We start from the raw sequence: 57671 nt of genomic DNA, 5'->3' as shown, positions 1-57671 counted from the left end.
TCGAAGAACGCTACGTTTTTCATGATGTTTTATTGAAAAAATGGAGATTGAACATTCAGTTGGATACAGAGCGGTATTACTTCCTGTCTGTATTTATCGGGGAAGACGGAATCTTTGATAAATATTCACTTGATGAGGAAGGGGCAGAAGATTCTCATTCTGAATTTAAGGAGGAAAGAGAAATTCGAAAAAACTTTATGTGGCAGGTGATGAAGATAAGTATCTGGACGAAATCCTGATTCGATATGCTGCCCAATATGAACCACAGTGTCTCAAAGGACTGATCTTACCATATGTAACAGCTCAGTTTCATTATGATTAATGTATTTAAGCCGCCCAATCGGGCGGTTTTAGACTGTAGATAAAGTCCGCAGGTCTACGGGCAGATAAAATAAAGAGACGTGTTAGAAGATAAAAATCCATCTTCAACATCCTCATTGAATACATCTTCATGTAAAAAGTAATCCATATCAAGAAGGTCATTGTCACGCATTCTTTTAATCATACCTGCTGTCATACCTTCAGGTGGATTTTTGGTGTATTTTTCTCTGAGTTTCTTTACAAGTTCTTTTTCTGTAATAGTGTTCATAAGCATAGTCTCCGTTCGGGATAAGATAAGTTGATTGTATCCAGAACAGAGATGTAAGGTACAGTTTCTTATGTTCAGATTGAGAGGCAGGGGAGTTAAAGTGTCATAGATACTATTTTTACCTTATAGGAAGCAAGAATCTTGGAGATGTTTTTTATAAAAAGATGTATGTACAAAGATGAATATGATATAATGAATCTACGTGAGAAAATAAGGAATATGAAATAAAAGGAGACTAGACGATGGATCGAACAATGGACATACTTTTTGGGCTTTTGGGTGTGGGGTGTGGAGCATATTGCATATATTCCAGTATCCATATGACGAAGACACAGACGATCGATGAGAAGATTTTGCTTGGTAAGGATACAAAGGCATCAAAATGTAAGGACAAAGCAGCATTTCTCAAAGAAGTAATCCCATATGTAGTGATACTCGGAATCGTAGCACTTATCTATGGAGTCATTCAATTGGTGGATGTCGTGATCGGACTTCCGGCAACCTATATCGTGATCGGGCTGGTGGCATTTGTTGTGGCGACAGTTCTGTATGCAATATTTATTCCGCGGGCAGCAAGAAAATATTTTTAAAAAGAATAAAGAAATGTTATGGGAGGAAATGAGGAAATGGAGAAAAAGAAAGGTGTATCCGCTATCGATTTTTTCTGTATCGGTTTCGGCGCAATTGTAGGAGTCGGCTGGGCAGTTTCAATCAACAGCTGGATGAACGGTAGTGGAGGGCCTCTGCCGGCTGCGGCAGGATATATGGTCGCAATGATTCTTATGGTACCGATTGCACTTTGTTATTGTGAGTTGTGTACAATGCTTCCGGTATCCGGTGGTGGTATGGCGTACGCATTTCGTGCGTTCGGTGACAGAATTGCGTTTATTTCCGGATGGGCTGCATTCGGAGCGTTTATTACGATTATTCCGTGGGAGGCAATCTACGTTGTAGATATTCTGAGTATTGTTTTTCCGATCTTAAAAGCGGGATCACCGTTATATACACTGGCAGGAGCGGATATTTACATCGGTCATATTATTCTGGGAACAATTATTTCGGTTGTACTTTATTCGATTAACAAAAAAGGTGTCGCATCATCTGCAACATTGCAAAAAGTACTTTGTATGGCCTTGGTTGGAGCCGGTATCCTTGCAATGATCTGTGCAGCGATCAAGTTTGATATTGGAAACCTTCAGCCGTTCTATGAGAATACAGGAACGGGAAGCCACAGTTCATTTATCGGTGGTATGGCTTCTATCCTCGCATCTGTACCATTCTTCCTTGCAGGATTTGAGACGATCCCTCAGGGAATTGAAAGTGCCGGCGGAGATACGAAAGGAGTAGGAAAAACGGTTGTTATCACAGTTGTACTATCCTGTCTTTTCTACGCATTACTTCTTTTTACGTTAGGCGGAGCTCTTCCATGGAAAGATTTTATCAGATTTTCAAACCCGGCTGCGGCGCTGATGTTCCGCTCACTCTATCCGGGGGGAATTGGAAATATTTTATATGTGCTGATTTTATTCGGTGCGGTCTGCGGTCTCCTTACGACCTGGAACGGATTTATGATGGCATCTTCACAGATTCTCATGGCCATGGCAAGAGTAAGTATTGTGCCATTCAGCTTATCAAGGCAGCACCCGGTGTATAAAACACCGATCAATGCATTGAAGGTCAGCCTGGTTGCATCTCTGATCGGACCGTTTTTAGGAAGTGGTCTAATTGGTGCTCTTACCAGCTTCTCGGCTGCAGGGTATGTTGCAAGCTGGATGATCACAGCGTTTTGCCTGATTGTTCTCAGAAAGAAAGAGCCTGCATTAAAGAGACCATATAAGATCCCGGGCGGTCTGCCGATGGCATGGTTTGCGGCAATCTGTATGACTGGATTATTCATTCTTCTGTTTGTGCCGGGGCAGCCGGTATTCATGGGCGGAGGAGCAATCTTCATTTTTGCGGCATGGATGCTCGCCGGCGGAGTGTTGTACCTGAAGGACTACAGGGCAAGAAAACAGTACTCAACACTTACAAGAGCGGCGTTCCTCTTTGCAAGTATGTCAGAATCAAACTCTACGATTACTTTACCGGGATTTGTGGACAGCTTCGAGAGCGATTACAAGGTTATGTCTTTCGTAGTTCCGAAAGAGGCAGAGTATGCAGGAAAAACACTTACGGAGCTTTACTGGGGACGCAGACAGAATGTATTTATTATTAAGATTGAAAGAAAGACAGAGATTATTCTTGTTCCGGGCGGAAGTACACATGTATATGCCGGTGATCGTGTATTTGCAGTCGGTGTTGCAAAGGCACTCGACAGATTCCGCGATTATCAGGACGTTGGACAAAAATATTCTGTTTCAACACTGAAAGATTTCATGGGGTATGGTGATACAGAGAAACAGTCGCCGCTTAGCTGTATTGAGTACCGCGTATTGCCGACCGATACGTTCTGTGATATGTTGATCCGCGAGTCAAGAATTCAGGATCGTTATCATCTCATGATCGTAGGTCTGAAAACTCCTTACAGTAAGATTCTTGAACTTCCGACTGCTACAACATTGATTGAGGCAGGTGACATCCTCTGGATGATGGGCTCTGAAGATGCGATAGAAGACTTTGAAGAAATCTGCAGACGAAAGGCCGAAGAAAAAGGGGAGAAAACAACTGGATTAGAGGTTTAGATCATATCAGGGATTGTTGTAAATGTTTTTACTATCCTTCTGTATATATGCAATTTTTACAGGAACGCTTCGATGCTGAGTCGCTTACCTCAGCTTTTCCTGTAAAAATTGCATCCTATCAGAATGTTACAAATGCGTTTACAGCAATCCCTGATTATATGATTTAGATCTTGGAAATGGAGGAGAATGATGATGGAAAAACTTCCATGCAGTATTTTTAATGATGTAATCGGACCTGTCATGCGTGGTCCATCCAGTTCTCATGTAGCGGGAGCAGCCAGGATTGCGAATCTTGTGAGGCAGTCAATGCCGGGAAGGATTGTAAAAGCGGTCGTGGATTTTGATATCAATGGATCACTTGCTGCCTCTCATACGGGACATGGAACGGATATGGGATTCGCCTGTGGATTGATGGATATGCCACTTTCAGATCCGGATGTGGATCAGTATGAGAGACTCGCAAAAGAAGCTGGGATAGATATTGAATACCGGATCCTTGACTATGGAGCAGTTCATCCTGGGAATTACCGGATGGAAATTATGGATGAGACGGGAAAAGTACGCCACTGGGAAGCAATCGCTGTGGGTGGTGGAATGATAGAGATGCAGAAACTGGAAGATTTCAGGGTAACGATCTGTGGGGACTTCTATGAACTTCTGGTCATCTGTGATGGAAAAGAACCGGAGAAACAGAAGTATGAGGAGAAAATCAGGAGTCTGACAGGAGACAGTGATTATACGCTGAAAGAAAGTGGATCAGGAAGATTACTGATCAATATGAAATATGCCTCTGCGATCGATGATAAAGTGTTGAAAGCGCTGAAAGAACTGGAAGGAGTTACAGATATCATATACCTGAAACCGGTCCTTCCGACACATTCCGGTGGAGACTGTGCAGTTCCATATTCTACGGCGGAAGAACTTCTGGAATATGCAGATATGCATCCGATGGAAGCCTGGGAGTATGGCGTATATTACGAAAGCTGCAGAGGAGGCACAACGAAAGAGGCGGTCATTGACCGGATGAATGAGATACTGAAGATTATGGAGAATGCAGTAGACGGTGGACTGGACGGGACACAGTATCAGGACAGGATTCTGGGAGCACAGTCGCAGAAGATAGACCAGGCAGAGAAGGAAGGGAAGCTGGTTCCGTGTACTCCGCTTAATATGGTCATCAAATCAATTACCGCCGTCATGGAAACCAAAAGCTCCATGGGATTGATTGTAGCAGCACCGACATGTGGCTCCTGCGGATGTCTTCCCGGTACGATCATCGGTCTGGGACGTGCCATGGATCTTTCCCGGGAAGAGATGATGAAAGGATTGTTTGTTGCAGGACTGATCGGTGTGTTTTTTGCGGAGCAGGCGACATTTTCGGCGGAAGTCGGAGGATGTCAGGTGGAATGTGGAGCGGGATCTGGTATGGCCGCTGCTGCAGTCGTACAGATGATGGGCGGCACCATCTGGCAGTGTGTGGATGCTGCATCTGTCGCGCTGCAGAACATCACAGGACTTGCATGTGATCCGGTCGGTAATCGTGTGGAGGTTCCTTGTCTTGGGAAAAATATCATGGGCGGAAGCAATGCAATCTCCAGCGCCAATATGATCCTTGCCGGATATGATAAAGTGATCCCGCTGGATGAGACGATTCAGGCGATCTACGAGATCGGGCGTTCTCTGCCGCTGGAGCTTCGGTGTACTTTCGGAGGGCTTGGCAAGACAAGAACAGCGTTGGAGATCCTGAAGAAAACAGAGAGGCATTTTAAAGAGGATGCAGACTGTTCTGGGTGTTTTTAAATGAAGAAGCATATTTTTTTGGTGATATTCCGAATTCGTCTTTAAATACACGGCTAAAGTAGTACTGATCGCAGAAGCCTGTTTGTACGCTGATTTCCTCCATTTTTAACTGTGTTGTTGTCAGGAGTTCACGGGCGTGATTCAAACGAATTTGTCTGAGATAGTGAAAAATAGTATAACCGGTTTCGCGTTTGAATCGCCTGTTCAGGGAATCAAAATTGACACCCAAGTACTCAGATATCTGCTTTCCGGTGATGGGTTCTGAGTAGTTAAGATGAAGGTATTGTATTAACGCATAGATATCGTTATGGCTTTCAGATGAGGAAGCAGCCGGAGGTTCCCGGAGGAGATGGGCTACAAAATCTCTGGAAATCAGTATCAGTATCTGAATAAACAGAGAAGAGCACATCAGTTTGTAGTGAGACAGATGTTTGCTCTCTAATATTTCGAGTTCATTTATATGGAGGCGGATCTGCTGTAAAGTAGAATGAGAGTATATATGGCGGTCTTTGGGTACGAAGAGTTTATATCTGGTATAGGAATCTTCGCCAAAAGGATCACATTGATAAGAAAGCTTATTGTTATCAATTATGATCTGCATGATCTGTGAGATTTCATGGCAGTCCCAGCTGTCCAGACAATTGGGGGAAAAATGAATGTAATAATATTCGCATTGAGAAGTCTGATATCCATAATGTACGTGGCCCGGCTGAAGAAAAATGTAATCTCCCTGTCTTAGCAGATACCTGGCATCGTCTTCCTGCAGATACATCTCACCGGAAAGAATGATGAAGAGCACGTATTCATCCAGGATACGCCTGGGGTGTTTCCAATGCTCAGGAGTGGTACATTTGTTCATGAATGTTATGTGTGGTAATACAGTTGAACGAAAGCTAAAATACATATTTGATATCTCCGTTATAAAGTTTATTTGTTATTGTAACAGAGAAATAGAAAAAGAGCAATTGTCGCTGTGACACAAAAAAGTGTAGACGACACGCATTTACTTGTCCGGATGATTCATTATAATAATTCATAGAATGATATCATAAATAATGGAGGAGAAAGAATATGTATCAGGCCAGTGAAAAACGTTATGACAACATGAAGTATTTAAGATGTGGAAGGAGCGGACTGTTTTTGCCAAGAATAGCACTTGGACTCTGGCATAATTTTGGCTCTTGTGACTGCTTTGATAATATGAAGGAAATGCTTTTTGAGGCATTTGATCAGGGGATTACACATTTTGATCTTGCGAATAATTATGGCCCTGTTCCCGGCTCTGCAGAAGAAAATCTGGGAAGAATTATGGAAAGCGACCTGCGCCCCTACAGAGATGAACTGATCATATCAACCAAAGCGGGATTTGATATGTGGCCGGGACCGTATGGGGATATGGGATCCAGAAAATATCTGATGGCAAGTATCGACCAAAGTCTGAAACGTATGAAATTAGATTATGTTGATATCTTTTATCATCATCGTGCGGATCCGGATACTCCGCTTGAAGAGACCATGGGAGCGTTATCAGACATCGTAAAACAAGGAAAAGCTCTGTATGTGGGATTATCGAATTACAATGCAGAACAGGTGAGGGAAGCAGCGAAGATATTGAAAGATAACGGCACACCATTGTTGATTGTGCAGCCGTTTTACAATATGTTGGAAAGATGGGCGGAAGAGTCAGGACTACTCGATACCGCTGCGGATGTTGGTGCAGGAGTGATCTGTTACAGCCCTCTGGCACAGGGAGTATTGACCGATCGGTATCTGAACGGAATCCCGAAGGACAGCCGTGCATCCAGAAATCATTTTTTACAGAAGGACAGTATTACAGAACATAAAGTGGAAACTGTAAGAAAATTACAGGAAGTTGCAGCTGGTCGCGGACAGAGTCTTGCAGAGATGGCATTGTGCTGGAATCTCCGCAAAGATAAGGTGACAACTGTATTGATGGGAGCAAGTCGAAAAGAGCAGATTACGAATAATGTAAAGATTGTAAATCAATTAGAGTTTACAAACCAGGAATTAATGGCAATAGAAGCTATTTTAAAAGAATATTAAAATACAGGGTGAAAGCGTATGGATAAAATAAAGGTATTAGTGTTAGGATTGGGAAATTTCGGACACAGCTGGGCTGCAGATGTATTGCCTGCATGTCAGGAATGTGCCGACCTTGTTGGTGTTGTAGAAAAGCAAAAGGATAAATGGCAGGGAATAGCAGAACAGGTCCCCAAATATGAAAATCTGGTTGAGGCACTGGAGAAAACAAAACCGGATCTGGTTATTAATGTCACTCCACCGAATCTGCATTCCGAAATATGTACATTCCTTTTGAAAAAGCATATTGCAGTATTATGCGAGAAGCCGATAGCAGATACTTATGAAAATGCCTTGAGGATGGGACAGATTTTAAAAGAGACACAGGGATTTTTGATGATCGGAGAAAATTATCGGTATCATGCCGTGTTTCGTGAAGCGGGAAAGATTCTGAAAACAGAGCATTTGGGTAGTATACACCATATACAATGTATGTTCAGGCATTATCATCCGGATTACAGTATGTTTTATCATGGGGCATTGGAACATCCGCTTCTGGAGGATGTGACGATTCATCATCTGGATCTTGCTCGTTTTTTAACCGGAAAAGAGCCTGTCAGAGTATGGTGCAGAGAATTTCCGGCAGATTACAGCTGGTATGCAAAAAGACCTGCCAGTGCAGATATCGTTACTGAGATGACAGATCATGTTATTTTCCACTACAATGGCACATTGGCTTCTCCGGTATCTTCCACAGACTGGAATGGAAACTGGGAAGTAGAATGTGAGAATGGTGTGATGCGAATAGAAACAGGTAAAATATATGTATTGCTGGATGGAGAAAAAAAGGAAGTCTATTCTGAGAAGCAGGAAGAAGATTCAAGAATTGCCATGCTTCGGGAAGCATGCGAAGCCTTAAGAGAAAATCGAAAAGCAGAAACGGATTATCTGGATAATTTCAAAAGCTTCAACTGGATGCAAAAAGCGATTCAGGCATCGAAGCAACAGGAATGGATTGTCGTGAATGAGTAGAGAAGGAAGGGAGATTTATGAAAATACATAATTTCTTAGAATGTAAGATGCATGATGAAAAGATCCATGAAGGGAAAGGGATATGTCAACATTCTACGGTATTCACAGGAGAGGAGATAGAAGCGCCGGTCAGTTTTATTAATTATACCATTATCCCGCCGGCATCCAGTTTTGGTTTACATACGCATGGTAAGAACAATGAATTCTATGTTTTGCTGGAAGGGGAAGGAGTGTACCAGCAGGATGGAAAGGAAATCAGAGTAAAAAGAGGGGATATCATGATGAATCAGCCTTATGCACAGCATGGCATCTATAATACAGGGAAAGAAGATATGAAATTACTGGTGTTTGAAGTTGCGATTGTATAATTATGAGAGGTAGTTGCTGATAAAATGGGTAAGTTTACATTAGAAGTGTGCGTGGATTCGGTGGAATCTGCACTGGCAGCTGTACGTGGAGGAGCGGACAGGCTGGAGTTGTGCGGTAATCTGATCATAGGTGGAACGACTCCGGAGGCAGGCCTGTTTGAAGAGATCCGTCAGGTGTCGGATATCAGGACTTATGTTCTGATCCGTCCCAGATATGGGGATTTCTGTTATTCGGACTATGAGTTTCGGGTGATGGCAAGAGCTGTCCGGAAGTTTCGTATGCTTGGTGCCGAGGGAGTCGTCATAGGGATTCTGAAGCCGGACGGAAGCCTGGATATGGAGAGAATGCGGCAGCTGATGGAAGAAGCCGAAGATATGTCGGTTACGCTTCACCGGGCGTTTGATGTCTGTGTCGATCCTTTTGAGACGATGGAGCAGGCAAAGGAATTAGGAATTGATACCATTCTGACATCGGGACAGCAGAATCACTGCCTGGACGGAAAGGATCTGCTGCGGGAACTGGTTCGTCGGGAAGACGGGAAGATCACCATACAGGTCGGAGCGGGAGTGGATGCCCGGACGATTCGAATTTTGCAGCCATATACGGGAGCACATGCATTTCACATGTCAGGTAAAAAGAATATTCAGAGTTCAATGACCTATCGCAAAGAGGGGATCAATATGGGGTTTTCTGCATTTAGTGAATATGAGATTATTCGGACAGAAGAGAAATATATACGAGAAGCACGCATGGAATTGTTATGAAATGAATTTTGGGGGGGAAGAATCCTGCAAAATTGAAGAAAAAAATATGCCTTTTGAATGATATTCTACTTTATTTCAGTAACAGTTACATATATAATGGTAATAGTGATGTCAAAAGACGATTACATTATATAATTTATCAGGAAGTATGTGTATGCTTACAGGATTTAAAAACGCTGTAGAAGTTGATTTTTCTTTAGAAGAAAATCAGAAAAAAATTATGGACGCCTTTCGTCAGATTGAAAGTGAAAAGGGTACGGTGTATCCGTTAGTCATCGGAGGAGAGCGCATTACAACGAATCAGACCATTACATCTTATAATCCGGCAAATAAAGAAGTGCTTGGTTCAGTGTGTGCATGTACAGCAGAGCTTGCTGATCAGGCAATTCATACGGCGAATAAGGCATTTGCAGCGTGGAGCCATACGACGGTCGATGAACGTGTCCGTACGCTTCGAAAACTTGCTACATTATTGATTGAAAACCGGTTCTATATCGATGCGTGGAACGTTTTAGAGAGCGGAAAAAACTGGGGCGAAGCCGACGGCGAGCTTTGCGAACAGTTAGACTTTATCAATTCCTATGTAATGCATATTCAGAATCTGGATAAAGGTTTAGAGCTTGTTCCGACGGACGAACACACAAAATGTATCTATATTCCGATTGGTGTGGGTGTGGCACTTCCACCATGGAACTTCCCGGTTTCTCTGTCAGCCGGTATGGTTGTTTCTGCGGTAGTTACCGGTAATACAATCTGTGTAAAACCATCTTCCGATACACCGATCGTTGCCTATAAGCTGCAGGAGTTATGTGAAAAGGCCGGAATCCCGGCAGGTGTTGTAAACTATATTCCGGGACAGGGATCTGAGATTGGCGATCTGCTGGTTGAACATCCATTGACCAGATTTATCAATTTTACAGGTTCAAAAGCTGTCGGATGCAGAATATATGAGCACGCTGCAAAAGTATCTCCCGGACAGAAGTGGCTGAAGAGAGTTGTTGCTGAGATGGGAGGAAAGAATGCAATTATCGTTGATTCTTCTGCAAATATTCAGAAAGCCGCACAGGGAGTTGTCAGTTCTGCATTTACGTTCCAGGGACAAAAATGCTCCGCTTGCTCACGTGCGATTGTGTTAGACGATGTATACGATGCATTTGTTGAAGCAGTTGTGGAAGAAACGAAAAAGTTAAAGGAAAGTCAGGGACCGGGTCAGGAAAACTGTGCAATTGGTCCGGTTGTCAATAAAGCTTCTTTCGATAAGATTACGGGCTATGTGGAGATAGCAAGAGAAGAAGGAAACATTGTCTATGGTGGAACCTACAGTGATGAGACAGGATATTTTGTTGATCCGACTGTTGTAAGAGATATCACAAGAGAGGCGCGTATTGCGAATGAAGAGATCTTTGGACCGGTTCTTGCTGTAATCAAGGTCAATACTTTTGATGAAGCTCTGGATGTTGCAAATCAGACAGAATATGCACTGACCGGCTCCGTATACAGTGAGACACGTGAAAATGTGATAAAAGCGAAAAAGACATTCCATGTTGGTAATCTGTATTTCAATCGGAAGTCAACTGCTGCTGTTGTACTTCAGCATCCATTCGGAGGATTCAATCTCTCTGGTACAGATGCAAAGACAGGAACAGCTGATTATCTGAGAAACTTTATGAATTTGAAATCCATTACAGAGGATCTTACAGACTAGTAACTGATACAAACAGACAGTACATACAAGAGGGATGTGACTCATATGAGTTGCATCCCTTAAAATATATATCAGGACTTTAAGAACCTTTATTGTTTTCATACTTTGTATAAGGTATAATTGATACAATCGGTTGAGAAAATACAGATAGAATGGAGAAATGTAATGAAACGTAATCTGAAGGAAATAGGCTTACGAGTCGTGATATTATTGGTGGGACTTGTAATTGCGCATTTTGGTGTAACTTTATTTCTACTTGTTAATCTGGGGACAGATCCATTTAATGTGCTGGTTCAGGGAGTTTTCCGTACGTTGGAACGCTGTCTGCACTGGGAAGTTTTGACGCATGGGCGAGTACATATTGTGATTTGCTTTCTGATTATTTTGGTGCTGCTGGTTGTTGACCGCTCATACATAAAGATTGGGACACTTCTCTGTATGATATGTGGAGGGCCGATCATTGACTTTTTCAATGGAATTCTGGAGGTCTTCTTTGTAGAAGCTCATCCTTTGTGGCTGAATCTGCTTCTTCTGGCTACGGCCTGTGCGATTCTTGCATTTGGTATGACGATTGTAATCAAGTCAGATGCGGGTACAGGGCCGAATGACCTGGTGGCAGTTGTGGCCAGCGATAAGCTACATAAGAAGTTCAGCATTGTCAGGATTATTGTAGATGTGACATTTGTAGTGATCGGATTTCTGTTGGGAGGGTCTGTCGGAATCGGAACGATTGTCTGTGCCTGTCTTGTAGGACCGGTAGCGGGAATATTTCTTCCGATCAATGAAAAATGGATCACGAAACTGACGCGTAGATATTGTGAATCATAGAAGATATACCAGGAGGATCGTTATGCCAGAATTATCAAAACGAACAGAAGTATTTACTGATTCCGTGATCCGGCGGATGACCAGAGTATCACTGGAATACGGGGCAGTCAATCTGTCGCAGGGCTTTCCGGATTTTGAGCCGCCGACAGAGATTACAGACCGGCTGGCAGAAGTGGCTGCTGAAGGACCGCATCAGTATGCATTGACCTGGGGAGCACAGAACTTCAGGGAGGCACTTGCGAAGAAGCAGGAACATTTTTCCGGAATGAAAGTAGATCCGGATCGGGAGATCGTGGTGACCTGTGGAAGCACAGAGGCGATGATGGCGGCAATGATGACAGTATGCAATCCGGGAGATAAGGTGGTGGTGTTTTCCCCATTTTATGAAAATTATGGTGCGGATGCCATCTTAAGCGGTGCTGAACCAATCTATGTTCCACTGAAACCACCGACATTCTGTTTCGATGCGGAGGAACTGGAGCACGCTATGAAGCAGCCGGGAGTCAAGGCATTGATCCTGTGCAATCCCTCCAACCCTTGTGGAAAGGTATTTACAAAAGAGGAATTGTCTGTGATTGCAGAGCTTGCCATTCGTTATGATCTCTTTGTAATCACGGATGAGGTATATGAGCATATTCTGTACAAGCCGTATGAACACGTATACATGGCGACGCTTCCGGGTATGCGGGAGCGGACGATCATCTGCAATTCTCTGTCAAAAACATATTCGATTACCGGGTGGCGGCTGGGATATGTGATTGCCTGTCCGGAAGTGATCGAAAGAGTGAAGAAGGTTCACGATTTTCTGACGGTGGGTGCAGCGGCTCCGCTGATGGAAGCGGCTGTCACAGGCCTTCAGTTTGGTGATGAATACTATGAATGGCTTCAGAAGAAATATACGCATATGAAGGAAGTATTTGTCGGGGGACTTAAAGACATTGGACTGACCTGTACGGAACCGCAGGGCGCTTACTACGTGCTGGTGGATATCGGGGAATTCGGGTATGATAATGATGAAGAATTCTGTGTGGATCTGGCAAAGAAAGTCGGCGTGGGAGCCGTTCCGGGTTCCAGCTTCTTCCGGGAGCCGGTCAATCATCTGATTCGGTTTCATTTTGCAAAACAGGATGAGACACTGTATAAGGCACTGGATCGATTGTCCGGGATTCATGTGCTGAAACGATAAGGGAATAAAGAGCATAAGCCTCCGGCATCGGGCTGCGAATGTAGAATTCCAGACTGAAAGTCCGGAGGCCTTTTCATGCTTGGTTATGTGTACTGTTTTGGGTTTAAGTCCAGTCCCGTTTGGACGGATCCGGATTGCGATCGAAGAAGATGCTCTTTCCGGAGATACTGAGCGGAATACCCATCCACAGGATATCTTCATCCAGATATCTCATTTCCTCTGCAGCTTTTCCAATGGACATCATAATACGGGTATCGATTCTTGCATCGGCAGCGATGCTGACGGCAGAAGAGATAGCGATACCGAGGTCTATGGATGCGAATACACAGGTTCCTCCTGCTTCTTTGCAGGCAGCACAGTCTTTGTTGCCACAATAGCCACAGTGTGAGATCCCGCGGTAAGAACGTTTTGCTCCGATCAGTACGACAGCCTGTGAGCGATGTACATTGTAAGCATCTCTTTCATACCATGCAACACCCTTGTCAGGAAAATTTCTTTCGCCGAATTCACGCATTTTAGCTACCAGTGCAGCTTTTTCCTCGCCGGTAATCACCATAGTATAGATTACGTCTTTTCCGGTTGCTTTTGGTGCAGTTCTTGCCGCTGCACACATCTGGGCGGCCGTCTGCAGCAAAGCCTGTTCTTCCATCTGATCACTGTAATATAACATAGTCATCCCTCTTTTCTCTTTTTTTAATTGCATTTGTGTCTTTGTATTCACAAGAGTACTGTAAAAAATGAGTCTATCTATACTATAACATGTGGACCTCGATTTTACATGACTTTTTTCATGGGAATAAATGCATGTGGTCTTGTTACAGAGAAGAATATGGAGTATAATAACGTCTGCAATAAGTGGAAATGAAGGAGAAGCAGGGTGGATACAGGAGATAAAATATTCTGGAAGAAGTTAGGACAGCTGGCGGCGCCGATCGCACTGCAGAATCTGATGCTGGCATCTGTGGCAGCTGCAGATGCGCTGATGCTGGGAAGGGTAACGCAGGACTCTATGTCAGCTGTGTCGCTGGCAACACAGATTCAGTTTGTACAGAACATGGTACTGGCTGCGATCGTCTCTACAATCGTGATTCTGGGGGCACAGTACTGGGGCAGACAGGATTCGAAGACGGTGAATGACATTTTCTGTATGGGACTTCGACTGAGTGTGGCAGCATCGCTACTCTTTTTTATCGGCTGTGTATGTTTTCCGCGGTATCTGATGCTGATATTTACGAACGAAGAAGCGCTGATTGTGATCGGCAGCAGATATCTGAGGATTGCAGGATGGTCTTATCTGCTGACCGGAATCTCGCAGTGTTATCTGGCAATCATGAAGGTCAGCGAGCATGCACTGCAGACGGCGATTGTTAGTTCCGGAGCAGTGCTTATTAATATCGTGTTAAATGCGGTGTTTATCTTCGGGCTTTTTGGAGCTCCGGCAATGGAAGTACAGGGAGCGGCACTGGCGACTTTGATTGCAAGGGTTATCGAACTGATCTGGGTGCTGAGCTACTCCTGTCGGAAAGGGTATATTCATCCGGAATGGAGACGTCTGTTTCACCGGAATCATCTGCTGGCGAAGGACTTTCGAAAGTGTATGCTTCCGCTTCTTGGGGCAAGTTTGTTCTGGGGAATCGGGTTTACATCCTATTCGGCATTTATGGGGCATCTTGGAACAGATGCGACGGCAGCTAATTCCATTGCGGCAGTGGTCAGAGATCTGGTATGCTGTCTGTGCAACGGTCTTGCCAACGGAGGGGGAATTCTGGTTGGAAATGAGCTTGGCGCCGGACATCTGGAGCGTGGAAAGAAGTACGGAGACCGTCTGGCAAAGATCGCATTTCTGACAGGTTTTTTATCGACGGCAATTATGCTGGCGGTGACTCCATTCGTTACGGGCTTTGTCAAGATGACAGATCAGGCAGAGCGATATCTGATCGGAATGATGGTCATTATGGCGTTCTATATGATCGGACGTACTGTCAATACGATCGTCATTAATGGAATCTTCGCCGCCGGAGGCGATACAATGTTTGATATGTACAGTCTGGCAGTCTGTATGTGGGGAATTGCGATCCCGCTGGCAGCAGCAGGGACATTTTTCCTGCACTGGCCTGTTCTGGTGGTGTATGCATGTACCTGTCTGGATGAAGTCGGAAAGATTCCGTGGGTTATGTACCATTACCGTAAGTATAGATGGGTGAAGGATCTGACACGGGAATTTGAAACATAGAAGAGATAATCTTAAGAGATTCTATAAAAATGTAAAGGGGATATAAGAAATGAAATCAGAATTTTATCAGGGAAATCGCGAAAGACTGTATGCAAAGCTTCCGGAAGGAGCTATGCTCGTATTGTTTTCGGGAGAGGAAGTAACAAAGACGAATGATGAATATTATCCGTTTTTCGCGGACAGAAGTTTTGTCTATCTGACAGGACTGGAATGTAAAGAGGCCGTTTTGTTTGCAAGGAAGGATGCAGAAGGAGCAGTCAGTGAAAGTCTGTATATCCTGCCGCCGAATCTGATGCAGGAGCGCTGGACCGGTGTGCGTGTCAAGCCGCAGGAAGCTTCAGATATATCCGGAGTTGAAGACGTTCGTTTTGGTCAGAATTTTGAAACCGATTTTCGTAGAATGGCAGCCGGAGGCAATTATGGATCTCTGTATCTGGATCTGTATCGCGTCAACGCATCAGATATTGATCGGCCGGCACAAAGATTTCTCAGATATACACAAAAGCATTTCCCGTATCTTCAGATCGGCAATGCGAATATCCTGATCCGTGAACTTAGACTGATCAAGCAGCCGTGTGAGATCGAAGCATTAAGGGAGGCAGAAAAGATTACAAAGGCTGGTATTCTTGCAATGATGAAAAGTTCCAGACCAGGCATGTATGAGTATCAGTATAAGGCGGAATTTGACCATGCGCTCGGTCAGTTCGGGCCGAAAGGACCGGGATTCCCGTCAATTATCTCTGCAGGAAAGAACAACTTCTGTATTCATTATTATTCATATCATGGACAGGCACAGGATGGTGATATGATTCTGAATGATGTAGGGGCACAGTATGATAACCTGATTACAGATGTATCCAGAGGATGGCCGTGTAACGGAAGATACAATGAGAGACAGAGACTGCTCTATGAGTGTGCACTTGCAACGTCGGATCATATGTTCCAGATCGTAAAGCCGGGTATGAAGATGATGGAGGTGGATGCGGAGATTCGCAGATATAATTGTGAGCGATTGAAGGATGCAGGTGTACTGAGTTCTTATGATGAGATCGGAACCTATATGTGGCATGGTGGTGCACACCACATCGGATTCGATGTTCATGATGTGGTGAAGACACCGGATGTTGTTGCACCGGGTATGGCATTCTGTATCGATGTGGGAATCTATCATGAAGAATGGGGAATCGGCTTCCGTCTGGAGGATAACTGCCTGGTGACAGAAGACGGATGTGAGAACCTGTCGGCAGATATCCCGAGAACGATAGAAGATATTGAGGCTGTGATGAATGAATAAAGAATAGATTATGCTATAAGAAGAGAAACCTGGTCGCTGATAAAGTGGATCGGGTTTCTCTTTTTTATGAAAACACTTGACGAAATTCGATTTCGTTTTTATAATACATATCAAACAGATAGGAAAACTTGGAGGTATGCTTATGAAAAATCCACTTCATTATCAATTGTCGGAATATGATTGTGGACCGACGTCAATGTTGAATGCCATCAGTTTTTTATTTGATCGTGAGGAGATCTCGCCGGTTATTATCCGTAATATCATGCTTTATTGTCTGGATTGTTATGACGGAGACGGTGTTATGGGTAAGAAGGGGACCTCCTGTGCGGCGATGATGTTTGATCCGTATTATGTGGAAGAAAAATATGAAGAACCCGGAATCGTGCAGGTAAAAGATCAGCCCTTCCGGTATAACCGGATTGTGGATGAAGAGCGGTTTAACCGCGAAACAACCGAATTATATGCCCTGGGGCCGGAAGGTGAGAGAGAAGCTGTAATTATCTATAACGACTGTACCAAAAAGACGATGGAGACAACCATCGAATATTTTATATAATGAAGAAAGAAGGAATCAAAAGAATGAGTCAGTATATCAAACGGGAAGAAGCATGGAAATTATTATTAAAGTATAATCAGGATTCATTTCATATTCAGCATGCGCTGACGGTAGAGGGTGTGATGAAATGGTATGCAGTGGAACTTGGATATTCGGAAGAAGCGGAATACTGGGGAATTGTCGGGCTGCTCCATGATATCGATTTTGAGCAATACCCAGAAGAACATTGCATCAAAGCCCCGGAACTGTTGCGTGAAGCCGGAGTCGGGGAGGATATCATCCATGCAGTCTGCAGTCATGGATATGCATTAACGGTAGACGTAAAGCCGGAGCATGAGATGGAAAAAGTCCTGTATGCGGTCGACGAGCTTACAGGTCTGATTGGTGCCGCAGCATTGATGCGTCCATCAAAAAGTGTTCAGGACATGGAAGTGAAGTCCGTTAAGAAGAAATATAAAAGCAAAAACTTTGCCGCAGGATGCTCCAGAGAAGTGATCGAACGTGGTGCGGATATGCTGGGATGGGAACTGAATACGCTGATTGAAAAGACCATTGATGCGATGAGGTCCTGTGAAGAAGAGATTCAAAAGGTACTTTTTCATTGAAAAGTTCATAAAATTTGTTATACTGAGAAACAGTAAGAGTAAGTACAATCTGGGGGAAATCATGGTTATTGAGAGAGTAGCAGAAAAAAACAGGATTGAGAGCAAGTTCGCACGGTATGTCTCTCAGAACATATTGGGAATGATCGGGATATCTGCCTATGTACTGGCAGATACCTTTTTTATCTCAAAGGCAGAAGGAGCAGATGGAATTACTGCGTTGAATCTGGTGCTTCCGATCTACAGTCTGATCTTTGGAGTCGGAGCGATGATCGGAGTGGGATCTGCAACGAGATTCAATATTCTGCGTGCCAGGAAAGATAGAAAGGCAGATGAGTTTTTTTCAAATGCGCTGATGTTTGCGCTGATATTTGGAATCGTTTTTATAGGCATGGGGATATTCGTACCGGGAAAACTGATCGCATTTCTTGGAGGAGATGCGAGGATTGTCGCGGTAGGTACCTCGTATACCAGAATCTTTCTGTTGTTTGCTCCATTTTTTATGGGGAACCACATCTGTAATGCATTTGTGAGAAATGACGGAAGTCCGTCTCTTGCAATGCAGGCGACACTCTTCAGCAGTCTGTTTAATATTGTGATGGATTATGTGCTGATGTTTCCATTTGGCATGGGCATGGCGGGAGCTGCGCTGGCAACTGCATTTTCGCCGGTCGTGGGAATTCTGATGTGCTGCCGGCACTTTTTCTCGAAGAGAAGCACTATTCGATGGGTATGGCGCAGACCTTCACTGAAACGGCTGATCGAAGCATGTCAGCTTGGAATGTCAGCGTTCATTGGTGAGATTGCTTCCGGAGTGACGACTGTGATCTTCAACTTTCTGATTCTGGGACTGGCGGGCAATGATGGTGTGGCAGCATATGGAATCGTTGCAAATACAGCGATCGTTGCCACTTCCATATTCAATGGAGTATCACAGGGGTCACAACCGCTTTTCAGTGAATGTTATGGAAAGGGAGATCGGGAATCTGTAAGAAAGATTCTTGAAATGGCAGTCGGAACTTCGATCGTGCTTGCAATACTGGTTGTTCTGGCTACCAATGTCTTTACAGAACCGATCGTGCGTATATTTAACAGTGAACAGAACGGGCAGATGGCAGTATATGCGTTGGAAGGTGTCAGACTCTATTTTATAGGCTTTCTGTTTGCGGGCTTTAATATGGTGGGAACCGGATACCTGGGAGCGACTGAGAAGGCCGGATGGGCATTTTTTACCTCAATTGTGAGAGGAGTACTTGCGATCAGCGTATGTGCATATGTGCTTGCGGGTCTGCTTGGAATGACCGGAATATGGCTTGCATTTCCGGCGGCAGAACTTCTGACGACCGCCTTAATGATCGCTGCTGTCAGAAAATCGGATTAGACGGAGTTTTGTAAGGCCATATTTTCTGAGGCAATTCGCTTCATTGGCTTGATTGAAAAGATGCAGACCAGAATCGTCAGAATGTCCGCTGCAGGCTGTGTAAAGTAGATTCCAGTCACACCGAGAAGTTTCGGCAGAGTCAGGATAAAGGGAACGTAGAAGATCCCTTGTCGGATCATGGAAAGAAAGAGTCCGAACCTTGATGAACCGATGGTCTGGAAAGTGATGGTCATCATATAACACAGGCCGAAGGCAGGATAAAGAGCTACCTGGGCAATCAAAAGGTATCTGCCGTATTCGATGATGAGTGGGTTGCGATTAAACAGCATAATCAACGGCTGTGACAGTATAATATACACTGCTTCGACGATTACTGTCAGAAGAAGAGAACCTTTCAAGGCAAAGCGCACGGACTGATGAAAGCGATTTTCGTTCTTTGCGCCAAATGCGTAGGATGCCACTGGCTGATAGCCCTGCATAAATCCCATGACAATATAGCATCCGATCAGAATCAGTCGCTGGACAACACCATAGGCAGCAATGATCTCATCTGCATCAGGCAGAGGAGCGGAAGCAATATTGGTCAGAGAAGAAGCAACGGAGAGGCAGATCTGTATTACTGCAGTTGGAATACCGATTAAAGTTACTGTTTTGATCAGCTTCCAGCTCGGCTGGAAAGATCTGACTTTAATCCTGATTACAGACCGACCACTGAGGTAGAACCACGCAAGGATGGCAAATGCAACAAACTGTGAAACTGTAGTTGCAAGAGAAGCACCTTCTACTCCCATGTTAAGACCAAAGTCAAACATAAAGATCGGATCCAGTATTACATTTAACAATGCACCTGTAATAACAGCGATCGAAGAAATCTTCACGGAAGATTCCGCGCGGGCAGAGCAGTTCATACTCTGTGCAGGTAGATTTGCCAGAGCTGCAATAAACATCCAGAATGCATAATCTTTGGCAAGAGGAAGTGATGCGTCTGAAGCGCCAAAGGAGCGCAGCAGAGGTTCTATAAAGAAAATGCCTCCTACACACAGAATTACACCGATTATGATGGACAGGCCGATAACGGTGGTTACGGTTATGCTGGCACCTTCGTCATCTTTTGCACCCAGCTGGCGTCCGGCAAGTACGGCGGCGCCGGCGGCAAAGATATTTTCAATAGATACCATAATTAACAATAACGGTAAGGTTACTCCTACAGCAGTCAGAGCCAGATTGGAATGCAGCATTCCGATATAAGCAGTATCCACAATGTTATAGACTGCTTTGGCTAATAGGGCAAGGGTTGCAGGAACTGCAAGTTTTACAATTGCTCTGGAAGGGTTCATGCTTCCGAGAACAGATTGCGATTGTGAAACTTTTTCAGTCATGTGAGGTCTCCTTTCTGTCAATAACGCCATAAAGTAATATTTCTAATGCCTTATGGCAGCGATCTTCACGAATTTCAAATTCCGCTGTGCTCATATGAGCAATCTGACACTTTGCGTTAATAAAATCCTGAAATTGGCGGAAGGTGTCTACCACCTCTGCGTTGGTAAAATGAGGATTCAGGGGCAGCAATTTCAGCAGATTTTTCAGAATATCGATATTCAGGTCATCATACGCCTGCATTCGTTCCTGAATGCCTTCTTTTAAATGAGCAGCTGAAAACATTCTTCCACACATGCAAGGTAAAGATCATCTTTGGTTTTAAAATAATGGTAGATGATTCCTTTTGATATATTCTGGGCAGCGCAAATGGTATTTACAGAGCTGGCTCCATAGCCTTTTTGTGAAAATTCAGCAAGTGCACTTTCCATAATCCGACGTTTGGTCTGTTGATTTTTTTCTTCGCGATTCATAAGATCATCCTTTTGCAAAAAAATTGACCATCGGGTCTATTTTGTAGCATGTCACAAATAGACCTGGTGGTCAATATTATTCACTGGAAAAATCCAGAAGTCTATAGATCGGGTAAGAAGGTGTTACAGGAAAACGTATTATAGCATCAGTCCCATAACATACAGGTCATAATATACCCCGTCTACACGTGTTTGATTACGCAGATGTCCTTCAATCTCAAATCCAAACTTTTCATACAGTTTTACAGCGACCTCGTTGGCGCAAAGTGTATCCAGTTGAATTCGAGTAGTAATTCCATTCTCTTTACAGAAGTCGATCAGACGTCGGATGATCTCACTTCCGATCCCTTTTTTCTGGTACTTTTTCGCAACAACAATTCCGAGCTCTCCCTGATGACGGGATTTGATCTTGTTGCCGGAATGGATGGTTCCGATTCCTGCGATCTCCTGTCCATCCATGGCAAGGATCATGATGCATGCCGGATGAGCATTGGTTGACAGAATGTCCTCCCGCTGCTGTTCTTCATTCATTGGATACTCGTCTTTTTCGAAGCTGAGATAAAATGTCTCTCCGCCTACATAATTGTAGAAGTCTACAATCTTTCCGGCATCCTCTACAACGGGTTCACGATAGATAATATTGCCTGTTTCACACATAATGGTTTCCTTCTTATATTTTTTATGTGTATGAACAAAAATTAATCTTCTGCAACAATACTGATTCCTGTACCGTATGCTTTCGGTCCTACATGGCATCCGACACTGTAAGACAGTGGATCATAGTATACATAAGCACCCGGAAAGGCATCTTCCATCATCTGTTTCCATTCGGATGCTTCCTGTTCCGTCAGATTGGCGCCGGCAGTACCGATCAGCAGGCGCTCTGCAGGAATATCTTTAAATCGCGTCTCTCTGTCATTCTTTAAAGCCTCTACCATCCTGGCCTTGCACTTTTTCATGCCGCGAAGCTTGGCAAACGCATCCAGTTTTTCACCTTGAATCGTCAGAAGAGGCTTGATATTCAGCACAGCTCCAAGCGCAGCACCGGCAGGTGTGACTCTGCCCCCTTTTTTCAGAAATTCCAGAGTGTCTACTGCGATGTAGATGCTGGAGTTGTAAGCATCTGCTTCCAGTTTTGCCTTAATCTCTTTTGCAGGAAGGCCTGCGTCAGCAAGTTTTTTTGCATATAGAACAGAAGCCTTTTGTGTTACGGAGATTCTGTGATTGTCTGCAACCATGACTTTGCCGTCATAGTCTGCAGAAAGGCTGATCGCAGTGGGGCAGGAAGCGCTTAATCCACTGGACATCGGGATGTGAATGATCTCGTCATATCCTTCCTTCAGAATCTGATCCCACATGTCCATGACGTCCGCGGGAGAAGGCTGGGATGTGGATACATTCTTTCCGCCTTTCAGACTCTCGTAGAATTCTTCTTCTGTGAGGTCAATCCCCTCATAACGAGTCTCTTCATCGATAATGACCGGCATGGGCAGAAGAAAGATCCCCATGGATCTGGCGTCCTGCTGGCTGATTCCGCTGTTTGTGTCAGTCATAACAGCTGTTTTCATAGGTGAAAATCCTCCTTTGTTCTTATTCTTATTCTAATCGGTTCGCTCTTTTCCCCAGAAGAACAATGCTACGGTTCCAGGGCCTGTGTGGCTTCCTATGGTGGTTCCGACACTGTAGATCTCAACGCGTCCGTTTAATTTTGGAAACCGTGCTTCTACCAGATCGGCAACAGCTCGTGCATCCTCATAACACCCGGAATGTGAGATATAGCATTTCCCGGAATATTCCAGTCCGTCATCTGCACACTCTTCCATCTTATCAACGATCGCACGAATAACTTTTTTCTTTGTGCGGATCTTGTAACGGGGAATCAGATGCCCTTCGTTATCCATATTAAGAAGCGGGCAGAGACTCAAGGCACCTCCGATAAATCCGGCTGTTTTGGAGATTCTTCCACCTTTTACATAGAAGGTAAGGTCTGTGGAGAAAAACCAGTGATGCAGATTTAACTTGTGTGCCTCCGCATAATCCCGGACTTCTTCGATACTTTTTCCCTCATCACGAAGGTCCGCCAGGCGGTCCATCAAAAGGCCATAACCGGAGGAAGCACCCAGTGAGTCAACAATGTAGATCCTGCGATCCGGATAACGTTCTTCCAGTTCGGATCTGGCAATCATGGCTGAATTAATGACACCGGAGATTCCCGAAGACAGACATACATGCAGAATGTCTTTTCCCTCTTTCAGAAATGATTCGAAATAAGTTTCGAATTCATCTGCGTTTACCTGGGATGTCTTCGTTTCGGCGCCGTCGGCCATTGCCTTGTAAAACTGGTCAAATGGAATAGATTTTCCAAGGTCATCGGTATATTCTTTCCCGTTTAATTCAAAATGGAAGCAAATATAGGAAATATCGCGTGCTTTAAAATGTTCTTCTGTAAGGTCTGCTGTGGAACAGCAGCTGATTATAAAATTACTCATGTTTATCATACACTCCTTTCTGGAACTCAAAGAAACTTCAAGTATTCTAAACATCAAAATTGTAACATTTTCGTGGAACAAATTCAACATTTCCACAAGGAACGCAAAGAAATCTCCTGAAATTATGTTATACTGACTGCAGAAAGAGAAGGTGGAGGATAAATATGAGAATGCATATGGAAGAATGCAGATTATGTCCGCGAAATTGCAAAGTAAACAGAAGTGGGGGACAAAAGGGATACTGTGGGGCATCTGAAAAACTTGTTGTTGCCCGTGCCGCTCTTCATATGTGGGAGGAGCCCTGTATATCAGGGGCTTCCGGATCCGGAGCGGTGTTCTTTTCCGGATGTCCCATGCGCTGCAGATTCTGCCAGAATTATCAAATTGCGGCGGCGAAAAGAGGAAAAGTCATATCGATCGAACGGTTGGCACAGATCTTTCTGGAACTTCAGGAAAAAGGGGCTGCCAATATCAATCTGGTCACGCCGACGCATTACACGCCGCACATCATAGAAGCACTGGATATAGCCAGAAGCAATGGTCTGCATCTTCCAATCGTATATAATACCAGCGGATATGAAAAGCCGGAGACTCTGAAAAGACTGGAAGGATATGTAGATATCTATCTTCCGGACTTTAAGTACATGGACAGTGCACTGGCAAAGGAATATTCCAATGCTCCGGATTATCCGGAATATGCAAAAAGTGCATTGGAAGAGATGGTAAGACAGACCGGAACACTGAAGATGGATGAAAGAACCGGGATGGCGCTTTCGGGCGTAATCGTACGGCATCTGGTGCTTCCAGGACATGTGAAAAATTCAAAAGCAGTACTGCGATATCTGTATGAGACCTATGGCGACCGTATCTATATCAGCATCATGAATCAGTATACTCCGATGCCGCAGGTCAAAGAACATAAGACCCTTAGCCGGAAAGTGACAAAAAGAGAGTACGAAAAAGTCATAGATTATGCACTGGAATTAGGGATAGAATGCGGCTTTTTCCAGGAAGGAGATGTAGCAGAAGAAAGCTTCATCCCGGAATTCGATAACGAAGGAGTATAGACATCAGCGATATCTACAAGAAAAGCTGAGGGAGTATAAAAAGCCCGTCATAGGATATTGAGCTCTAAACAGAACAATCATCGATATTTACAAGAAAAGCTGAGGTAAGCGAATCAGCGTCGAAGCGTTCTTGTAAATATCGATGATGTCAGGCTTAGAATCATCTCATAAATTGATTGATTACATGGAGTACCCCGTCCTCATCATTGGAGCGCGTTACATAATCTGCCTTCTCCAGCACAGCAGGCTGCGCATTGGCCATTGCGACTCCAAGCCCGGCGGTCTCGATCATGGTAATATCATTATATCCGTCTCCGCAGCAGATCATCTGTTCTGCAGTAAGACCGATACTCGTCAGCAGCCGCAGCAGAGAATGTGCCTTATCGATGCAGGGCGGCATGACTTCCAGGAAAAACGGATCGGAGCAGTAGATGTTGAGTGCGGACCGGAAATGTTCTCTTAACCGCTTTTGAATCTGCTGCAATACTTCGGGATCTCCGGGAATCAGAAGCTTATTGGAGTCCTTCGGGATGTGCTGCAGGAAGTCTTCCCCGACGCAGTCAATCGGTGCATGATTGATAAAGGACTCCAGTTCAGTGTACTGATTCGGCCGGAAGCCGGAGATCAGTCTGTCCGGAGGATATGCAAGGATATCGATTCCGGTATCTTTGTATTCACTGGCAATCTGATATACAGGTTCGAAGCACCAGGTCGGAAGCGTTTTGTTGTAGATTGCATTTCCGGTGCGGCAATCGGTAATCCGGGCACCGTTAAAAGACAGAATATAGCTTCCGTATGTTTCCAGATGCAGCTGCTTCGCAAGAGGGAGAACCCCTTTGGTAGGACGGCCGCTGGCAAGCACCACTTTCTTTCCTGCTTTCTGTATGTCAATCAATGCTTCTAAAGTAGGTCTGGTAATCTCTTTTTTGGAGTTGGTAAGTGTACCGTCCAGATCAAGAGCAAGAATCTGATAATCCATAGTCTTTCGTTCTCCTGTTATATGTTGGTCAGTGCGTCTACAATCTCAGGGAAATGCATTCCATGAGAAGCTTTGACCAGAATATTGTCACCTTCCTGAAGGATGTCATTCATGGCATTCAGGAATTCTGCTTTATCGGCAAACCAGAGCGCTTTCGTGGCAGTACTCTTTTTTACGGCTCCGTCTACCATCTCGCGACAGAGATCGCCGATTCCGCATAACAGGTCGATGCCATGTTCAGCTGCGTACTCTCCAACACTGCGGTGAAGTTCTTTCTCATCTTCTCCAAGTTCTCCCATATCTCCAAGTACAGCCACTTTTCTTCCGATTGCCATGTTCAGAACATCGATGGAAGCCATCATGGAGATCGGATTGGCATTGTAGCAGTCGTCGAGAATGATCAGACGGTCTGTCTTTATGATATTGCCGCGTCCCGGGATGGAAGGAAGTCCTTCGATACCGGCTTTAATCTCGTCGGCTGTCAGTCCGAGTGCATAACCTGCAGCCGCACCTGCAAGGGCATTGCTGACCATGTGGATACCCGGAAGTGGAACGATACAGTCGAAGGAAGTTCCGTCTTTTAAGGTGATGGTGCATGCAGTTCCGCGAAGTCCCAGTGGCTCTATATTGTCTGCGCGGAACTGGCAGTTGTCGCCCTGCCCGAAGAAGACAGGAGACACGCCTTTGATCGGTCCGACATTGGCAAGAAGGTCATCATCGCCGTTCAGAATGATAGTTCCTTTGTCTTTCATATCCTGGATCATCTGAGTCTTTTCCTGAAGGATACCCTCCCTGGTCTTAAAGAATTCCAGATGTGCAACACCGATATTGGTGATAATGCAGATATCCGGGCTTGAGACGGAAGAGAGACGGCGCATCTCGCCAAAATGATTGACGCCCATCTCCAGCACAGCGACTTCGGTATCTTCCGGCATATCGAAGATGGTAATCGGAAGTCCCCATTCATTGTTAAAATTCCCCAGAGTCTTGTGTACTTTATATTTCTGAGAGAGAACGGAAGCAATCATCTCTTTCGTACTTGTCTTTCCCACACTTCCTGTGATTCCGACTACTTTCATGTCGAATGAATCACGATACAGCTTGGCAATATCCAGTAAAGCCTGACCGGTGGATTCTACCAGAATATAGGGATAATCTGTTTCACCGAGATCTTCATGTGATACGACACACAAGGCACCTGCCTGAATGGTATCAGGAATAAATTTGTGTGCATTTACACGTTCTCCGTCGATTGCAACGAAGAGATATCCCGGCTGTACCTTACGGCTGTCTATGACGACGCCTGATACCTCTTCTGATAATTTGCCGGTATCACCGTGGTAAGTGCCGCGACATGCTTTTGTAATATGTTCTAAGGTAAGGTTCTTCATAATTCATATCTCCTTGCGTCAGAAAAGGCCAGACCTCAGATGTTACTTAAGAGGAAAGGCCAGTTTTATTAATAACGTGTTTTGATTGACTCCTGAATGATTGCCTCACAGAGCTCGTTGTAGGCGTATCCGGCTTCTCTGGCCGCTTTTGGAAGAAGACTTGCCGGAGTCATTCCCGGAAGAGCGTTCATTTCCAGGCAATAGAATTCACCGTCAGAGTCATCAATGATAAAATCTGCACGGGCATAAACATCCATGCGGAGAGTTTCAAATGCTTTTTCTCCTGCGCGCTGAATCTTTTCCTGTGTTTCCTGATCCAGAGATACCGGAGGGCAGATCTCTTTGGCGCCGCCGTCCTGATATTTGTTCTCATAGCTGAATACTCCGTCCTTCGGGATGATCTCAACGAGAGGGAGTGCTTTGCCGGCAAAGATGCCGCAGGCAAATTCCCGGCCCTTGATATAAGGCTCGATCACTACTTCATCAGTATGGTCGATATCGAAAGACTGATGGATTGCATCTGCATATTCTTCTTCTGTATGGCAGATGTAGACACCGATACTGGAACCGTTGGAGCATGGCTTGATGACCAGCGGAAGGTAGTAGCCAAGATCCTTCAGAGGGGTGTCCTTGGTTCTGATGTCGAGAGAGGTTCCGCGAGGAGTCGGAACGCCGGACATTTTGAATATCTGCTTTGCCACCAGTTTGTTCATGGATAATGCACAGCCAAGAGAATTCGGACCGGTGTAATGGATTCCGAGTGTGTCAAAAGTAGCCTGTAGTTTTCCGTCTTCTCCGATAGATCCGTGAAGACCCATAAAAGTGATGTCCGCCATGCGGCAGAGCTCGATTACATTTGGTCCGAGAAGGCTTTCAGACTGATCCGGACGCGACTTGCGAAGTGCTTCCAGATCGGGTGCAGTCGTCTTGATTCCTTCAGCCAGTCCAAGACCGGCATCCGGAAGATCGAATACTTCTTCCAGACGATCGGAATCATACGGAAGTCCAAAGAATGGATCAAGCAGATATGCCTGATGGCCATTCTCTCTCAAAGTACGGCAGATACCTGCGCCTGATATCAGAGATACATCACGTTCGGGACTGAGTCCTCCGGCTAATACAATAATTTTCATAGTTTTTTTCCTTTCTTAGTCAGTCATATTCATCTGGTCTAACAGAGATTTTTTTACTTCATAAAGCTTTGGTGATAAGTCCACATATACCTGATGTGGATAGAAGAGACGCTTGGTTTCTTCCCACAGAGTACTCTTTTCAGCTTTACAATATTCCGCAATCTCTTTTACGGAAGGAGACTGGTAGATACATTCTCCATTTCGGAATACGGGTACGAGAATCTCACGCATCGTATAGGAACCGCCCGGAAGCTTCGTCTTTTTCCAGGTTTCCAGAGGATCGAATAACAGCATATCTTCTCTGGGGTCGAAGGTCTCATCTGCAAAGCAGATCAGGTCAGCCTTTACTTTTCCGGTTGCCTTATCATAGATACGGAAAATGGTTTTATTTCCCGGGTTGGTAATCTTTTCTGTATTTTCAGAGATCTTGATCTTCGGTACAAATTCGCCGGCCTCATTCTGGATTGCTGCAAGCTTATAGACGCCTCCGAAAGAAGGGCAGTCCTTGGAAGTGATCAGGTTGGTGCCGACACCCCATGAATTGATGGCTGCGCCCTGGATCTTCAGGTCATGCAGAAGGTATTCATCCAGATCATTGGAAGCACAGATGGAAGCATCCGTAAATCCGGCCGCATCCAGCATCTTTCTGGCTTCTTTGGACAGATATGCAAGGTCACCGCTGTCAAGACGGATTCCGTATTTCTGGAATTTCTTTCCGGAATCTTTGTATTCCTGGAATACGCGGATGGCGTTTGGTACGCCGGATTTTAATGTGTCGTAGGTGTCGACCAGCAAGGTGCAGTTGTCCGGATACATTTCTGCATAGGTCTTAAAAGCAGTATATTCATCCGGAAAACTCATGATCCAGCTGTGGGCATGGGTTCCCATCACAGGAACATCAAACATCTGACCTGCAAGTACGTTGGAGGTACCGACACACCCGCCGATCATAGCAGCACGTGCACCATACAGACCCGCATCCGGTCCCTGTGCTCTTCGCAGACCGAATTCCATGATACCGTCACCATTGGCGGCAAATACGATACGGGAAGTTTTGGTCGCGATCAGAGACTGATGATTGATGATGTTCAGAATCGCAGTTTCTACTAATTGTGCTTCCATAATCGGTGCGATCACCTTCAGAAGAGGTTCTTTTGGAAATACAACCGTACCTTCCGGAATCGCATAAATATCCCCGCTGAAATGAAAGCCGCTGAGATAATGAAGAAAATCATCTTTAAAAATTCCAAGACTTCTCAGATAATCAACATCTTCATAAGAAAAGTTCAGATTTTTGATATATTCTATTACCTGTTCGAGTCCGGCACAGACGGAATAACCATTGCTGCATGGGTTCTGACGGAAGAAAACGTCGAAGATGACTTTCTCGTTCTGACCTTTTTCATAATATCCCTGCATCATCGTAAGTTCATACAGATCCGTCAGTAACGTAAGATTTCGTTCACTCATTTTTATAAAAGCTCCTTTTTATACGCCTTTTTTACGGTGTTTTTTTTCTGATATTTAAATTACGTTTTATTATAGCACCTGAAAGTACAAAAGTAAAAGAAAAAGTAAATCAGGCGTTAAAGAAGCGCCTGATTTTTATTGATTGTTTCCTGTATGATATTGCTGCAGTATTCTCCGATATGCTTTTTGGTCTCTTTATCCAGTTCCTTTGGATAGATCGGAGTGCCGTATTCCAGAATGACGTGTGTCTTTTTGATTCGTGGAAAATGACTTTCAAAGATATCGGCAGTATTGTTGATGCTCATCGGTATGATCGCGCATCCCGTCTTATCTGCAATCTTGAAGGAACCATTGTGGAAAGGAAGAAGAGATAATTCCTCTCCTTTGTTCCGTGTGCCTTCCGGAAAGATGCAGATAGAGATGCCCTGTTTGATATAATCGATTGCCTGCAGGATGGTCTTCAGGCCTTCCTTCGGGTTGCTGCGGTCCAGGAAGAGACAATAGAGCCGTTTCATCCAGGTGCTGAGCAGAGGAATCGACAGCATCTCTTTTTTTGCAATATATCCGGTCAGCCTTTTGCAGCGTGCATAAGTAATCAGAATGTCAAAGTAGCTGCGGTGGTTGCCGATGAACAGAACCGGTTCATCCGGAACATTTTCCTCTCCGATCACGGTGATCTCCACACCGGTAATCTTGAGGATCGTGTTGAATCCCCACTGAACGATGCGAAGACTGCTGTAATCCATCGTGTTCTTACTGAAACGCCCGATCAGCCATTCGATACCGAGAACCGGAATCCCGAGAATCAGAAATAAAATCAGAAATAAAAATACAAATGTAATTCTTATCATAATAAGCTTTATCCTTTCTGTAATTCAGTAGTATGTGTATCATTGCATTTTATTATACTACAAAAGTGGTATTTTTCACAGTACTCATGTGTATGATAATAAAGAGAATATTTTGAAGCAGGACAGTATGAAAAGATTATGTGCAGTACTTGCTGTTATACTGTGTGCTTTCTGTCTGAGCGGCTGTAAAGCAGGGAAGATAGAGGGGAAAAAACTTCGTGATATTGAATATACTGTGGTGGATAAGTCGGAGATACCGGAAGAACTTGCGCAGGAGATAGAGCAGGCAAAATGCGAAGAGATGAAGATGTGTTATGGGGATCAGGGATATCTGTATATTGTCCGGGGATACGGGGGGCAGGATACGAACGGTTACAGTGTGAAAGTGGATGCCTGTTATGAAACGGAAAATGGCATATATCTCAGAACCGATCTGCTGGGACCGGATAAGGACCAGGAGATCCTGGATAAAAAAACATTCCCATATCTTGTGATTAAGACGGAGTATACAGATAAACAGGTTATCTATGAGTAGGAGGCGAAAAAGATGGAGTATATTACAAGGCGTATGCAGACTTTCCGCTCGGGAAAGACAATGATTGATCAGTTTTACATTGATGATGATTATAATGTACCGGATGCAAAAAGTGACGTGAAGGAAATTATAATGTCAGAGGGTACTCTTAATATAGAAGATATGAAGGTGGTAGAGAATTATGTTCGGGCAGCAGGCAAGCTGAATTTTAAGGTCCTGTATATTACAGAGGATGGGAGCGGGCGTCTTGCCAGCCTGGAAGGAAGAATTCCGTTCGAGGAGATGATCTATCTGGAACAGGAGCCGCAGGGAAATCTGATCATAAAAGCGAAGGAAGCAGACCTGACGGTAACGGCAATTCATTCCAGAAAACTGAACATCAAGACTTTGGCAGAGATCACACTTGCCTGCGAAGGAATGCAGGAATCGGAGATTACAATGGATATTGATTCGGATATCCCGATATATAAGAAAATAGAAGAAAAAGAACTTCTGAAGGTGTACTGGTCAGGGAAGGATACTTATCGGATCAAAGAGGAGATCGTACTGAATGGAACGAAAGAAAATATTGGGAATATGCTGTGGACGAATGTGGATAGCAGAAAAATGGATACCAGGCTGAAGGAAGATGAATTGCAGATACAGGGAGAGCTGATGGTATTTTGTCTGTATGAAACCCTGGATGGAAAGACAGACTGGATCAGCCAGAATGTGCCATATGAAGGACGAATCGCTTGCAGCGGTGCTCAGGAATCGATGTATCACCATATGAATTCTGAACTGACGGATGTAAACATTGAGACAAGAATGGATGAAAATGGCGAAATGCGTCTGATTGGAGTAGAAGCTACTCTGGAGATTCGTATGGTTATATATGAAGAAGAAAAACTGAATATTCTGTCAGATCTGTATTCTCTGGAACGGGTGTGCGTTCCGACAGCCAGTGAACTTCTGCTGGAGCAGCTTCTGATGCAGAACCATTCCAAATGCAGGGTGACAGAGCAGCTGTCCCTGCCGGAGATCAAGGACAGCATTCTGCAGATCTGCCAGAGCAGTGCAAGGATTCAGCTGGAACGTACGACACCGACAGACGGAGGAATTCAGATTGAAGGTGTGCTTCACTTAAGTTTTCTGTATATTAAGGCAGATGATATGGCTCCGTTTGATACCTGGCAGGGCATGGTGCCATTTTCCTATCTGATGGAAAGTAATGAGACCACAGAGGATATGGTCTGTGATCTTACATATGCGGTCGAGCAGCTCTCGATAGGGCTGTTGGGAAGTGAAGAAGTGGAGGTAAAGGCAGTGCTCGCATTTCACAGCTTTATCAGAAGGCCGGTTACGATCACGAATATTGAGTCTGTGGATTTTGAAGCCGTCAATATGGAAGAAGTGGAGAAGCGGCCGGGAATTACGGGATATATTGTCCGGGAAGGGGATGTACTGTGGGATCTGGCAAAACGTTACAGCACGACCGTTGAGGGAATCATGGAAATAAATCATCTGGAAAAAGAAGAGATAAAGTCGGGTGATAAAATATTGATTTTTAAAGAAAATATGAGTATACTATAAGTACACTGTATACAAGATACACGGGTGCGATACACATTTGAAGGAGAACACATATGAATAAACTGGAATTAAAAGCACTGGGAAAGATTAACCTTGGACTGGATGTTCTGGGAAGAAGAGAAAATGGATATCATGATGTGCGGATGGTCATGCAGACACTGTACCTGTATGATCAGATCCGGATGCAGAAGACAAAAGAACCGGGAATCAGGCTCTCCACCAACCTGTATTATCTGCCTGCCGACGAAAATAATCTTGCATATAAAGCAGCGGATCTTCTGATGCGGGAATTTGAGATCAAAGAAGGCGTGGATATTTCGCTTGAGAAGCATATCCCTGTAGCTGCCGGAATGGCAGGAGGAAGTTCGAATGCGGCAGCAGTTCTGTTCGGGATGAACCGGATGTTTTCACTGGGATTGTCGCAGAAAGAACTGATGGACAGAGGTGTAACTCTCGGAGCAGATGTACCATATTGTGTGATGCGGGGAACCGTCCTTGCAGAAGGAATCGGCGAGATACTGACACCGCTTCCGGCGATGCCGAAGTGCCATGTACTGATCGCCAAGCCTCCGATCAGTGTATCTACAAAACTGGTCTATGAAAAGCTGGATTCACATGAGATTACGGAACATCCGGACATCGATGGTATTCTGGATGGGCTGAAGTCAAAGAATCTGAAAAAGATTGCTTCCTGTATGGGCAACGTACTGGAAAAAGTCACGATCGAAGAATATCCGGTAATCGAAGAGATCAAGAATGTCATGAAAGAGAACGGTGCACTCAATGCAATGATGAGCGGCAGCGGACCAACGGTATTTGGCATATACGAAGAAAAAGAACGGGCAAAAAGAGCAGCACAGAAGATAAAAGATCTTCAGTTGGCAAAGCAGGTGTATGTAACAGGCATACATAATGCAAGGAGGAGATAGAGAATGGAATCAAACTTTACAGTAAACATGAACGAGTATCTGCCGCTCAGAGATGTGGTATTCAATACACTCAGACAGGCAATCCTTCGGGGAGAGCTGAAGCCGGGAGAACGTCTGATGGAGATTCAGCTTGCCAACAAGCTGGGGGTCAGCCGGACTCCGATCCGTGAAGCCATTCGAAAGCTGGAACTGGAAGGGCTGGTCCTGATGATTCCAAGAAAAGGAGCAGAAGTTGCGGATATCTCGGAAAAAAGCTTAAGAGATGTGCTGGAAGTCAGAAAGGCACTGGAAGAGCTGGCAGTTCAGCTGGCATGTGATAAGATCACAAAAGAAGAGATCGAGGATCTGAAAAAGGCGGCAGAAGATTTTAAAAAGATTTTAAAAAGCAGGGATATTACAGAAATCGCAGAAGCGGACGTGCGTTTTCATGATATTATCTTTATGGCTACGGATAATCAGAAGCTGGTTCAGCTTCTGAATAATCTGAGGGAGCAGATGTATCGTTTCCGTGTGGAATATCTGAAGAATGAAGAAGTACATCCACAGCTGATCGCGGAGCATGAGAAGATCATAGAGCATATTATGGAGCGGGATAAGGCAAAAGCATCTGCCATAGTAAGTGAACATATCAACAATCAGGTAGAAGGTGTGATAGATATTATCCGTACAAAACAAAGTGAAACGGAATAAAATGCAGGATTGTGTCAAGACTCCTTAATAGATTCAGAGGTAATATTAAGGAGAGTGATACATAATGACTCGTATAGAGAAAATACTGAGAAAATGTAGCAGAAAACAGCTGATCTGTGCTATACTGGGAATCTGCATTGCCATGATCCTGACTACAAAGATCGTGGGACGCAGAATGGCGTATGTAGAAGCAAAATATCAGGATACACAGCAGGCGCTCGCCGGCGAGGTGTTCCGTTTTCACGTGATTGCAAACAGTGACAGCAGCGAAGACCAGAAGGTCAAGTTAAAAGTCAGAGATGCGGTAATTTCATATATGAAGGAAAGCATGGATCCGAAGGATGCGGATGTGGAACAGACCAGACAGTGGGTCACGGAGCATTTGGATGAGATAGAAGAGATCGCCCGGCAGGTAGTTCGTGCACAGGGAGATACTTATGAAATATCCGCAGAAGTGACAAAGTGCTATTTCCCGGATAAATATTACGGAGATATCCTGTTTCCCGAAGGGTGGTATGACGCCCTGCGTATCAGACTGGGAAAAGCTTCCGGTCATAACTGGTGGTGCGTGCTATATCCAAATCTCTGTTTTATGAATACCACATGTGCGGTTGTGGATGAAGATGGAAAGAAAAAGCTGAAGGATGCACTCAGTGCACAGGAGTATGAGATGATAACTGCATCTTCAGAATTTAAGATAAAATGGTTCTTTTTCGGAGAAGGTCGGGAGGAAGAACCTTAACAGAAAGGGGTAACGGGATATGCAGAAAATTCCCAGATATACATTTGACGGCAGGATCCGATTCAGTGAAGTAGATCACACAAAGAAGATCACACTTCCGGGAATTGTGAATTATTTTCAGGATTGCAGTACGTTCCAGTCAGAAGAACTCGGGCTGGGAATCGACCACTGCAAAGAACTGAAGAAGGCATGGATTCTGTCTTCCTGGCAGGTTGTGGTGGAACGTTATCCGGAACTGGGCGAGGAGATCAGTGTCAGTACCTGGGCAACCGGATTTAATGGATTGTTTGGAGATCGCAACTTCTGTATGTGCGACAAAGAACAGAAAAAGATCGCGTATGCGAATTCTCTGTGGGTATATATGGATATGGAAAAGGGAAGACCGTCAAGACCGGCAGCAGAAGAGATTGAACCGTATGGAGAGAGCGAACCTCTGGAGATGGAATATGCTTCCAGAAAGATCACACTTCCGGAAAAAACAGAAGAAAGAGAAGCATTTCCGGTCAGGAGATATCATATTGATACGAATGAACATGTCAATAACTGTCAGTATGTGCAGATGGCGATGGAACTGCTTCCGTCGGACCTTGAGATCCGTCAGCTTCGCGTAGAATATAAAAAATCAGCAGTATATGGGGATATCATATATCCGGGAATCGCATGTGAAGAAGACAGAACGATCGTAGAATTGTGCGATGAGGCCGGAAAGCCATATGCAATTGAAGAATTCAGGTTCAGATAAATGTAATGGGAGAACGAAAGGATAAGAAGATGGGATTAGCAGATGAATTAGGTAAGAAAAAGAGATTGATGATCGTAAAAGAGGTTGAATTCGGAGTATATCTCGGAAATAATACGGACAAAGTGCTTCTTCCGAAAAAGCAGGTTCCAAAAGATGTGGAGATTGGAGATCCGGTAGAAGTATTTCTCTATAAAGACTCTTCAGACCGCCTGATCGCAACGACACAGCAGCCGAAGATCACAAGAGGAGAGCTTGCGGTTCTGAAGGTAGTGGATACTGGAAGGATCGGAGCATTTCTTGACTGGGGACTGGAAAAAGACCTCCTGCTTCCATTCAAAGAGCAGACGGCAAAAGTGAAAAAAGGAGATGAGGTTCTGGTCGGTCTGTATGTGGACAAGTCGAATCGTCTGTGTGCGACTATGAAGATCTACAATGATCTTCAAACGGATTCTCCATATAAAAAGGATGATCAGGTGGAAGGAATTATCTATGAGATCAGTGATAATTTTGGGGTATTCGTGGCAGTAGACAACTGTTACAGTGCGTTGATTCCGAAGCGGGAAGCTTATGGAAAGCTTCATGTCGGAGACAGGGTGCATGCAAGAGTTGTCAAAGTAAAAGAAGATGGAAAGCTTGATCTAAGCGTAAGGGAAAAGGCATTCCTTCAGATGGATGCGGATGCTGCACTGATCATGAAAAAGATGGAGAAGAACGGCGGATGTCTTCCGTATACAGACAAAGCAGATCCGGAACTCATCAAAAATGATCTGGGGCTGAGTAAAAATGCTTTCAAACGTGCAGTAGGAAGACTGCTGAAAGAAGGCAGAATAAAAATAAATGAAAAAAATATTGAAATCAGACAAAAATAGGTTATAATAGGGGCGAAGACATAGAGACAGATTGGGAAGGGAGAAATAGAAATGAAAGTACAGAATATTACAGATATTGAAGGTTTTTTTAAAGTAGTAGACTCTTGCACAGGAAAAGTAGAGCTGGTGACAGGAGAAGGAGACAGATTGAATTTAAAGTCTAAGTTATCACAGTATGTATCTATGGCAAACATTTTTTCAAATGGAGAGATTCCGGAGCTTGAAATTGTAGCTCATGAGCCGGAAGATATTAATAAATTATTTAAGTATATGATTGATGGAGAGTAATCAATTCATAGATTGATACGGACGAATAACGGGACTGTTGTTACAGTCCCGTTTGCTTTCATTATAGAGGAGAAGATATGAGTTTTGCGCATCTGCACGTCCATACGGAATACAGCCTTCTGGACGGTTCAAACAAAATTAAAGAATGTGTTTCTCGTGTAAAGGAACTGGGAATGAACAGCGTGGCTATTACAGACCACGGAGTGATGTACGGAGTCATTGATTTTTACCGGGCAGCCAAGGCGGCAGGAATCAAGCCGATTCTTGGGTGTGAGGTTTATGTGGCACCGGGATCCAGATTTGACAAAGAGGCAGTCGGAGGCGGGGATGACAGATATTATCATCTGGTCCTTCTTGCAGAAAATGATTTGGGATATCACAATCTGATGAAGATCGTTTCCCGTGGATTTACAGAAGGGTATTATTATAAGCCGCGTGTGGACATAGAGGTACTTCGGGAATTTCATGAGGGAATTATTGCGCTGAGTGCATGTCTGGCAGGAGAGGTGCAAAAGAATATTCTGCGGGGAATGTACAGTGAAGGCAAAGCGGCTGCGCTCAGATATGAAGAAATATTCGGAAAAGGAAACTTTTTCCTGGAACTTCAGGATCACGGAATGCAGGAACAGAGACTGGTCAATCAGTCTTTGCTTCGCATGTCGCAGGAGACCGGAATTGAACTGGTGGCGACCAATGATATTCATTATACCTATGCAGAAGATGAAAAGCCGCATGACATCCTGCTGTGTATCCAGACGGGGAAGAAGCTGGCAGATGAAGATCGTATGCGTTATGAGGGTGGACAGTACTATATCAAGTCGGAGGAAGAGATGAAGGAACTCTTCCCATATGCTCTTCAGGCTCTCGAAAATACGCAGAAGATTGCAGACCGGTGCCATGTAGAGATCGAATTCGGTGTGACAAAACTTCCAAAATATGATGTGCCGGAAGGGTATACTTCCTGGGAATATCTGAATCAGTTATGCTATGAGGGTCTGGAAAAAAGATATCCGAATGCAGATGATACATTAAAAGACCGGTTAAAATATGAGCTGTCCGTCATTCAGTCTATGGGATATGTCGACTATTTTCTGATTGTATGGGACTTTATCAATTATGCAAGAACGCAGAATATCATGGTGGGGCCGGGAAGAGGATCGGCAGCGGGAAGTATCGTATCCTACTGCCTTGGAATCACGAGTATTGATCCGATCCGCTATCAGCTTCTCTTTGAGCGATTCCTGAATCCGGAGCGAGTATCCATGCCGGATATTGACGTGGATTTCTGTTTTGAACGGCGTCAGGAAGTGATCGACTATGTAGTGCGCAAGTATGGTCCGGACCAGGTGGTGCAGATCGTAACCTTTGGTACAATGGCAGCACGGGGAGTCATCCGTGATGTGGGACGCGTCATGGATCTTCCGTATGCGTTCGTAGACAGTATCGCCAAGATGGTGCCGACTGAGCTGAATATCACACTTGACCGGGCATTACAGATGAATCCGGAGTTTAAGAAACTGTATCAGGAAGATGATCAGGTACGCGAATTGATCGATATGTCCAGAAGGCTGGAAGGGCTTCCGCGGCATTCCTCCATGCATGCGGCGGGGGTTGTGATCGGTCAGCGTGCCATCGAGGAATTTGTTCCTCTGTCGCTGGGATCGGATGGTTCTGTGACGACCCAGTTTACCATGACGACCCTGGAAGAACTGGGGCTTTTGAAAATGGATTTCCTGGGGCTTCGAACACTTACGGTGATTCAGGATGCCACCCGTCTGGCGTCAGAAAGTGCCGGACGTCCTATCGATATGAATCAGATCGATTATAACGATAAAGCAGTATTAAGCTCTATCGGTACTGGAAAGACAGACGGAATCTTCCAGCTGGAAAGTGCCGGGATGAAGAGCTTCATGAAGGAACTGAAGCCGCAGAATCTGGAGGATATCATTGCGGGAATCTCACTGTATCGTCCGGGACCGATGGATTTCATTCCACAGTATATCAAGGGAAAGAATCATCCGGAGCTCATCACCTATGACTGCCCACAGCTGGAGCCGATCCTGGCACCGACCTATGGATGTATCGTATACCAGGAACAGGTCATGCAGATCGTACGGGATCTGGCGGGATATACGCTGGGACGAAGCGACCTTCTGCGGCGTGCCATGTCCAAGAAAAAGGGCGATGTGATGAAAAAGGAACGCCAGAACTTTGTATATGGTAATGAAGAAGAAGGGGTTCCGGGCTGTATTGCCAATGGGATTGATGAGAAGACCGCGAACAAGATCTATGATGAGATGATTGATTTTGCAAAATATGCATTTAATAAATCGCATGCAGCAGCATATGCGGTAGTATCATATCAGACAGCCTGGTTAAAATATTATTATCCGGTAGAATTCATGGCGGCACTTATGACGTCCGTGATCGATAATCCCGGAAAGGTATCAGAATATATCTATACCTGCCGCCAGATGGGGATTCAGATCCTGCCGCCGGATATTAACAAAGGATATGGAAATTTTTCAGTTGATCAGGGAAATATCCGATATGGCCTTGCGGCGATCAAAAGTATTGGCCGGCCGGTGATTGAGGCGATCATTACGGAACGTAAGGCAAACGGGGAATTCAAGAACCTGAAGGATTTTATAGAGAGACTGTCAGGAAAAGAAGTCAATAAGCGGACGATTGAAAGCTTTATCAAGTCCGGTGCATTTGACGGACTGGGAGGAACCAGAAAACAGTTCATGGTCATCTATGTTCAGATCATGGATCAGGTGAACCGGGAAAGAAAGTATTCCATGACGGGGCAGATGTCTCTGTTTGATCTGGTGAGTGACGAACAGAAGTCGGAATTTGATATTCCGCTTCCGGATGTAGGCGAATATGAAAAAGAGACCAGGCTTGCATTTGAAAAAGAAGTGCTGGGCGTATACTTAAGCGGACATCCGCTGGAAGATTACGAGGAAAAATGGAGAAAGAACATCTCCAGAACTTCGCTGGAATTTCAGATTGATGAAGAAACAGGAAGAGCAAAGGTGCACGATGGTGTCAAGGAGACGATCGGCGGAATGATCACTTCCAAGACGATCAAATATACCAAGACCAATAAGACGATGGCTTTTGTGACACTGGAGGATCTGGTGGGATCTGTGGAAGTTGTGATCTTTCCGAGAGATTTTGAGAAAAATCAGCAATATCTGAATGAAGAGAGCAAAGTATTTATCCGTGGAAGAGTGTCAGAAGAAGACGATGCTCCCAGTAAACTGATCTGTGAATCGGTCATTCCGTTTGAACAGACAAAGAAGGAACTGTGGCTGCAATATCCGGATAAAGAGACGTATCTGGCACAGGAAAAGGAACTTTTTGAGCTTCTGAACTCATCGGAAGGGCAGGATGCAGTCATTGTGTACTGCCGGAAAGAAAAGGCTGTAAAGCGCCTGCCTGCGGGAAGAAATGTAAGCGTGGATGTACGATTATTAAGCAGAATGACGAATTATCTTGGGGAATCTTGTGTAAAAGTTAGAGAAATACCCATTGAAAGGAATTGTTAATTCATGTACAATGGTCTCGGAGATAATAAGGTAATAGTATTAAATAATACAATGGAGGAAGAATCATGGCAGACAAAGTAATACGTACGATAGGTGTATTAACAAGTGGAGGTGATGCTCCGGGTATGAATGCAGCAATCCGTGCGGTTGTTCGAACAGCATTAGGAAAAGGCCTGAAAGTCAGAGGTATCAGAAAAGGATACCAGGGACTTCTGGATGAAGAAATTATTGATCTGTCCGCCAGAGACGTGTCTGATACAATTCAGCGTGGAGGAACTATTCTTCAGACAGCGCGCTGTGAAGAGATGCGTACCGAAGAGGGGCAGCAGAAGGCAGCCGCTATTTGTAAAAAATATGGAATTGACGGTCTGGTAGTCATCGGTGGAGACGGATCATTTGCAGGAGCTCAGAAGCTTGCCAATCTGGGAATTAATACAATCGGTATTCCTGGAACCATTGATCTGGACATCGCATGTACAGAATATACAATCGGATTTGATACAGCTGTAAATACGGCGATGGAAGCAATCGATAAAGTACGTGATACTTCTACTTCTCACGAGAGATGTTCTATCATCGAGGTTATGGGAAGAGATGCCGGATATCTGGCTTTGTGGTGTGGTATCGCCAACGGTGCAGAACGTATTCTGATGCCGGAAGAGCATGATTATAACGAAGAGGCAATCGTTGCAGATATTCAGGAATGCAGAAAACGTGGAAAGAAGAATTACATTATCATCAATGCAGAAGGTGTCGGTGATTCTTTAAATATGGCAAAGAGAATCGAGGAAGCTACTGGTATGGAGACCAGAGCAACTATCATCGGACACATGCAGCGCGGCGGAAGCCCGACATGTAAAGACAGAGTGTATGCCTCTATCATGGGTGCAATGGCGGTTGATCTTCTGATCGCAGGAAAGTCCAACCGTGTAGTAGGATACAGACATGGTGAATATGTAGATTTTGATATTAATGAAGCTCTGAAGATGCAGAAGGGAATTCCGGCATATCAGTATGAGATTGCCAAGGAATTAGCACTGTAATAAAAGCGTAAGTAAAGCGGGAGCCCCGTTCCATAGCCGGATTTTTGCTATGGAACGGGGCTCATTTGGCAGAATGAGAAAAGTGGAGGTTTTATGAGTATTCTGAATGTGGAACATTTGTCGCATGGATTTGGAAACCGTGCAATCTTTGAAGATGTGTCTTTCCGTTTGCTTAAGGGAGAACATATCGGTCTGGTAGGTGCCAATGGGGAAGGAAAATCTACCTTTATGAATATCATCACCGGAAAGCTCAGGCCGGATGAGGGGAAGATCGAGTGGGCGAAGAATGTGAAGGTCGGATATCTGGATCAGCATGCGGTTCTTACCAGAGGAATGACCATAGGGTCTGTTCTTCGAAGCGCTTTTGAACCGTTATTTGATATGGAAGCGCGGATGAATGAAATCTGCGACAAGATGGGAGATGCAGATGAAAAACAGATGGAAAGCTATATGGAAGAGTTGGGCGTCATTCAGGATCTTTTAATGAACCGGGATTTCTATCTGATTGATTCAAAAGTGGAGGAAGTTGCAAGGGCTTTGGGACTTCTGGAACTGGGGCTTGATAAAGATGTAACAGATCTGTCCGGAGGACAGAGGACAAAAGTACTGCTTGGAAAACTGCTTCTTGAAAAGCCGGATATCCTGCTTCTGGATGAGCCGACAAACTATCTGGATGTGGAGCATATCACATGGCTTAAGAGGTATCTGCAGGAATACGAAAATGCATTTATTCTGATCTCTCATGACATTCCGTTTCTGAATAGTGTGATTAATCTGATCTATCATATGGATAATCTGCAGCTTACGAGATATGTCGGAGATTATGACAAGTTCCAGGAAGTATATGCCATGAAAAAATCCCAGCTGGAGGCGGCTTACAACAAGCAGCAGAAGGAAATCGCAGAGCTTAAGGACTTTGTTGCAAGAAACAAAGCACGTGTAGCGACAAGAAATATGGCGATGTCCCGTCAGAAGAAGCTGGATAAGATGGATGTGATCGAACTGGCTGCGGAAAAACCGAAGCCGGAATTCAATTTTAAGACGGCAAGGACGCCCGGACGCTATCTTTTTACGACAAAAGATCTGGTGATCGGGTATGAAGAACCGTTGTCTTCCCCATTGAATCTGGAGATGGAACGTGGAAGCAAGATCGTGCTGACAGGGGCAAACGGAATCGGAAAGACCACGCTGCTTAAGAGCCTCCTGGGTCTGATCCGTCCGATATCCGGATCGGTAGAGCAGGGAGATTACCTGGAGATCGGATATTTTGAACAGGAGATGCCGCCGGATATTGAGACCACCTGTCTGGAAGAGATCTGGCAGGAATTTCCGGGATTTACACAGTATGAAGCCCGGTCTGCCCTTGCAAAATGTGGGCTTACCACGAATCATATTGAGAGCAAGGTAAAGGTCCTCTCAGGAGGAGAGCAGGCCAAAGTCAGACTGTGCAAGCTGATCAACCGTCCATCTAATATTCTGGTACTGGACGAGCCGACCAATCATCTGGATGTGATGGCTAAGGACGAACTGAAAAGAGCGCTGATCGAATACAAGGGAAGCATTCTGATGGTGTGTCATGAGCCGGAGTTCTATGACGGCATTGCAACGGACGTGTGGGACTGTACCAGATGGACCACGCGATTGGTATAAGGCAGGAACAAAACGTAAAAAAGGAGGAACTGACATGTTAGTTTTGGTATATCGGAAATGCAGCACATGCCAGAGAGCATTGAAATGGCTGGAGGAGCACAAGGTGGAATTTGAGGAACGTCCAATCGTTGAGGACAATCCTTCCTACGAAGAACTGAAGGCATGGTACGAAAAGAGCGGACTTCCACTGAAAAAATTCTTCAATACCAGTGGAATGTTATACAAGGAAATGAAATTAAAAGATAAGCTGGCAGAGATGAGTGAAGAAGAACAGCTGAGACTCCTGGCAACGAACGGCATGCTTGTAAAAAGGCCATTGGTGATCGGAGAAGACTATGTGCTGGTCGGATTTAAGGAGAAAGAGTGGGAGACAGTAATTTAAAATAGCTCCGTCTGGTAATCAGTCGGCCCTGCTTTTGCAGCCTGCTGATCTCCGCAGACATGGCACTTCGTTCAACACCCAGATAGTCGGCGAGCTCCTGACGATTGAAGGGAATTATAAATTCGGACGAAAGATGAAGCTTTGCCTGGTCACTTAAGTAGGCCATGATTTTTTCACCGGTTGTTTTGTGTGAGCTGTAACTGAGCTTCTGATTTAAAAGCATATTTTTCCTTGCGACAATTTTCAGCAGGTTACGAATCAGAATTGAATGGAATGCACATGTCTTACTGCATTCACCAAAGAGCATGCTACGGTCCAGAAACAGGATGTATGCTCTGCTGGTCGCAAGAATATCTACCGGAAGTTCTGCAGCTTCGGCGCAGGCAAATGCTTCTGCGAACATGTCCCCGGCATGGAATGAAAAATTAATGTTCCGGTTTCCGTAATAATCATCCTGAAGGACATGAATCTCTCCTTCCAGTACGATTCCGATAAAATCAGCTGCATCTCCCTCCAGGCGGATATATTCACCCTTCTCATAGGAAGAAGCGGTTGATTTTAATCTGTTCAGTATGACAGGAATGTCATTTCTGTTAATTCCATCAAATAATGCTAGAGTCTCAAGCAAATCCAGATATTTTTCCATAACTACTCCTCTTTTTGTTGGAAAACCAACATACATTTTAATCTGATTCTAGTATGATCATATGGAAAAGTAAAGAGGAGGATGTAAAAAATGATCAGAAAAATTATCCATATAGATGAAGAAAAATGTAACGGCTGCGGACTCTGTGCAAATGCATGCCATGAAGGAGCCATTGATATGATAGACGGTAAGGCGAAGCTTGTCAGAGAGAACTTCTGCGATGGTCTGGGAGACTGTCTTCCGGAATGTCCGACAGGTGCAATTACATTTGTGGAAAGAGAGGCGCCGGAATATGATGAGGCTGCCGTTGCAAGAGCAAAGCAGGAGAAACAGCAGAAAGAAAACGGGGTACTTCAAAACTGGCCGGTTCAGATCAAACTGGCACCGGTTCAGGCACCTTACTTTGATGGGGCGAATCTCCTGATCGCAGCGGACTGCAGTGCATATGCGTATGCAGCTTTTCACAGGGATTTTGTCAAAGGGAAGATTACCCTGATCGGATGCCCGAAGCTGGATTCGATTGATTATAGTGAAAAACTGACACAGATCATAAAATGCAATTCGATTGCAAGTGTGACAGTGGTCAGAATGGAAGTCCCGTGCTGCGGTGGTATAGAATATGCAGTAAAGAGAGCCATTGAAAACAGCGGGAAATTTATTCCGCAGCAGGTAATCACTGTTGGAATCAAGGGAGAGATCCTACAGGCAAAATAAAAGGAGGAGAAGCATATGTACAAAAATATTGAAAAACAGGTGAAGCTGGAATTAAAGGATCAGGTGGACTATCTGGATGGACAGGTGGTCAGCAAGACACTGGTACAGAATAATCTGGTCAGTATGACGTTGTTTTCATTCGACAAAGGTGAAGAGATCTCCACGCATGCATCCGGAGGGGACGCCATGGTGACTGTTCTGGAGGGAAAAGGACGCTTTACCGTAGCGGATGAAGTGTTCTTCCTGGAAGAAGGAGAGACACTGATCATGCCGAAAGGAATTCCACATGCGGTATATGGGGAAGAGAGATTTAAGATGCAGCTGGTGGTATCATTTTAAAACAGAATAGATATCATGAATTATATATAGAAGAAAAAGAGTGGACTGCGATCATGCAGTGTGCTCTTTTTTTGTCGTTTTAAGAAAAAGATTGTAGAAAAAAGCACAAGCTGACAAGATGTATATTATAGATTATAAATAATCGTTAAAATATTTTTTATCAAATAAGAGAAAAAAGATCATGAATTTGTGAGAAATAGTCAAAAAAATAACTTTATAAATAATAAATTATTGCGTATTGACGAAATACAATGTTTGCTTTATAATTCGAAATCAAAAGAAACCAAATATGGAGAAATGAAAGTGGAGGGACAAAATTATGTCTTACGTTGATGACGTTATTGCAAGCGTTTCTGCTAAGAACGCAAATGAGCCAGAATTCATCCAGGCAGTAGAGGAAGTACTGGAGTCTTTAAGACCAGTCGTTGAACAGGATGACAGATATGAGAAAGCTGCAATCCTGGAAAGAATGTGCGAACCGGAAAGAATCGTATCATTCCGTGTTCCATGGGTAGATGACGAAGGCAAAGTACAGGTAAACCGTGGATTCCGTGCACAGTTCAACAGCGCGATCGGACCTTACAAAGGAGGAATCCGTCTGCATCCTACCGTAAATCAGAGTATTATTAAGTTCCTTGGCTTTGAGCAGACATTCAAAAACTCTCTTACAGGTCTTCCGATCGGTGGTGGAAAAGGCGGCAGTGACTTTAATCCAAAAGGAAAATCAGATGGAGAGATCATGCGTTTCTGCCAGTCATTTATGACAGAGCTTTATCGTTACATCGGCGGCGATACAGACTGTCCGGCAGGTGATATCGGATGCGGCGCAAAAGAGATCGGTTATATGTTCGGATTCTATAAGAGAATTATCGGAAGATATGACAATGGAGCATTATCCGGAAAAGGAATTCCATATGGCGGAAGTCTTGGAAGAACAGAAGCAACCGGACATGGAGCTGTATACTTTACAGAGAAATTGTTCGAGTCTCTTGGAAGAACAATCAAGGGAACAACATTTGCACTTTCCGGTTTTGGTAATGTTACATGGGGCGTTGCAGATATGATCAATAAACTTGGCGGAAAAGTAGTAACTGTATCCGGACCAGACGGATATGTATACGATCCGGACGGAATCTCAGGTGAAAAAGTGGACTATCTGGTTGAGATGAGAAGTTCACTTCGTGACCGCTGTGAGGATTACGCAGATAAGTATGGCTGCGAGTTCCACAAGGGAGAGAAACCATGGGGACGCGTAAAGGCCGATATCTATATGCCATGTGCTACACAGAACGAGATTGCGCTGGAAGATGCAGAGCGTATGGTGGCTGAAGGAACCTGCCGCGTTCTTGTTGAGGTTGCAAATATGCCTACAAGAGCAGAAGCAGTGAAATGTCTGAAGGATGCAGGATTCGTAATTGCTCCTTCCAAGGCTGTCAACGCCGGTGGAGTTGCCGTATCTGCACTTGAGATGAGCCAGAATGCAATGAAATTATCCTGGACAGAAAAAGAAGTGGATGACAGACTGAAAAATATCATGTACAATATTTTCAATAACATTGATGCAGCAGCAAGAGAGTATGGAATGGAAGGCGACCTGATTGCCGGAGCAAATATTGCTGGATTTAAGAAAGTTGCAGATGCAATGCTTGCACAGGGAATTTTCTAAAAAATACAGAACTTGACGGACAGAAAAAGAAAAAAAATGAGCCTTGTGTCAGCCCGAATATGAAAGGCTGGTGCAAGGCTTATGAGCGTATTGAGAGAATCGTTACTTGTAATGAAAGTCGAAAAAAAGGTGGGAAAATATGTCGGCGATTTTAAATCAGGAATTTTTAAAGACTCTGCAGCAGCGGATGACGGATAAGGATTTTTTGAAAAAAACAGGAATCAGAAAGAAACAGATCATGACGATCCTGAGAGAAGGAAACTGGAGCAGGATCTTTGAGGAGGTTTTTGAAAAAAGTCCTTCAGTATCATGTGAAAAAACAGCGGAATTATGCGCGGATATCACAAAAAAGATCGGTGGAATATCCGGTCAGGAACTACTCAGATATGTCTATGACTGGACAAGAGCTGTCATGTTCCCTGAGAACTTTCAGGTACATAAAACACCAGAGTGTGAAAAAGCAAGAAAGTTTTATTGTGAGCTTTTGCATATCCTGCTGGAGATGGAAAGGGAACATAAAGAATTTGTACCGACGAGACAGTTCGGGCTTCTGCCTTATGAGATCTCGGAGGGGGAAGATGCAGATACAGGACGTGAATACCAGATATTTCTTGATCTGATGGAAGAGCAGTACATGCTGGAGTTCTATCGTATCTCTGCGGAGATCACACCGTTTGATTCTCTGGGACATGTGGCAGGAGTTCATTATGTGGCTATGCATGTGGCAAAGCAGCTGAAAGAACTGGGCAAGCCGGTGGATTTAAAATTGATGTCAGGAGCTGCGGCACTGCATGACATTGGCAAATTCGGCTGCCGTGAAAAAGAACTCAGACGTACTCCATATCTCCATTACTATTATTCTGATGTCTATACGCAAAGATTTAAGATGCCGGAGATTGGTCATATTGCGGTGAACCATTCCACATGGGATCTGGAGCTTGATGAGCTGTCGATCGAGAACCTGATCCTGATCTACGCAGATTTTCGTGTGAAAAGTACAAGAGATGCGAACGGAAAAGAAGTGGTACATTTTTACTCTCTGAAAGAATCTTTTGATGTAATTCTGAATAAGCTTGATAATGTGGATCAGGCAAAGGAAAATCGTTACAGGCTTGTATATGCAAAATTAAAAGATTTTGAAAATTACATGGAAAACTTCGGGGTAAATACGGATCTGACATGCGAGAAACCGACAGCAGTCAGTCACCCGGATTTTGTATTGATGAGTCAGAACCAGTCTGTGCGTGAGATCAAATATACTGCCATTGAGCATAATATTTATGTCATGACAAGAATGAACAGTATCACGGCACTCCGTAACATTCTGGAGGCTGCAAGAAGCGAAAAGAACTGGAGAAATACCCGCGCTTATGTAAATATTTTTGAAGAGTATTTTACATACATGAATGAAAAGCAGATCAATATGACGCTGCAGTATCTGTTTGAACTTCTTCTCCATTCTGAAGTGGATATTCGCCGGCAGGCTTCTTATCTGTGTGGAAAGATCATTGCAAAATATGAAAAAGAGTACCGCAAGGAACTTCCGCAGGATGTAGAACTTGAAAATAATTCGGTCAGTGCGTTTCAGGTATTTAACCGCCTGATCAAGGCGATCCTGTATCCCGATTATACTGTGACAGAGCAGCACAGGGAGTGGCTTGGAAGATGCCTGAAGAGAATTATTGTTGCGGTACAGACAGAATGCAGAAGTGAGAAAGAAGGAAAGCAGTTTCTTGAGGTATTCCTGCGTTTCTTTGAAAAGCATGACTATGAAAGAAAGACAGCTTTTATACTTCTGGAAGCAGCAGAATATGTAAGATTTTCCATGCTTGACGAAAAAGAGATCAGGACACTTCTCGGGTTCGCAGAGTTCTATGCCGAATGCGAGAACATTGAGGAAGGAATCCGTGTTCTGCAGTTTCTGAGAAAAGCAGCCGCTTCCGGAATACCAAAATATCTGATTCAGCCTGAGGCTGTCCGGATATTGGAGAAGGTGAAGGGGAAAAATGCAGGGCTTCAATTTGTGGCATATAAGCTGCGGTTGGAAATCGGTCTTGCAGTTTCGAACAGGGAAGAAACAGAGCACATGCTGTTTGACAATGAAAGCCTGTTTTCCCAGATATTCCTGGAAAATATGAAAGTGGCAACCAGCAGAATGATCAAAAAAGCCAATATTGAGTTGCTGGGAGATGTATTGAAAATGGGAGATCCGGTGCGAATCTCACGAATCGCCGTTCATCTGACTAATCTGTTCAGTGCAAGCCGTACACTCGTAGTGCGGGAATGCTGTGGAGATCAGCTGGTTCAGATGATGCCGTTTCTTTCTTCTGACCAGAGAAACGAAATTGTGCTTGAGATGGCAGAAAGTCTTGGATCCGGAGAATTTCAGTATGTAAGATATGTACCTCTGTACCTCGGAAAAATGGCGATGTATCTGTATCCGGAGGAGTTGGACGAGCTGATTGGTGATACATTGACAAAATATATCAACAGCAGTGATATGACTGCTGTAATGTATACCCTTCATACGATTGGTGTCATGGTGGAGCATTATCCGGAATACGTGAAATATGGAGAACCGGAGGAAGTCCACATTAACCGCAGAAAAGGACTTCTCGGACTTCTGATGAAAGGTCTGTCCCATTACCAGGAAGTAGTCAGTGTAGACGCATTGACGGTAATCGGCAGAGACATATTCGGTTCGGATATCCTGACTGTGGAAGAGAAACGGGAAATCTTTGCGGAGATCCAGAAGCAGATGCTGAGCGCCATTGCAGAACAGTCTCAGAAGGAAATTGCATTTTTCGGAAGGGCGTCGTCTCTCAGAAAGATCTACAGCTTTATTACAGAGTATGAATTTGCCAATGGAGAATTTGATATTAAAGACAATCCGAAGATTGCATTTTTCCCGGGGACATTTGACCCGTTTTCCATCGGACATAAGGAGATTGTCCGTGAGGTCAAAAAACTGGGATTTGAAGTATATCTGTCCGTAGATGAATTCTCATGGTCGAAAAAGACACAGCCCAAGCTCCTGCGGAAAAAGATCATTCAGATGTCGGTTGCGGACATGGGAGATGTCTATCTGTTCCCGTGTGACATCCCGATCAATATTGCCAATCCGCGTGACATGAAGCTTTTGAAAAGGCTGTTTCCGGGGAAGGAAGTATACCTTGTTGCCGGCGCTGATGTGATCGAGGGAGCATCCGCATACCGGCAGGAGGCAGAAGAAGGTTCAGTTCACTATTTTAAACACATACTGTTCAGCAGAAAAACGCTTCGGAGCGGATGGACAGGGGTGGTACAGGATAAAGTTTTTGGAGATTGTCTGTATCTGAAGTTGAGTCATGAATATGACGAAGTAAGTTCTTCCAAGATTCGTGAAAATATTGACAGAAACAGAGATATTTCCAATCTTGTGGATCCGCTTGCGCAGCGCTTTATAGCTGAGCGCAGTCTGTACCTGAGGGAGCCCAAATATAAGAAGACGGTAAGCAGGCAGAATATACTGATGCAGACGACATTGAATCTGTCGGAAGATATGAAAAAACAGTTCCAGTGGACGATCGACAAGGAGAATGTACTTCGCTGCGGTCTGGCAAAAAATGCAAAAGTCGGAGATCGTGGTATCTGGATGGAGGGGGAAGACGGAAGTATCTCCTGCGGAGCATTCTACCGGGAGGTTCCGCTTGGCAAGATCTATGAGGAGTTCCGGAATGAGGAAACGGTTGCAAAAATCCGCCGTCTTGCTTCCGGAAAGCTTGTGGTTCTCTACGCTCTTTTTGCAAAGAAAAACGAGAAATCCGAAAAGAATCTGGAACTGATGCTCAATGAGCTGATCGCCTCCTGCCTGAAGGAAGGATTTACACATATGGTCATTCATTTTGGCGATCGGAGCAAAAAAATGAATGCGATGGTAGAAGAGATACTCTTTCGGCATGGATTCGTGAAGATTCAGAATCAGGCAGAAGATCTGGACGTGTATTTTGTAGATATGAGTTTCCCGATGGTCGCAGTGCAGGATACAGAATCCATTATCAAAGATCCGTTCAATACCAATAAGAATGTCAGACAAGTACTGGTCAAAACACAGAAACAGTTCCTTATGGCATTGACAAGGCTGTATCCCGGAAGTCTGGTGATTTCCTTTGACTCAGAATATATGAGTTATCAGATGCTGGAGATGGTCGTAAGTGAAAATAATGTATCAGCGCGCAAGATTGACGGAGAGACATTGGGAAGCAAGATGTGTATTCCGTACGGTAAGCTTATGAGAGAGTTGATCGTACCAAATACCGTTACGAAAGCAATCTATACAGAAAGAATCTTCAATGCGGATGCTTCTGAGTTCGGAATTGCAGAGTATCCGAATTATCCGTCGCTGAAGACACAGATCAAAACGATTGAATCTTTTTCAAGGCCGGTCATCCTTGTGGACGATATTCTGCACAACGGCGAGTGGCTGAGAAAGCTTTATCCGATGATTCAGGAAGGAAATGTAAAAGTTGATAAACTGATCGTAGGCGTTCTGTCCGGGCGAGGCACAGATATGGCGGCGATCCATGATATTCCGGTAGACAGTGTATACTTTATCCCGAATATGAGAGAATGGTTTTCAGAGGTGACCATGTATCCGTTCCTTGGAGGAAACTATATTGAAACGGACGGAAAACCGCAGGCAGGACGCATTCCGTCTCTGAACCAGATTATGCCGTATACCTTCCCACCGTTCTCATTTATGGAGGACGTTACATGGGATGCATACTATGAATTCTCCAATGCATGTCTGGGAAATACACTGGAGATTTTATGTGTTCTGGAGGAAGAATATCAGAAGATGTATCAGAAGAATCTGACGCTTGGAAGACTGAATGAAGTCATCCGTGAGACGTATTACATTGATCAGGGGGAAAACCTGACTTATGATATGCAGGTACCTGCATCAAGTTATGTCAGAAATGATATACTGAAAATGAAGCGCCTGCGGAAAATGCAGGATTAAAGGGGGACAGACAGTATGAGTACATTGCTTGACCTGGTGGGAGAAGAAAGATATAAAAAATATAAAGAACAAGAGAAAAATCCATTAAAACAGTCGGAACATGACAGGCTGCGGGTACATATCCTTGCAGTTGGCGATGTGGGCTCTACGATACTTCTGGCGCTGAAGACGCTGGGAGGAGACGTTATCCGTGAAATCGGGATCTGTGATCTGAATGAGAATCAGCTTGCAAGACTGGAGATAGAGATGAACCAGATCGCATATCCGTGGGATTATGACAGACTTCCGAAAGTAAAGATCGTCGGAATGGATGAGTTGTTTTCCTGTGATGTCTTTGTGTTCAGTGCGACAAAAGGAATCGCAGCGGTCGGCTCGCAGGTGAAGGATGTCAGAATGGCACAGCTGGAAGCTAACCGGGAGTTGATCGGAATCTATGGAAGGATGGCAAGAAAAGCCAGATTTGAAGGGCTGTTTGCGGTGGTTTCGGATCCGGTAGATCTGTTGTGTCACGCGGCCTATCAAAGTTCGAATACCGATGAGACAGGAACATTTGACGGACAGGGACTTCGCCGGGATCAGGTTCGCGGCTATGGACTGGGGGTCATGAATGCAAGAGCCGCTTACTATGCAGGAAAGGATCCGAAGTATGCACAGTTTTTGAAAGAAGGACGTGTATTCGGTCCTCACGGACAGGATCTGATCGTTGCCGACAGTATCTCGAATTACAACGAAGAACTGTCACAGGAACTGACAGATTTTACGGTAACGGCCAATCTGAAGGTCCGGGAGCTGGGCTATAAGCCGTATATTGCCCCGGCACTGTCCTCGGCGGCAATTTCCATATTGCTTACCATACGCGGAGAATATCATTACAGTGCCGTACCTGTTGGAGAGGTCTGGTTTGGTTGTAAAAACCGTCTGATAGATTCGGGAACAGAGGTAGAACTTCTGGAACTTCCGGAAAAGTTATATCAGCGGATAGTAAAAGCGTACAAAAATCTGGAGGCGTTGATTTGAGAAACGTAATATGTATATGCCTTGCAGAGGGAAATGGACATGAGAGATATCAGAAACTGATCCATTGCCTGAAGACAGAAGACGTAATATTTCTGCAGGGAAAAGAGAGTGTGGAAGAACTGTTCTCTCTGCAGGAGAAAGAAAAAAGAGCGGTTATATTCCTGATCTATATGGACAATACCGGGATAAATCTGGAGCTGGATGCGGTTTTGAAGAAAATTGTATCCGTTCCGAAATGTCTGGAAGGATTATCTGCAGGTATCATTACCGTGGGAGACGGAGAACTGTATACAAAAGAGGCGGCGCGAAAGACCGCATTTGTACTGAACAGAGCCGGCTGTATCATACATGGAAAAGCATTTACAGAGGTGACCGGCTCCATGCGTAATATGAAGAATCAGGCAGCGTACCGGAAGGTTTCTCTGGAGGAAGCTTTTCTGGAATGCGCAAAAGAGACGATTGCGGAGGCTGCAAAGGTTCCGGAGCATACTGCTGACAGAAAGATCAGACGCCTGACCTGCATACACTCCAGCATAGAAGTGAAGTCAAATACGTATGCTTACTGGAAACTGGTCAGAGAGCAGCTGGTTCGACAGAAGAGCGATATTGAGATATCAGAGATTAATCTTTATGGGGAAGAGATCCGGGATTGCAGAGGATGTTCTTTCCAGATCTGTCAGAGTCTGGGAGAGCAGCGCAGGTGTGTCTTCGGTGGGATCATGACAGAAAAGATATATCCTGCGATTGAACAAAGTGATGCAGTTGTACTGCTGTGTCCGAATTATAATGACGCCATAGGGTCTAATCTGTGTGCCTGTATCAACCGACTGACAGCGCTTTACAGAAGTATGGATTTTTCGGGAAAATATCTGTATGTGATCGTTGTTTCAGGCTATTCCGGAGGAGAAATTGTTGCAGAGCAGGCGATTGATGCAATGGTTCTGAACAAGGGATTTACCCTGCCAAAATATGCAGTGGATATACAGATGGCTAATCTTCCCGGAGAAATATTGGAAGAAGAGGGAATCAGCGACTGTGCTTTTTCTTTCGCAAAAAGAATCGTATAACGGAAAGATACAATGCGTGAGGCTTCCTGTGGGAGGCCTCATATGTTAGGTTAAAAAAATGACATTGCCTTAACAATGAGAAGAAGACCCGTAAGCGCCTGTTTCAGGAGAAAAAGTACAAAAGCTGACAAATTATTGACAAAAAACACAAAAAAACAATCACTGATTTTTGCCAATAATCTTTAAATAAACTATTGGCAAAATTATTGACATCAAGCTAAAAGAAGTTTATAGTTGAAAACAGCAAAGGCAAGGGCGCCGGAAAAGAGAAGAAAAGGTGTGCTGTCTTTTTTTATACTTTATAATATTATTAATAATAAATAATTGATTATCAAAAGGAAAGAGAGGATTTTCTCATGAGACTGAAAGACACTGGACTCACAGCACAGGAATTAAAAGACATGGTAAACAAGTACATGGTGGAAACATATGAAAGATATGATTTCATCGCTGAAAGAGCGGAAGGCATGTACATTTACGATGAAGAAGGAAATGCATATCTTGATTTTTACGGTGGTGTAGCTGTTAACAGCCCTGGAAACAGAAACCCGAAAGTAGTAGCAGCTATCAAAGATCAGGCTGATGACATTATGCACACATTCAACTATCCATACACAATTCCGCAGGCACTTCTCGCAAAGAAGATCTGTGATACAATCGGAATGGATAAGATCTTCTATCAGAACTCTGGAACAGAAGCTAATGAGTGTATGATCAAAATGGCAAGAAAATATGGTGTTGATACATACGGACCGAACAGATATGAGATCATTACAGCAAAACGCGGTTTCCACGGAAGAACATACGGTGCAATGTCTGCAACAGGACAGCCGGACAGCGCGATCCAGAAGGGATTCAAGCCGATGCTTCCAGGATTTACATATGCAGAATATAACAATCTTGAAGACTTCGCTTCCAAGATTACAGAGAACACAATCGCAATCATGATCGAACCAGTACAGGGCGAAGGCGGTGTACGTCCGGCAACTCAGGAATTCATCGAAGGACTGAGAAAGCTTTGTGATGAGCATGATATGCTGCTCCTGTTCGACGAAGTTCAGACAGGATGGGGACGTACAGGTGCTCCAATGGCATTCATGGGATATGGCGTAAAACCGGACTGCGTATCTATGGCAAAAGCTATGGGTGGCGGAATGCCGATCGGTGCATGCTGTGCAACTGATAAAGTAGCAAAGGCATTTACAAGAGGAACACATGGTTCTACATACGGTGGACATGCAATTGCATGTGCAGCAGCTTACGCTTCAATCTCTGAGATTCTTGACAATGACTTAAGCAAGAATGCAAAAGAGATGGGTGAATACATGAAAGCAGAGCTTGCAAAACTTCCTCATGTAGTAGAGGCAAGAGGACGCGGACTCTTAGTTGGATGTGAATACGATCTTCCGATCTCTGTAGAAGTAAAACATGGATGTCTTGACAGAATGGCACTCATTACAGCAATCGGTGACAGAGTAAACCGTATGATCCCACCACTTACTGTTACAAAGAAACAGATTGATGAGCTGATTCGTATCATGCGTGAAGCAATTGAAGAAGCAGCAGCAAAATTAGAAGCATAGTATAGATTAATTCGATAACACAGAACCCCCTTAATTTGAGATAAGCAGATTCTACATGTATGCCAGCGTGTAGAAGCTGCTTATCTTATTTTGTAACAATATGTGATGATTATAAATTCAATTGTGATTAGCTGTATGAGGTGTTAGAATATTAGGGAATGGAAACAGATGAATATATCAGAGCTTCTGACCATGTGAAAAGTGAGTTTTAGTATGAATAGTTTTGAAATTGAAATGAAACTTCCGGTTTTCAGTCTGGAAGAAATCAAAGAAAAGTTAATATGGAAAGGATTCCGGGAAGAAGCTACTGTCCGCGAAAGTGATATGTATTACAACAGTGAGCATCATGATGTGAAGAAGCTGGGTGAGGCACTTCGAATCAGAAAGAGTACAGATCTGTTTAATGGTCAGACACAGGCCCAGCTGAATTTCAAAGGGAAGAAGATGGATCAGGTATCCATGTCCAGGCAGGAATATGAAACTGCAGTGGCTGATCCGGAGTGTACGGAGAAGATATTGATCGCATTGGGATTTGAACCGGTGGCCGGTGTACAGAAAACCAGATGTTACATGAAGAAAAATGAGATGACGGCATGCCTGGATCGGGTAGACGGACTTGGAAGTTTTCTGGAACTGGAAGTGATCGCATCAGAAGAGTCCATGAGGGAAATATATTTGCGGGAGATGGAGAGGTTACTGACGGAACTTGGACTTTCCATGGCAGATACCGTGAGGACATCTTATCTGGGGATGTTGTACGCAAAAAATCAGAATGAAGAATAATGAAATATAGCAGGGTGTATTGAATAGGAATGGAGTGTAAAAACAGCTGTCCGGATTTTGGGACAGCTGTTTTCTTACAATGAAAGAAACAGATGAGCAAGGGAGCGTAAGAAGGGATGTGTCGGTATGCGTGATAAAACATATTATATTGCTGATACTTATGGAACATATTACGGAGTGAATGATATGAACAAATTGGTTGCAGTGAATCGGAAAGAAATAGCTGCAAGATACACATATATGAAAGCAAATACCATTCTCCGCAGTATTGTCAAACCATCCAATCGATATCAATATATTCTTGTCGAAGCGGATGGAGATGATCCGGATATAGAAGAGGAAGAATCCAGGATTGTTACGAAAGAAGACTGTAAAAAAACACGATTCGATGATCTGGATACGGACTGGCAGGGTTATCTGGAAGATGTGCTGAGCTTTATCTCACAGCTGCAACAGTATAAATGTAATTTAAACTATATGTTGTCAGAAGTGGATAAAGAGATCTGCGATATCATGCATTATGTAGAATTCAACTGTCTGGATGCCGCAAATGGATATAAAGCGTACAAAATGCTGAGAGAATGCAGAATCAGAAGACGCAAAATTAAAGATGAGGAATATAAAGTCGCAGCAGCAATTCAGGCCCTGGGCGGGGATGAACTTCCACAAAAGCTAAAAGAAAGCATCTGTCAGATAAAAGGTCTGGAGCATAGACAGTATAAGCCAAGAGTTCTGGAAGAATTATTTGAACATGTATCATAGGGAAGAAAGATATGAAGACAATTTATTTTACAATCCAGGACATTATTCAGGAGGGATATATTATGAGTAAAAAAGAAGGATATAGCAGACAGGGATTTTCAGGAACAATTTATCATTATGATAGTACTGGTCGAAAGATCGGAGAGAGCAGACCGGGGATATTCGGTGGAATGACTAATTATGATGCAAATGGACAGAAAGTTGGTTATAGTAGCCCTGGACTTTTGGGTGGGGTGAATCACTATGATAACGGTGGAAATCGGACAGGCTATTCCAGTCCGGGAGTGTTGGGTGGAGTGAATCATTATGATAGTAATGGCAGAAAAACAGGACACAGTGACCGGGGATTTTGGGGAGACTGGAATCATTATGATGATTAGGAGATCAATGTGTGAAATTATGCGGAGATTTATCCGTAAAAGAGGTATAATATAATCAATTATGATGGATGAAAGCAGGAATAACATTTTGAAATCCAATTATACAATTGATTATTATAATGCAAATGCACAGAAGTATGTGGAGGGAACGGGGTCTGTTGAATTCGAGGAAATGCAGAATCGATTTTTAGATAAGTTAAAAGAAGGATCCAGCATTCTTGATTTTGGATGTGGATCCGGAAGAGATGCGAAGTATTTTCGGGAGCGTGGATATGAAGTGACTGCGATTGACGGCTCCGAGGAACTATAATGGTCTCATAAATTAAGACACTTTTTCGGACAGATTTTAATGAATCTGATATACTAAAATCAGTATGAAAGAGAGGATTCATTATCATGTCCAGACAGAGAAGAAATTTTAGTGCC

At 44.1% G+C, this 57671-nt stretch carries 55 protein-coding genes; 40 read left to right on the top strand and 15 right to left on the bottom strand.

The window, feature by feature from the left end; genetic code table 11:
* Positions 1-32: 32 nt before the first annotated feature.
* Positions 33-239 carry a hypothetical protein gene (locus ABE547_RS11890; protein WP_347378994.1) on the top strand — a complete coding sequence of 69 codons (207 nt, stop codon included), beginning with the start codon at positions 33-35 and terminating at the stop codon, positions 237-239.
* 137 nt (positions 240-376) lie between these two features.
* Here ABE547_RS11890 and ABE547_RS11885 read toward each other — a convergent pair whose 3' ends face one another.
* Complete coding sequence (locus ABE547_RS11885; protein WP_347378993.1) at positions 377-589, bottom strand: hypothetical protein; 213 nt, start codon at positions 587-589, stop codon at positions 377-379.
* Between the two features lie 242 nt (positions 590-831).
* Between ABE547_RS11885 and ABE547_RS11880 the strand changes: the two genes are divergently transcribed.
* The 3 genes from ABE547_RS11880 (at position 832) to ABE547_RS11870 (ending at position 5070) form a co-directional block, all read left to right on the top strand.
* On the top strand, positions 832-1179 hold the full coding sequence (locus ABE547_RS11880; protein ID WP_347378992.1) for a hypothetical protein: 348 nt from the start codon (positions 832-834) through the stop codon (positions 1177-1179).
* Positions 1180-1215: 36 nt separating this feature from the next.
* Complete coding sequence (locus ABE547_RS11875; protein ID WP_347378991.1) at positions 1216-3270, top strand: amino acid permease; 2055 nt, start codon at positions 1216-1218, stop codon at positions 3268-3270.
* 186 nt (positions 3271-3456) lie between these two features.
* Positions 3457-5070 (top strand): L-serine ammonia-lyase, iron-sulfur-dependent, subunit alpha, encoded by a 1614-nt coding sequence (locus ABE547_RS11870; protein ID WP_347378990.1) that lies wholly within the window; start codon positions 3457-3459, stop codon positions 5068-5070.
* Here the strand turns inward: ABE547_RS11870 and ABE547_RS11865 are convergent.
* On the bottom strand, positions 5036-5929 hold the full coding sequence (locus ABE547_RS11865; protein ID WP_347379003.1) for an AraC family transcriptional regulator: 894 nt from the start codon (positions 5927-5929) through the stop codon (positions 5036-5038). The genes ABE547_RS11870 and ABE547_RS11865 overlap by 35 nt on opposite strands.
* A 212-nt stretch (positions 5930-6141) precedes the next feature.
* On the opposite strand from ABE547_RS11865, the gene ABE547_RS11860 reads away from it, so the two are divergent.
* From ABE547_RS11860 to ABE547_RS11830, 7 genes are all read left to right on the top strand, one after another.
* Positions 6142-7134, top strand: a complete 993-nt coding sequence (locus ABE547_RS11860) for an aldo/keto reductase (protein WP_347378989.1) — start codon at positions 6142-6144, stop codon at positions 7132-7134.
* 18 nt (positions 7135-7152) lie between these two features.
* Positions 7153-8142 (top strand): Gfo/Idh/MocA family oxidoreductase, encoded by a 990-nt coding sequence (locus ABE547_RS11855; RefSeq protein ID WP_347378988.1) that lies wholly within the window; start codon positions 7153-7155, stop codon positions 8140-8142.
* 17 nt (positions 8143-8159) lie between these two features.
* Positions 8160-8510 carry a cupin domain-containing protein gene (locus ABE547_RS11850; protein WP_347378987.1) on the top strand — a complete coding sequence of 117 codons (351 nt, stop codon included), beginning with the start codon at positions 8160-8162 and terminating at the stop codon, positions 8508-8510.
* A 24-nt stretch (positions 8511-8534) separates the two neighbouring features.
* The gene (locus ABE547_RS11845) at positions 8535-9275 is read left to right on the top strand and encodes a copper homeostasis protein CutC (protein WP_347378986.1); all 741 of its coding nucleotides are present in this window, start codon (positions 8535-8537) and stop codon (positions 9273-9275) included.
* 154 nt (positions 9276-9429) lie between these two features.
* Positions 9430-10980, top strand: coding sequence for an L-glutamate gamma-semialdehyde dehydrogenase (locus ABE547_RS11840; RefSeq protein WP_347378985.1), 1551 nt, complete (start codon positions 9430-9432; stop codon positions 10978-10980).
* A gap of 165 nt (positions 10981-11145) precedes the next feature.
* Positions 11146-11808, top strand: coding sequence for a hypothetical protein (locus ABE547_RS11835; protein ID WP_347378984.1), 663 nt, complete (start codon positions 11146-11148; stop codon positions 11806-11808).
* A gap of 22 nt (positions 11809-11830) precedes the next feature.
* Complete coding sequence (locus ABE547_RS11830) at positions 11831-12994, top strand: aminotransferase class I/II-fold pyridoxal phosphate-dependent enzyme (RefSeq protein ID WP_347378983.1); 1164 nt, start codon at positions 11831-11833, stop codon at positions 12992-12994.
* Between the two features lie 103 nt (positions 12995-13097).
* Here the strand turns inward: ABE547_RS11830 and ABE547_RS11825 are convergent, their stop codons facing one another.
* Positions 13098-13664, bottom strand: a complete 567-nt coding sequence (locus ABE547_RS11825) for a DUF2148 domain-containing protein (RefSeq protein ID WP_347378982.1) — start codon at positions 13662-13664, stop codon at positions 13098-13100.
* Between the two features lie 207 nt (positions 13665-13871).
* On the opposite strand from ABE547_RS11825, the gene ABE547_RS11820 reads away from it, so the two are divergent.
* The 5 genes from ABE547_RS11820 to ABE547_RS11800 all read left to right on the top strand — a co-directional run bounded on the left by ABE547_RS11820 (position 13872) and on the right by ABE547_RS11800 (position 19060).
* Positions 13872-15227, top strand: a complete 1356-nt coding sequence (locus ABE547_RS11820; RefSeq protein WP_347378981.1) for an MATE family efflux transporter — start codon at positions 13872-13874, stop codon at positions 15225-15227.
* 49 nt (positions 15228-15276) lie between these two features.
* Positions 15277-16521 (top strand): aminopeptidase P N-terminal domain-containing protein, encoded by a 1245-nt coding sequence (locus ABE547_RS11815; protein WP_347378980.1) that lies wholly within the window; start codon positions 15277-15279, stop codon positions 16519-16521.
* Between the two features lie 142 nt (positions 16522-16663).
* A complete protein-coding gene (locus tag ABE547_RS11810) occupies positions 16664-17077 on the top strand; it encodes a hypothetical protein (protein WP_347378979.1) in 414 nt (137 codons plus the stop codon).
* Positions 17078-17100: 23 nt separating this feature from the next.
* Positions 17101-17682, top strand: a complete 582-nt coding sequence (locus ABE547_RS11805) for an HD domain-containing protein (RefSeq protein WP_347378978.1) — start codon at positions 17101-17103, stop codon at positions 17680-17682.
* Between the two features lie 61 nt (positions 17683-17743).
* Positions 17744-19060, top strand: coding sequence for an MATE family efflux transporter (locus ABE547_RS11800; protein WP_347378977.1), 1317 nt, complete (start codon positions 17744-17746; stop codon positions 19058-19060).
* On the opposite strand, the gene ABE547_RS11795 is transcribed toward ABE547_RS11800, so the two are convergent.
* From ABE547_RS11795 to ABE547_RS11770, 6 genes are all read right to left on the bottom strand, one after another.
* Positions 19057-20439: an MATE family efflux transporter gene (locus tag ABE547_RS11795; RefSeq protein WP_347378976.1), complete on the bottom strand. Its 1383-nt coding sequence runs from the start codon at positions 20437-20439 to the stop codon at positions 19057-19059. The two genes, ABE547_RS11800 and ABE547_RS11795, sit on opposite strands and share 4 nt — an antisense overlap.
* Positions 20432-20722 carry a hypothetical protein gene (locus tag ABE547_RS11790; RefSeq protein WP_347378975.1) on the bottom strand — a complete coding sequence of 97 codons (291 nt, stop codon included), beginning with the start codon at positions 20720-20722 and terminating at the stop codon, positions 20432-20434. Before ABE547_RS11790 ends, ABE547_RS11795 begins: the two co-directional genes overlap by 8 nt.
* Entirely contained in the window at positions 20701-20910 is a 210-nt protein-coding gene (locus ABE547_RS11785; RefSeq protein ID WP_347378974.1) for a TetR/AcrR family transcriptional regulator, read from the bottom strand. Before ABE547_RS11785 ends, ABE547_RS11790 begins: the two co-directional genes overlap by 22 nt.
* 138 nt (positions 20911-21048) lie before the next feature.
* Positions 21049-21567 carry a GNAT family protein gene (locus ABE547_RS11780; RefSeq protein ID WP_347378973.1) on the bottom strand — a complete coding sequence of 173 codons (519 nt, stop codon included), beginning with the start codon at positions 21565-21567 and terminating at the stop codon, positions 21049-21051.
* A gap of 41 nt (positions 21568-21608) precedes the next feature.
* Complete coding sequence (locus ABE547_RS11775) at positions 21609-22478, bottom strand: DegV family protein (RefSeq protein WP_347378972.1); 870 nt, start codon at positions 22476-22478, stop codon at positions 21609-21611.
* A 33-nt stretch (positions 22479-22511) separates the two neighbouring features.
* Positions 22512-23399: a DegV family protein gene (locus tag ABE547_RS11770; RefSeq protein ID WP_347378971.1), complete on the bottom strand. Its 888-nt coding sequence runs from the start codon at positions 23397-23399 to the stop codon at positions 22512-22514.
* A gap of 164 nt (positions 23400-23563) precedes the next feature.
* Here ABE547_RS11770 and ABE547_RS11765 point away from each other — a divergent pair, with 164 nt between their 5' ends.
* Entirely contained in the window at positions 23564-24466 is a 903-nt protein-coding gene (locus ABE547_RS11765) for a radical SAM protein (RefSeq protein WP_347378970.1), read from the top strand.
* 160 nt (positions 24467-24626) lie between these two features.
* Here the strand turns inward: ABE547_RS11765 and ABE547_RS11760 are convergent, their stop codons facing one another.
* From ABE547_RS11760 to ABE547_RS11740, 5 genes are all read right to left on the bottom strand, one after another.
* A complete protein-coding gene (locus ABE547_RS11760) occupies positions 24627-25445 on the bottom strand; it encodes a Cof-type HAD-IIB family hydrolase (protein ID WP_347378969.1) in 819 nt (272 codons plus the stop codon).
* Positions 25446-25462: 17 nt separating this feature from the next.
* Entirely contained in the window at positions 25463-26836 is a 1374-nt protein-coding gene (gene murF / locus ABE547_RS11755) for a UDP-N-acetylmuramoyl-tripeptide--D-alanyl-D-alanine ligase (protein ID WP_347378968.1), read from the bottom strand.
* A gap of 68 nt (positions 26837-26904) precedes the next feature.
* Positions 26905-27969 carry a D-alanine--D-alanine ligase gene (locus tag ABE547_RS11750; RefSeq protein ID WP_347378967.1) on the bottom strand — a complete coding sequence of 355 codons (1065 nt, stop codon included), beginning with the start codon at positions 27967-27969 and terminating at the stop codon, positions 26905-26907.
* Positions 27970-27984: 15 nt separating this feature from the next.
* Positions 27985-29439: a nicotinate phosphoribosyltransferase gene (locus ABE547_RS11745; protein WP_347378966.1), complete on the bottom strand. Its 1455-nt coding sequence runs from the start codon at positions 29437-29439 to the stop codon at positions 27985-27987.
* A gap of 116 nt (positions 29440-29555) precedes the next feature.
* The gene (locus tag ABE547_RS11740) at positions 29556-30290 is read right to left on the bottom strand and encodes a lysophospholipid acyltransferase family protein (RefSeq protein ID WP_347378965.1); all 735 of its coding nucleotides are present in this window, start codon (positions 30288-30290) and stop codon (positions 29556-29558) included.
* 127 nt (positions 30291-30417) lie between these two features.
* Between ABE547_RS11740 and ABE547_RS11735 the strand changes: the two genes are divergently transcribed.
* The 12 genes from ABE547_RS11735 (at position 30418) to ABE547_RS11680 (ending at position 43286) form a co-directional block, all read left to right on the top strand.
* Positions 30418-30825, top strand: a complete 408-nt coding sequence (locus ABE547_RS11735; protein WP_347378964.1) for a protease complex subunit PrcB family protein — start codon at positions 30418-30420, stop codon at positions 30823-30825.
* Between the two features lie 12 nt (positions 30826-30837).
* A complete protein-coding gene (locus tag ABE547_RS11730) occupies positions 30838-32397 on the top strand; it encodes an SPOCS domain-containing protein (protein WP_347378963.1) in 1560 nt (519 codons plus the stop codon).
* A 53-nt stretch (positions 32398-32450) separates the two neighbouring features.
* Complete coding sequence (ispE, locus tag ABE547_RS11725; RefSeq protein WP_347378962.1) at positions 32451-33326, top strand: 4-(cytidine 5'-diphospho)-2-C-methyl-D-erythritol kinase; 876 nt, start codon at positions 32451-32453, stop codon at positions 33324-33326.
* A 3-nt stretch (positions 33327-33329) separates the two neighbouring features.
* Entirely contained in the window at positions 33330-34016 is a 687-nt protein-coding gene (locus tag ABE547_RS11720) for a GntR family transcriptional regulator (RefSeq protein WP_347378961.1), read from the top strand.
* Between the two features lie 64 nt (positions 34017-34080).
* The gene (gene spoIIR / locus ABE547_RS11715; protein WP_347378960.1) at positions 34081-34758 is read left to right on the top strand and encodes a stage II sporulation protein R; all 678 of its coding nucleotides are present in this window, start codon (positions 34081-34083) and stop codon (positions 34756-34758) included.
* Between the two features lie 19 nt (positions 34759-34777).
* The gene (locus ABE547_RS11710; protein WP_347378959.1) at positions 34778-35500 is read left to right on the top strand and encodes an acyl-ACP thioesterase domain-containing protein; all 723 of its coding nucleotides are present in this window, start codon (positions 34778-34780) and stop codon (positions 35498-35500) included.
* A gap of 29 nt (positions 35501-35529) precedes the next feature.
* Entirely contained in the window at positions 35530-36369 is an 840-nt protein-coding gene (locus ABE547_RS11705) for a S1-like domain-containing RNA-binding protein (RefSeq protein WP_347378958.1), read from the top strand.
* Between the two features lie 51 nt (positions 36370-36420).
* Complete coding sequence (locus ABE547_RS11700; protein WP_347378957.1) at positions 36421-36657, top strand: polya polymerase; 237 nt, start codon at positions 36421-36423, stop codon at positions 36655-36657.
* Between the two features lie 77 nt (positions 36658-36734).
* On the top strand, positions 36735-40211 hold the full coding sequence (locus tag ABE547_RS11695; protein ID WP_347378956.1) for a DNA polymerase III subunit alpha: 3477 nt from the start codon (positions 36735-36737) through the stop codon (positions 40209-40211).
* Between the two features lie 65 nt (positions 40212-40276).
* Positions 40277-41254 (top strand): 6-phosphofructokinase, encoded by a 978-nt coding sequence (pfkA, locus tag ABE547_RS11690; protein ID WP_347378955.1) that lies wholly within the window; start codon positions 40277-40279, stop codon positions 41252-41254.
* Between the two features lie 93 nt (positions 41255-41347).
* The gene (locus tag ABE547_RS11685) at positions 41348-42904 is read left to right on the top strand and encodes an ABC-F family ATP-binding cassette domain-containing protein (RefSeq protein ID WP_347378954.1); all 1557 of its coding nucleotides are present in this window, start codon (positions 41348-41350) and stop codon (positions 42902-42904) included.
* A 34-nt stretch (positions 42905-42938) separates the two neighbouring features.
* Positions 42939-43286, top strand: coding sequence for an arsenate reductase family protein (locus tag ABE547_RS11680; RefSeq protein ID WP_347378953.1), 348 nt, complete (start codon positions 42939-42941; stop codon positions 43284-43286).
* Here the strand turns inward: ABE547_RS11680 and ABE547_RS11675 are convergent.
* A complete protein-coding gene (locus ABE547_RS11675) occupies positions 43255-43932 on the bottom strand; it encodes a Crp/Fnr family transcriptional regulator (RefSeq protein WP_347378952.1) in 678 nt (225 codons plus the stop codon). The genes ABE547_RS11680 and ABE547_RS11675 overlap by 32 nt on opposite strands.
* Positions 43933-44022: 90 nt before the next feature.
* Here ABE547_RS11675 and ABE547_RS11670 point away from each other — a divergent pair, with 90 nt between their 5' ends.
* The 11 genes from ABE547_RS11670 (at position 44023) to ABE547_RS11620 (ending at position 57555) form a co-directional block, all read left to right on the top strand.
* Positions 44023-44646: a 4Fe-4S binding protein gene (locus tag ABE547_RS11670; RefSeq protein ID WP_347378951.1), complete on the top strand. Its 624-nt coding sequence runs from the start codon at positions 44023-44025 to the stop codon at positions 44644-44646.
* Between the two features lie 15 nt (positions 44647-44661).
* On the top strand, positions 44662-44985 hold the full coding sequence (locus tag ABE547_RS11665) for a cupin domain-containing protein (RefSeq protein ID WP_347378950.1): 324 nt from the start codon (positions 44662-44664) through the stop codon (positions 44983-44985).
* 319 nt (positions 44986-45304) lie between these two features.
* Positions 45305-46651 carry an NADP-specific glutamate dehydrogenase gene (gdhA, locus tag ABE547_RS11660; RefSeq protein ID WP_347378949.1) on the top strand — a complete coding sequence of 449 codons (1347 nt, stop codon included), beginning with the start codon at positions 45305-45307 and terminating at the stop codon, positions 46649-46651.
* Between the two features lie 139 nt (positions 46652-46790).
* Positions 46791-51653, top strand: a complete 4863-nt coding sequence (locus tag ABE547_RS11655; RefSeq protein ID WP_347378948.1) for a hypothetical protein — start codon at positions 46791-46793, stop codon at positions 51651-51653.
* Between the two features lie 15 nt (positions 51654-51668).
* Complete coding sequence (locus tag ABE547_RS11650) at positions 51669-52670, top strand: lactate dehydrogenase (protein ID WP_347378947.1); 1002 nt, start codon at positions 51669-51671, stop codon at positions 52668-52670.
* Positions 52667-53737 (top strand): NAD(P)H-dependent oxidoreductase, encoded by a 1071-nt coding sequence (locus tag ABE547_RS11645; RefSeq protein ID WP_347378946.1) that lies wholly within the window; start codon positions 52667-52669, stop codon positions 53735-53737. The genes ABE547_RS11650 and ABE547_RS11645 overlap by 4 nt, the downstream gene beginning before the upstream one ends.
* 356 nt (positions 53738-54093) lie before the next feature.
* Positions 54094-55320, top strand: coding sequence for an acetylornithine/succinylornithine family transaminase (locus ABE547_RS11640; protein WP_347378945.1), 1227 nt, complete (start codon positions 54094-54096; stop codon positions 55318-55320).
* A 213-nt stretch (positions 55321-55533) separates the two neighbouring features.
* Positions 55534-56103: a class IV adenylate cyclase gene (gene cyaB / locus ABE547_RS11635; protein WP_347378944.1), complete on the top strand. Its 570-nt coding sequence runs from the start codon at positions 55534-55536 to the stop codon at positions 56101-56103.
* Between the two features lie 126 nt (positions 56104-56229).
* Positions 56230-56865: a hypothetical protein gene (locus ABE547_RS11630; RefSeq protein WP_347378943.1), complete on the top strand. Its 636-nt coding sequence runs from the start codon at positions 56230-56232 to the stop codon at positions 56863-56865.
* Positions 56866-56927: 62 nt separating this feature from the next.
* Positions 56928-57245: a hypothetical protein gene (locus ABE547_RS11625; RefSeq protein WP_347378942.1), complete on the top strand. Its 318-nt coding sequence runs from the start codon at positions 56928-56930 to the stop codon at positions 57243-57245.
* A gap of 88 nt (positions 57246-57333) precedes the next feature.
* The gene (locus ABE547_RS11620; protein WP_347378941.1) at positions 57334-57555 is read left to right on the top strand and encodes a methyltransferase domain-containing protein; all 222 of its coding nucleotides are present in this window, start codon (positions 57334-57336) and stop codon (positions 57553-57555) included.
* The last annotated feature ends 116 nt before the right edge of the window (positions 57556-57671 follow it).

The organism is Dorea sp. YH-dor226 (assembly GCF_039832105.1).
Lineage (GTDB): Bacteria > Bacillota > Clostridia > Lachnospirales > Lachnospiraceae > Dorea_A.
The sequence above is the reverse complement of the archived record's forward strand: the minus strand, read 5'-3'. Positions and strand labels throughout refer to the sequence as shown.

Excerpts from the sequence above, each read along its gene's own strand:
- ABE547_RS11765 (WP_347378970.1), top strand. The coding sequence starts at position 23,564 with ATGAGAATGCATATGGAAGAATGCAGATTATGTCCGCGAAATTGCAAA.
- ABE547_RS11855 (WP_347378988.1), top strand. The coding sequence starts at position 7,153 with ATGGATAAAATAAAGGTATTAGTGTTAGGATTGGGAAATTTCGGACAC.
- ABE547_RS11710 (WP_347378959.1), top strand. The coding sequence starts at position 34,778 with ATGCAGAAAATTCCCAGATATACATTTGACGGCAGGATCCGATTCAGT.
- ABE547_RS11825 (WP_347378982.1), bottom strand. The coding sequence starts at position 13,664 with ATGTTATATTACAGTGATCAGATGGAAGAACAGGCTTTGCTGCAGACG.
- ABE547_RS11860 (WP_347378989.1), top strand. The coding sequence starts at position 6,142 with ATGTATCAGGCCAGTGAAAAACGTTATGACAACATGAAGTATTTAAGA.
- ABE547_RS11735 (WP_347378964.1), top strand. The coding sequence starts at position 30,418 with ATGAAAAGATTATGTGCAGTACTTGCTGTTATACTGTGTGCTTTCTGT.
- ABE547_RS11640 (WP_347378945.1), top strand. The coding sequence starts at position 54,094 with ATGAGACTGAAAGACACTGGACTCACAGCACAGGAATTAAAAGACATG.
- ABE547_RS11775 (WP_347378972.1), bottom strand. The coding sequence starts at position 22,478 with ATGAAAACAGCTGTTATGACTGACACAAACAGCGGAATCAGCCAGCAG.
- ABE547_RS11785 (WP_347378974.1), bottom strand. The coding sequence starts at position 20,910 with ATGAATCGCGAAGAAAAAAATCAACAGACCAAACGTCGGATTATGGAA.
- ABE547_RS11880 (WP_347378992.1), top strand. The coding sequence starts at position 832 with ATGGATCGAACAATGGACATACTTTTTGGGCTTTTGGGTGTGGGGTGT.
- ABE547_RS11630 (WP_347378943.1), top strand. The coding sequence starts at position 56,230 with ATGCGTGATAAAACATATTATATTGCTGATACTTATGGAACATATTAC.
- ABE547_RS11770 (WP_347378971.1), bottom strand. The coding sequence starts at position 23,399 with ATGAGTAATTTTATAATCAGCTGCTGTTCCACAGCAGACCTTACAGAA.
- ABE547_RS11885 (WP_347378993.1), bottom strand. The coding sequence starts at position 589 with ATGAACACTATTACAGAAAAAGAACTTGTAAAGAAACTCAGAGAAAAA.
- ABE547_RS11665 (WP_347378950.1), top strand. The coding sequence starts at position 44,662 with ATGTACAAAAATATTGAAAAACAGGTGAAGCTGGAATTAAAGGATCAG.
- ABE547_RS11700 (WP_347378957.1), top strand. The coding sequence starts at position 36,421 with ATGAAAGTACAGAATATTACAGATATTGAAGGTTTTTTTAAAGTAGTA.
- ABE547_RS11760 (WP_347378969.1), bottom strand. The coding sequence starts at position 25,445 with ATGGATTATCAGATTCTTGCTCTTGATCTGGACGGTACACTTACCAAC.
- pfkA (WP_347378955.1), top strand. The coding sequence starts at position 40,277 with ATGGCAGACAAAGTAATACGTACGATAGGTGTATTAACAAGTGGAGGT.
- ABE547_RS11845 (WP_347378986.1), top strand. The coding sequence starts at position 8,535 with ATGGGTAAGTTTACATTAGAAGTGTGCGTGGATTCGGTGGAATCTGCA.
- cyaB (WP_347378944.1), top strand. The coding sequence starts at position 55,534 with ATGAATAGTTTTGAAATTGAAATGAAACTTCCGGTTTTCAGTCTGGAA.
- gdhA (WP_347378949.1), top strand. The coding sequence starts at position 45,305 with ATGTCTTACGTTGATGACGTTATTGCAAGCGTTTCTGCTAAGAACGCA.
- ABE547_RS11685 (WP_347378954.1), top strand. The coding sequence starts at position 41,348 with ATGAGTATTCTGAATGTGGAACATTTGTCGCATGGATTTGGAAACCGT.
- ABE547_RS11740 (WP_347378965.1), bottom strand. The coding sequence starts at position 30,290 with ATGATAAGAATTACATTTGTATTTTTATTTCTGATTTTATTTCTGATT.
- ABE547_RS11780 (WP_347378973.1), bottom strand. The coding sequence starts at position 21,567 with ATGTGTGAAACAGGCAATATTATCTATCGTGAACCCGTTGTAGAGGAT.
- ABE547_RS11865 (WP_347379003.1), bottom strand. The coding sequence starts at position 5,929 with ATGAACAAATGTACCACTCCTGAGCATTGGAAACACCCCAGGCGTATC.
- ABE547_RS11680 (WP_347378953.1), top strand. The coding sequence starts at position 42,939 with ATGTTAGTTTTGGTATATCGGAAATGCAGCACATGCCAGAGAGCATTG.
- ABE547_RS11745 (WP_347378966.1), bottom strand. The coding sequence starts at position 29,439 with ATGAGTGAACGAAATCTTACGTTACTGACGGATCTGTATGAACTTACG.
- ABE547_RS11720 (WP_347378961.1), top strand. The coding sequence starts at position 33,330 with ATGGAATCAAACTTTACAGTAAACATGAACGAGTATCTGCCGCTCAGA.
- ABE547_RS11670 (WP_347378951.1), top strand. The coding sequence starts at position 44,023 with ATGATCAGAAAAATTATCCATATAGATGAAGAAAAATGTAACGGCTGC.
- ABE547_RS11835 (WP_347378984.1), top strand. The coding sequence starts at position 11,146 with ATGAAACGTAATCTGAAGGAAATAGGCTTACGAGTCGTGATATTATTG.
- ABE547_RS11810 (WP_347378979.1), top strand. The coding sequence starts at position 16,664 with ATGAAAAATCCACTTCATTATCAATTGTCGGAATATGATTGTGGACCG.
- ABE547_RS11830 (WP_347378983.1), top strand. The coding sequence starts at position 11,831 with ATGCCAGAATTATCAAAACGAACAGAAGTATTTACTGATTCCGTGATC.
- ABE547_RS11875 (WP_347378991.1), top strand. The coding sequence starts at position 1,216 with ATGGAGAAAAAGAAAGGTGTATCCGCTATCGATTTTTTCTGTATCGGT.
- ABE547_RS11650 (WP_347378947.1), top strand. The coding sequence starts at position 51,669 with ATGAGTACATTGCTTGACCTGGTGGGAGAAGAAAGATATAAAAAATAT.
- ABE547_RS11850 (WP_347378987.1), top strand. The coding sequence starts at position 8,160 with ATGAAAATACATAATTTCTTAGAATGTAAGATGCATGATGAAAAGATC.
- ABE547_RS11705 (WP_347378958.1), top strand. The coding sequence starts at position 35,530 with ATGGGATTAGCAGATGAATTAGGTAAGAAAAAGAGATTGATGATCGTA.
- ispE (WP_347378962.1), top strand. The coding sequence starts at position 32,451 with ATGAATAAACTGGAATTAAAAGCACTGGGAAAGATTAACCTTGGACTG.
- ABE547_RS11625 (WP_347378942.1), top strand. The coding sequence starts at position 56,928 with ATGAGTAAAAAAGAAGGATATAGCAGACAGGGATTTTCAGGAACAATT.
- ABE547_RS11815 (WP_347378980.1), top strand. The coding sequence starts at position 15,277 with ATGAAATCAGAATTTTATCAGGGAAATCGCGAAAGACTGTATGCAAAG.
- murF (WP_347378968.1), bottom strand. The coding sequence starts at position 26,836 with ATGAAGAACCTTACCTTAGAACATATTACAAAAGCATGTCGCGGCACT.
- ABE547_RS11695 (WP_347378956.1), top strand. The coding sequence starts at position 36,735 with ATGAGTTTTGCGCATCTGCACGTCCATACGGAATACAGCCTTCTGGAC.
- ABE547_RS11730 (WP_347378963.1), top strand. The coding sequence starts at position 30,838 with ATGGAGTATATTACAAGGCGTATGCAGACTTTCCGCTCGGGAAAGACA.
- ABE547_RS11675 (WP_347378952.1), bottom strand. The coding sequence starts at position 43,932 with ATGGAAAAATATCTGGATTTGCTTGAGACTCTAGCATTATTTGATGGA.
- ABE547_RS11795 (WP_347378976.1), bottom strand. The coding sequence starts at position 20,439 with ATGACTGAAAAAGTTTCACAATCGCAATCTGTTCTCGGAAGCATGAAC.
- spoIIR (WP_347378960.1), top strand. The coding sequence starts at position 34,081 with ATGACTCGTATAGAGAAAATACTGAGAAAATGTAGCAGAAAACAGCTG.
- ABE547_RS11750 (WP_347378967.1), bottom strand. The coding sequence starts at position 27,969 with ATGAAAATTATTGTATTAGCCGGAGGACTCAGTCCCGAACGTGATGTA.
- ABE547_RS11800 (WP_347378977.1), top strand. The coding sequence starts at position 17,744 with ATGGTTATTGAGAGAGTAGCAGAAAAAAACAGGATTGAGAGCAAGTTC.
- ABE547_RS11870 (WP_347378990.1), top strand. The coding sequence starts at position 3,457 with ATGATGATGGAAAAACTTCCATGCAGTATTTTTAATGATGTAATCGGA.
- ABE547_RS11790 (WP_347378975.1), bottom strand. The coding sequence starts at position 20,722 with ATGTTTTCAGCTGCTCATTTAAAAGAAGGCATTCAGGAACGAATGCAG.
- ABE547_RS11840 (WP_347378985.1), top strand. The coding sequence starts at position 9,430 with ATGCTTACAGGATTTAAAAACGCTGTAGAAGTTGATTTTTCTTTAGAA.
- ABE547_RS11655 (WP_347378948.1), top strand. The coding sequence starts at position 46,791 with ATGTCGGCGATTTTAAATCAGGAATTTTTAAAGACTCTGCAGCAGCGG.
- ABE547_RS11805 (WP_347378978.1), top strand. The coding sequence starts at position 17,101 with ATGAGTCAGTATATCAAACGGGAAGAAGCATGGAAATTATTATTAAAG.